We start from the raw sequence: 55308 nt of genomic DNA, 5'->3' as shown, positions 1-55308 counted from the left end.
CGCGGCACAGGGCGGGGCGGACCGGAAGGCCGTCGCCGAAGCGGCCGCGTCGGCGGGCGCGCCGCCGGACCTGACGTTCGACGATGGCGCGCAGGACGGCGAGAGCAGTGTCGAACTCACGCTGCGGAACGACGTCGGGCTGCACGCGCGGCCCGCCGCGGTACTGGTCCGGAGCATCGCGGGGCTGGACGCGCAGGTCACCGTGCGGCTCGGCGACGAGACCGCGGACGCGAACAGCGTGCTCGCGCTGATGGCGCTCGGTGCGCGTCAGGGCGACCGGATCGAGGTCCGCGCGAAGGGTGCGCAGGCCGAGGAAGCCCTCGCCAAGGTCAAGGACCTGGTCGACCAGAACTTCGGCGAGTGAGCCGAGGCTTTTAGCGCGTGAAGGCCCCCTTCCCTCGGCTGAGCCGAGGGAAGGGGGCCTTCACACGCTTGATGGAAAAGCGTCCGTCGGTCCTCGTCCGCGAGTGACACTTACTCGATTCTGAGGGTGACAGCCGCTGCTTTCCGCGCCCCGGCATGGCACGATCGGAGAAACTACCAGCGAGTAACCTCCGGAGGCCGGTTGTGGCGCGGGAAATCTCGAGTGTGGGAGTCATCGGTCTCGGCACCATGGGCGCCGGGATCGCCGAGGTGCTCGCGCGGAGCGGCGTGTCCGTGGTCGCGGTGGAGATCGACGACGACGGCGTCCACCGCGGCCGGGGTCATCTGGAGCATTCGACCGAACGGGCGGTGACCGGCGGCAAACTCGACGCCGGCGGCCGGAGCGCGCTGCTCGACCGGATCCGGTACACCACGTCGCTGGCCGAACTGTCCGATGTGGACCTGGTGATCGAGGCGATCCCGGAGAACCTCGAAGCGAAATCCGACGTGTTCGCCCAGCTGGACAAGATCACCGGCCCGGACACGATCTTCGTCTCGAACACCTCGTCGCTGTCGATCACCGAGATCGGCGTGCACACCGCGCGACCGGGCAAGGTCGTCGGGATGCACTTCTTCAACCCGGCGCCGATCCTCAAGCTGGTCGAGATCGTCCGCACCGTCGTCACCGAACCCGAGGTGGTCGCCGATGTCGTCGCGTTCGCCGAACGCCTCGGCAAGACCCCGGTGGTGATCGGCGACCGCGCCGGGTTCATCGCCAACGCCCTGCTCTTCGGGTACCTCAACCACGCCGTGCGGATGTACGAGCAGCGCTACGCCACGCGCGAGGACCTCGACGCGGCGATGCGGTTCGGCTGCGGATATCCCATGGGGCCCTTGGCTTTGCTCGACCTCATCGGGCTGGACACCGCGTACGAGATCCTCGACACGATGTACCACCAGTCGCGCAACCGGCTGCACGCGCCGGCCCCGCTGCTGAAGCAGATGATCACCGCCGGGTTGCTCGGCCGGAAGACGGGCCGGGGTTTCTACACCTACGACGAACCCGACTCGCCGACGGTGACCGACGCGGTCACGAAGTCCACTGTGGACACTGTCCCGCCGCGTGAGGTGCGCAAGGTCGGCGTCGTCGGGACCGGGACCATGGCGACGGGCATCGTCGAGGTGTTCGCGAAACGCGGTTACGAGGTCATCCTGCGGGCGCGGAGTGCGGAGAAGGCCGCGGCGTCGGTCGCGCGGGTGAAGAAGTCTCTGGACAAGGCCGTCGTCAAGGGCAAACTGTCCGAGGAGGACGCCGCCGCCGCGCTCGGCCGGATCTCGCCGGCGGTGGAGTTCGAGGAACTGGCCGACGTCGACCTCGTCGTCGAGGCCGTGGCCGAAGACCTGGCCGTCAAGCAGGCGGTCTTCGCCGCGCTCGACGACGTCGTGAAGCCGGGCGCGGTGCTGGCGACGACGACGTCGTCCCTGCCGGTCATCGAATGCGCTGCCGCCACCTCGCGGCCTTCGGACGTGGTCGGCGTGCACTTCTTCAATCCGGCGCCGGTGATGAAACTCGTCGAGGTCGTCTCGACCATCGCCACCGCGCCCGACGTGATCGCGACCGTCGACGCCGTCTGCGCGGCGGTGGGCAAGCACCCCGTGCACTGCGGCGATCGGGCGGGCTTCATCGTCAACGCGCTGCTGTTCCCGTACCTGAACGACGCGGTGAAGATGCTCGAAGCGCACTACGCGGAGGCCGACGACATCGACACCGCGATGAAGGTGGGCTGCGGGCTGCCGATGGGCCCGTTCGAACTGCTCGACGTCGTCGGGCTGGACGTCTCGCTGGCGATCCAGAGGACCCTGTACAACGAGTTCCGCGAAGAGGGCTTCGCGCCCGCGCCGCTGCTGGAACACCTCGTGACCGCCGGACGGCTCGGCCGGAAGACCGGAAAGGGCTTCAAGGACTACTCGGCCCGGTAACTTGGTGCCATGCCGGTTTCCTCGGGGGTCAGGAAGCGGATCAAAGAGCTTCTCGATCCGGACGACGAGATCCACTACGTGTTCCCTGCCGACATCCTCGGCAGTACCAATCCCAGCGTGTTCTTCGCGGTGACCCGTAAGACGATCACGATCCTCACGACCGGGTACCTGAGCCGGAAGACCCCGAAACGGGTCGTCTCGACGACACTGCGGAACCACCGGATCGGACCGGTCGACACCTCGACCGTTCCGTGGTTCAAGTTCGAGGGCATCGACTACGAGATCGACGACGAGTACATCGCGGTCGTGCACGCCGCCGATGCCGAGATCATGCGGGCAAGACCTGAAGATCCGCTGCCGGACCTCTAAGCTCCCGGGAGTGCGTCAGCTCACCTACGACGGGGTGCCCATCCCCGGCCTGAACGACCTGGTCCGGACGGCCATTCGGCTGCATCCCGCGCCGGGGGTGCCCGGTCCGGACGAAAGCCACTTCGGCGGTCCGCTGCTCTGGCCGTCGGACGAGCCGTGGCCGGAGTGCCCGGTGACCTGGCCGCCCGACCCGGACGCGTCCGACGACGGGTGGCGGGCCGGGCATCGGCTCGACGGCCCGGTGCCGTCGATGGCGGGCGCGGCGCAGTTCTTCCGCGACGACTTCCCGGAGCTGCCCTTCCCCGAGGGCACCGACGTCCTGCAGATCCTGTTCTGCCCGATGGAGCACGACAGCCCGCATCACCAGGGGCCCGCGGTCCGGCTGGTCTGGCGTGATTCGGGCGAGGTCCGGGACATCACGGACACGCCTCCTGTCCCTGAGAACGCCGTAGCCGCCTACCTGCCGGATCCCTGTGTTTTCGAACCGTGCTCGATCGACGAGCTGCCCCGGCTCTGCGACTTCCCGGCGGAGACCCGCGCCGCGCTCGGCATCCCCGAGGGCTCGGGTGAGGACCCGGAGGGCTGGCCGGAGCTGGACCAGTATTCGAAGATCGGCGGCTGGACCGCCTGGGACGCGACCGATCGGCACGAGCTGGGCTGCCGGGAGTGCGGCGCCGAGCTGCGCCAGACGATCGCGCTGGCCTCGGAGGAACACGAGGTCGGCTGCGGATGCGAGGTCGCCGAGGGCGAGGCGGCGGGCTGGTCCTTCCGGCGCCAGGGTGTGCTGAACGTCTTCACGTGTCCCACCGACGTCACCCATCCCTTCAAGGTCCGCATCGATTAGCCGGGCGGTAGCAAAGGTCCCCCGCTCCAGTGCTGGAAGACCAGGTTCGTGTGGACCCGGGCGACCTCGTCGCGGGCGGTCAGCTCGTCGAGGACCAGCCGCTGGAGCTCGGTCGCCGACGCGGTGGCGACATGCGCGAGGAAGTCGTCCGGGCCGGTCAGGTGGTAGACGGCGCGGACCTCGGGCAGGGCGAGCAGATGCTCGACGAACGAGTCGACCAGCGCCCGCCGGTGCGGGCGGACCTGGACGAACAGGAGCGCTTCGAGCGGGCGGCCGAGTTTGGCGGCGTCCACCTCGGCGCGCTGGCCGGTGATCACCCCGAGCTCGCGCAGCCGGTTGACGCGGTCGAGACAGGTCGAGGGCGCGACGCCGACCTCGGCCGCGAGATCCTTGTTCGAGATCCGGGCGTCGTTCTGCAACAGCCGCAGAATACGAAGATCAACCGTGCTCAGTTCGACGGAATCCGACATCGGCGAATGATATCCGAGGATATTGCGGACGTTCCGGAGAAAATCGCACCATCTGAGGTATGACCGCAACGCTGCGCACCCGAGCCGTCCACGCCGGCCGTGACGATCTCACGGACCTCGGCGTCCACGCCGCTCCGCTCGACCTGTCCACGACCTACCCGTCGCGGGACAGCCTCGAAGAGGCGGGCCGCATCGACGAATTCGCCGCCTCGGGCTCGCTGTCCGGGCTCCCGGTCTACGGGCGGCTGAGCAACCCGACCGTCGAACGCTTCGAGAAGGCACTGGCCGAACTCGAAGGATTCGAAGACGCCGTCGCGTTCGCCACCGGCATGGCGGCGGTGTCCGCCTCGCTGCTCGCGGCCGTCGCGCAGGGTAAACGGCATATCGTTGCCGTCCGACCGGTCTACGGCTGCACCGACCACATGCTCACCTCCGGCCTGCTCGGCACCGAGGTGACCTGGGCCGATCCGGAAGGCGTCGCGTCGGCGCTCCGGCCCGACACCGGGCTGGTGCTGCTCGAAACGCCCGCGAACCCGACCCTGCGGGAGGTCGACATCGCCGAGATCGTGCGCGCCGCCGGCGAGGTCCCGGTGCTGGTCGACAACACCTTCGCGACCCCCGTGCTCCAGCGGCCGGGGCGGCACGGCGCCCGGTTCGTCCTGCACAGCGCGACCAAGTTCCTCGGCGGCCACGGCGACGTCATGGGCGGCGTGGTCGCTTGCAGCGCCGAAGACGCGGGCATGCTGCGCCAGATCCGCTTCGCCACCGGAGGCGTGCTGCATCCGCTCGCCGGGTACATGCTGCTTCGCGGCCTTTCGACGCTTCCGCTACGCGTCAACGCCGCGTCCGCGACGGCCGCCGAACTCGTCGAGCGGCTTCGCGGTCACGCGAACGTGAGCGCCGTGCACTACCCGGCCGTCGGCGGCCCGCTGATCGCGTTCGAGGTCGAGGGTGATCCGCACGCGCTCATCGGCGCGGTCCGGCTGATCACGCCGGCCGTCAGCCTCGGCAGCGTGGATTCGCTGATCCAGCACCCCGCCTCGATCAGCCACCGGATCGTCGCCGAGGACGACCGGCGCGGCGCGGGCGTCACCGACCGGCTCATCCGCATGTCGGTGGGGCTGGAGGACGTCGAGGACCTGTGGCACGACCTGGATCAGGCACTCAAGGCTTGCTGAGTTCTGCGATGGTCGTCACCGGGATGTCGACAAATCGTCCGGCCTGGCTAACCTGGTCGGGTGAAAGATCTGGTCTCGTCCTGGGTGGAATCTTCGGCTCGTAGCACGCTTTCCCGGCTGCACCAGCAGATAGGTGTAGCCGGGCTGGCCGCCGCCGCGGCCGTGCCCGGGCTGTCGGCCGTCTTCGATCAGCACTCCGCCGCGGTGCGGGACATCCTCGCGGCGGGGGTCGAAGGTTCGGCGGCGGTCGCCGGGGTCGTCCTTCTCGCCGGCTACACGCGCGGGCTGCTCGACGAGGCGAAGACCAAGGGGTGGACGTTCCGCATCCCGGCCGATCTGTCCGCCTGGACCACCAGCGACTGGATGACCGCGCGGCTGGTCGGCGTGTGTTCGCTGGCCGCCTCGATGGACGACCGGCGGACCCAGCCGACCGGGAACGGGTAGGGCGGCCGGACGCCCCACCCGCTCCCGTGGAAGGTCAGCGGTACTCCGGCGGAGGGGGCATGTTTCCACCGGGCGGCCGCTGGCCGGGATCCTGATGCTGGGGCACCTGACCCTGGCTGGGCGGGAACTGCTGGGGCTGCGTCGGCGCGTTCGGGTTCGCGGCGTGGTGCCCGGCGGACACCGGCTGGTGGACGGTCGTCCGCTCGGCGGGCACCCCGCCCGAGCGTCCGGCGTCCTCACGACCGCGCTGGTAGGCCTCGGCCTGCGCCTTCGCGGCGGGGATCTCCGCCTCGGCCCGGCCGAGCCAGGTCTCCCAGCGCTGCTGCATCGGCTTGATGAGACCACCGCCGACACCGACGACGGCGATACCGCCGATCGTGGCGAGCACGGCGATCAGCACCGGCATCGTGACCGCGGTGGCGACCCCGATCTGGTTCAGCGCGGCGATCGCGCCGAGGCCCCAGATGAACACCGAGGCGATGGTGGCGAGCACCTTGCCGTAGGAGACACCGCCGAGGGCGTTGCCGATCAGGTCCTTGACCGCCTTGGCGATCGCGCCGGCGATCACCACGATGACGATCGCGACGATGGCGCGCGGCAGCCACGCGACGATGTCGTTGAGCAGCGCGCTCACCGGGTTCGGGCCGAACACGCCGAACGCGAACTGCAGGGCGATCAGCAGGATCGCGTAGTAGACGATCTTGCTGATGATGTTCGACGCGTCGAACTGGCTGCGCGCGAGCATCTGTTTGAAGCCCCCGCGTTCGAGGAGCCGGTTGAACCCGACCTTCTCGAGCACCATGCTCACGGCCTTCGAGAGCGCCTTGGCGATCAGCCAGCCGATGAACAGGATGACCAGGAACGCGAGCAGTTTCGGGACGAAGGTGGCGACCGAACTCCAGGCGCTCGACACGCCCTGACCGAAGTCGACGGCCGCCAGTGCTGATGTGGCCACTGGACTTTCTCCCTTCCCACCACTGGAGCTTCCAGACTGGTGGGAAGGGGGTACCCGCCATTCGGGCGATCACACGTTGCGCCACCCGAACGGGTGGGTCAACTGCAGCAGCCGCCTCCGCAGCAACCGCCTCCACCTGCGGGAACGGGGGCGGGGCCGGAGGCCGACCCGGTCAGCGCGACGGTCGTCAGCAGTTTGACGGTGTCCTGGTGGCCCTCGGGGCACGGGGCGGGCGCACCGGACTCGCTCATCGGCCGCAGCAGTTCGAAGGTTCCGGCGCATTCGCGGCAGCGGTAGGCGTAAGTCGGCATACCGGCATTATCCCATCTCCTTCCGGCCTCCGGGATGGCAAGCTGGCCGGGTGGAACTGCCTGTCGCGGCGCATGTGCCGCACCTCGGCCAAGTCGTCCCGTCCGTGCTTTCCGCGCTCGGCGCCGACGGGTTCGCGAACTCGTTGAGCCTGGCGGAGGCGTCCAGTGCCTGCGTCCTGCTCATCGACGGTCTCGGCTGGGAACTGCTGGCCGAGCACGCCACCGACGCTCCCGTGCTCACCCAGCTGGCGAAGTCGCCGCTGCGGGTCGGTTTCCCGGCGACTACGGCGGCCGGACTCGGCGCGATCGGCACCGGGCTGGCGTCGGGGGAGCACGGCCTGGTCGGCTACAGCTTCGAGGTGCCGGGCACCGGCGTCCTGAACGCGCTGCGCTGGAGTAGCCATGTGGACGGCGGCGACCTCCGCGGCGCGCTACCGCCGCGGGAGGTGCAGCCGCTGCCGACCACGTTCGAACGCGCGGCTGCCGCCGGGATCACGACGAGCGTGGTGTCCTCGGCGAAGTTCGCCGACACCGCGCTCACCCGCGCGACGCAGTCCGGTGCGCGTTACGTGGGGGTCCATGCGCTCGGCGATCTGGCCGCCTGTGTTCTGCACTGTCTCGACACGCGGCCCGCGTTCTGCTGGGGCTATCACAGCGAACTCGACATGCTGGGCCACATCTACGGGCCCGGTTCGGCGCCGTGGCGGATGCAGCTGCGGCAGGTCGACCGGCTGGTGGAGTCCATTGTGGACGGACTGGCGCCCGGCGCGCTCCTCGCGGTCGTGGCCGACCACGGGATGGTGACCGTCGAGGGCGCGCTCGACATCGACGAAACCCCCGCGCTGCTCGGCGGTGTCCGGGCGATCGGGGGCGAGGTGCGGGCGCGGCACGTCTACAGCGAACCGGGCGCGGAGGCCGACGTCCTGGCCGCGTGGCGCGAGGTCGTCGGTGAGCGGGCGTGGATCCTCCCGCGCGACGAGGCCATCGAGGCGGGCTGGTTCGGTCCGGTTTCCGACCGCGTGCGCCCGCGTATCGGCGACGTCGTCGTGGCGTCGAAGGGACGGTTCGGGCTCGTGCGGGAGCTGGCGGAGGCCGTCGAGTCCTCCTTGGTCGGCCAGCATGGCTCGCTGACCCCGGCCGAACAGCTCGTCCCGTTGGTCCTCGCGCGCGGCTAGTGCGTCAGGCGGGCTTCCTGGCCGAGAATTTCACGCTGCGTTTCGGGACGTGGTCGACCTTGATGTCGGTGAAGCCGGCGCCGGTCAGTCGCGGCCAGAGCGAAACGGGGTCGAGCGCGTTCATCGTGTCGCCGATGTGGAGCAGCCGGAACGGCAGGCTCTCCAGGCTGTCGATCGCACGGAGGACGCAGCCGGGGCGGAGCACGCGGAACGCCTCGGCGAAGATCGAGTCCTGCAACGCCGTCGTCGGCACGTGGTGCAGCATCGTGAAACAGACGACCGCCGAGAACTCGCCGTCCTCGAAGGGCAACGCCGCTCCGTCGCCCTGGACGATCCGCACCCGGCCGTCGAACTCCCGTTTGAGGAGGTCCGCCGACGCTTCGTCGATCTCGACGGCGGTGAGCCGGGGAACGAGACCTTCGAGGGCGCGCGTGGTCGCGCCGAAGCCCGGGCCGATCTCCAGCACGGAGTCGCCGAGGTCGAAGCCGGCGACGTTGCCCGGCATCTCGTGGGCGACGGCCTTCGCCCACAGCGCGGAACTGCAGAGTTTGCGGTGCACCAGGTTCATCGGCATGAATCCGAAGCTAACGGTGACCGGTAGGCGATAGGCTGCCAACTGATGTCGAATATCGGACTCCTGCCGCCGATGTCGACGGCGATGGTGCTCGGCGAGATGGATCTGCCCGCGGGCACCTGGCTCCCGTGGCACGAGCACGATGGGCACCAGCTCGCCTGGGCGGCCCGGGGGATCTTGAGCGTGAACGTCGGCGAGCGGTACTGGGTACTGCCGCCGACGCGGGCGCTCTGGATCCCGGCGGGCGTCGTCCACCGGACCGGCGCCACCGCGCAGACCGTGTTGCGGGGGATCTACGCCGCCCGAGACCGATGCCCGGTGCGCTGGCCCGAACCGACGCTCGTCGCCGTCCGCCCGCTGTTGCGCGAACTGCTGGAGCACCTCGGCGCCGCCGACCTCGGCGACGACGCACGCCGCCGGGCCGAGGCCGTCGCCTTCGACCTGCTCGAACCGGTGGACGTCGTGCCGATCACCGTGCCGATGCCGTCGGACAGACGCGCGCTGACCGTCGCGCGAGCGGTGATCGCCGATCCGGCGGACCGCCGCGTTCTCGCGGACTTCGCCCGCGAGGCGGGCGCGAGCGAACGCACCCTCGCGCGCCTGTTCCTGACGGAGTGCCGCACGACGTTCGGCGCGTGGCGAGTGCAGGCCCGCCTGCGCGCGTCCTTGCCGCTGCTGGCCGAGGGCATGCCGCTGACCGCGGTCTCCCGCCGGATCGGCTACTCCTCGCCGAGCGCGTTCGTCGCCGCCTTCCGCCGGGCGGTCGGAGTGACTCCCGGCGCCTACTTCGGCGGCTAGCCGCGAGTTACGCCTTCCATCACGCGAGTTGCGCCTGCGATCACGCGAGTTGCGCCTCCGATCACGCGAGTTGCGCATGCGATCACGCGAGTTACGCCGTCCGTCACGTGTGATCAGGCGGACGACACGCGTGATCGGATGGACGACACGCGTGATTCGGCGGACGACGCGTACCCACAGCCGGTCCCACTACATGCCGCCCTTCCAGGCGCGTGATGGCCGCTGAATCACGTGTGATGGCCAGCGGATCACGCATGACGGCCGCTGGATCACACGTATGGCCAACGGAGCACATGTGATCGCAGGCGGATCACACGTGTCCGGAGGCGCGACTCGCGTGTTTGGAGGCGCGACTCGCGTGACTGGGGGCGCGACTCGCGTGTTTGGGGGCGCGACTCGCGTGTTTGGAGGCGCAACTCGCGTGATGGGAGGCGTAACTCGCGTGTTCGACAGGCGGGACGAACACCGAGCGAGCGGGATCACACGGCATCCGGCCGTATACCGTTTCGGGCGTGCCACGACGTAACCGGCCCGAACGCGGTGGACGCCCCGACCTCGGCGCGTCGACCGGCTGGGCGCGTTCCGAATCCGCCGCCGACGGCGACTGGCTGGTGCGCACCGTGCCCGGCGCGCAGGCCACCAAGGACTACCGCTGCCCCGGTTGCGATCACGAGATCCGGCAGGGGACCCCGCATGTGGTCGCCTGGCCCGCCGACGACACCGGCGGGATCGCCGACCGCCGCCACTGGCACAAGGCGTGCTGGGGCGCGCGGTCCCGTCGCCGCCCTGGCCGCTGGTGACTCAGCGCCGCATGTGCAGTGAGGGCGCTCCCTCGAACTCCTCCTCCGTGTGGATCTTGAAACCGAGCCGCTCGGCGACCCGGGTCGACGGTTCGTTGGACACCATGATGTTGGCGATCACCGGGACGTCGGGGATCTCCCGTTCGGCCCATTCGACGACGGCGGCCGCCATCTCCGTCGCGTAGCCCTTGCCCCAGGCGAACGGCCAGAAGCGGTACGCGAGGTTCAGCACGCGCTCGCCGTTCCATTCGTGATACCGGACGCCGCCGAACCCGACGATCACCTCGGGATCGTCCAAAGCGGACACCGCGAGATAGCCGAATCCGTGCTCGGCCCATTGCTTCATCCAGGCGTCGTACAGCTCCCGCGCGCCCTCGACGGTATGCGGCACGCCGTTGAACTTGTTCGTCTCCGGATCGGCCTGCAGCGCGACGATGTTCTCGCGGTCCGCCTCGCGCAGCCTCCGCAGCAGCAGCCTCTCCGTCTTGATCTCTGTCAGCACGGATCTGACGATAGCCCCAGGGTGCGACAGAATCATCGCCATGAAGGATCTCCCGCTGGTACTGCTGCACGCCTTCCCCGTCGACGCCCGCATGTGGGACGCGGTCCGCGCGCCGCTCTCGGAACGCCTGCGGCTGATCACCCCCGACCAGCGCGGCCTCGGCCGCAGCCCGCTGCCGGAGACCGACCGGGAGCCGGATTTGGACGACGCCGCCCGCGACGTCGTGGCGCTGCTCGACCGGCTCGGCCTCGACAAGGTCGTCCTCGGTGGCTGCTCGATGGGCGGCTACCTGACGATGGCGGTGCTGCGCTTGGCACCGGAACGGGTGGGCGGCCTGGTGTTCATCGACACGAAGGCGACGGCCGACACTCCCGAGGCCGCGCAGGCCCGGCACGACGTCGCGGCCAGGGTGGAAGCCGAAGGCACCGCCTGGATGCCCGAAGCCGTCACGCCCGGATTGCTCGCCGAGAAGGCCCGTCCGGAAGTTGCCGAACGGCTTCGCGAACTGATTACGACGCAGCCGCCGTCCGGCGTGGCGTGGGCGGCACGCGCGATGGCGGCGCGGCCCGATTCGCTCGAAACGCTGCGTTCGGCGGACGTGCCGGCGTTGGTCGTGGTCGGCGAAGAGGACGGCCTGACTCCGCTGGCGGAGGCGAACACCCTAGTGGAAACGCTGCCGGACGCGACGTTGGTCGTGCTGCCGGAGGCGGGGCATCTGACGCCGCTGGAGGATCCAGCCGGGGTCGTCGAAGCGATCTTGGGCTGGTACCCGGCGTAAGAAACCCTCACAGCCGAGGGCGCGGCCGCGGGCCTTGGGTCGCATACCGGGCGGTGAAAGTGCGGACGGCCTCGTCGACCACCTGGGTGACGCGTTCGGCGCTCACCGCCCAGTCCGGCACCAGGAGCGCCGGCCAGAAGACGTAGTTGGAGATCATGCCCAGGAACTGGGTGGCCGCGAGCTCCACGTCCTCGACCAGCACCGTTCCCGCCTCGTGCTCGGCCAGGAGGTAGCTGCGCACGGACTCGAAGTAGGGCATCTTCCCGTGCGAGAACTGCGCATGGGCCAGCTCGGGGAACCGCGGCAGTTCGGCGATGACGATCCTGAACAGGTCCGTCATCTGGGCACGGCCCAGCAGCTCGGCGTAACGGCGACCGATGATGCCGAGCCCGTCGACGACGTCGCCTGTCGGCGGAGGGGCCTCCTCGTCGGCGGTCGCCCAGGACTCGGTCACGATCGCGTCGAACAGGGCGGCTTTGGTCGGAAACTGCTTGAACAGGGTGGCCCGCGAAACGCCGGAACTCTCCGCGATCCGGGCCAGTGACGTCCGGTCGTAGCCCAGCTCGAGAAACAGTGCGGTCGCCGCTTTCACGATCAGTGCTCGCTTTTCCTGGGCGACCCGCTGGTGGTACGTCGTCACGCTCCCGCTCATGGGTTCAGCATACGAGGTGAGTGGCTTGACTCTCCTCTGCTGCCAACCTAGTGTCGGAAGGGATGGTGAGTCGACCGGCTCACCACTGGCCGTCAGTCACCATCACTGGTGATCGCGGTCGTCCCCAATGGACCGAAGGAACATTCGATGCCCCGCTTCGACAATCAGACCGTGCTCGTGACCGGTGGGACCGGCGGCCAGGGTTCGAGCCACGTGCGCGCCTTTCACGCGGAAGGGGCGAACGTGGTGATCGGTGGTCTCGACGCCGAACGCGGCGCCGCTCTCGCCGGCGAGCTGGGGACCCGCGCTCGTTTCGCCCGTCTCGACGTCACCGACGAGAGCTCGTGGTCCGCCGCCGTGCTGGCCGCCGAGAGCGCCTTCGGCGCCCTGAACGTGCTCGTCAACAACGCGGGCGTGCAGAATCCGCCTGCGACGATCGAAAACACTGACCAGGCCACGTGGTCGCGCATCCTTGACGTCAACCTCACCGGGACCTTCCTCGGCATCAAGGCCGCGGCCCCCGCTCTGCGCCGCGCGGCAGGGGGAGCCATCGTCAACATCGCCTCGACCATGGGCCTGGGCGGCACGGCTCACTACGCGCCGTACGTCGCCGGCAAATGGGCTGTGCGAGGCCTCACTCAGACCGCGGCACTCGAGCTCGGCCGCGACCAGATCCGGGTGAACACCATCCACCCCGGCGTGATCGCGACCCCCTTCATCCAAGAGCCGGCGGCCGGCGCCACCGCGGCGATCGCCGATTTCTACTCGCCCGAGCCGTTCGCGATCCCCCGGCTGGGAGAGCCCGCCGATGTCACCCGGCTTCTCCTGTTCCTCACGTCCTCGGACGCGTCGTTCATCACGGGGTCGGAGTACGTCATCGACGGTGGGCTTCTCCTCGGCCCCGCCCTGCAGGCCGAGGCCGCATGAGTACTTCCGTCGACAGATGACGAGGCCGCAGAAGTAAGTGCCCATTTCCCTCGCCCCTTCCAAGGTATAGCGGACCCCGGGGCTTGCGGCAAGCCCCCATTCCCGGTCCACAATTCGTGCCTTCACGTTTTTGTCGAAGGGGGATTCCCATGCGTGTACTCCTGTCCACTATCGGGACGAGGGGTGAGGTGCAGCCGCTGGTGGCCTTGGCGGTGCGATTGCGGGAACTCGGCCAGGATGTCCGGCTTTGCGCACCGCCCGATTTCCGCGGCTGGGCCGAAGGTCTCGGGATTCCTTTCGCGCCGCTGGGGCCGGAACTCCGGCCGACCGCGAAGCCGGATTCCGCCATGACCAAGGCGATGGCCACACCCGAGGGGCGGCGGGCGATGGCCGAGGCCATGGTCGTCGGGCAATTCGAGACGATGCCGGAGGTGGCCGAAGACTGCGACGCCGTCGTCGCGGGAATGGCCTTGAACATCGCCGCCCATTCGGTGGCCGAGCGGAAAGGGATTCCCTATTTCTTCACCGCCTATTGCCCGATAACGCTGCCTTCACTGCACCATCGTCCGCCCGTTTTCCCGGGCTGGGAGCCGAAGAATCCCGATGCCGTCATCCCGGCCTTGTGGGCCGACGACGCGGAACGATGGAACGGGCAATGGGGCGGCGTGCTGAACGCGCAGCGGGAAAAGCTCGGCCTCCCGCCGGTCGACGACGTCCGCGGGCATATCTTCACCGAGTCCCCGTGGCTGGCCGCCGATCCGGTGCTGGCGCCGTGGCGGGGACCGTCGGCGCTCGACGTTCACCAGACCGGCGCCTGGATCCTGCCGGACCACAGTCCGTTGTCCCCGGAGCTGGAGGCGTTCCTCGACGACGGTGAGCCCCCGGTCTATTTCGGATTCGGGAGCATCCGCGCCCCCGAGGAGATCGCGAAGGCGATGATCGAGTCGGCGCGGGCGCACGGACGGCGGGCGATCGTGTTCCGCGGCTGGACGGACCTGGCGCCGATCGACGACGAACCCGACTGTTTCGCCATCGGGGACGTCAACCAGCAGGCGCTCTTCCCACGGGTCGCCGCGGTCCTGCACCACGGCGGCGCCGGCACGACGACGGCCGCGACGCGGGCCGGGGTGCCGCAGGTTCTCGTCCCGCAGATGTTCGATCAGCCGTACTTCGCGCAGCGGGTCGGGGAACTCGGGGTGGGGACGTCGATCACCGGTGAGCCCTCCGTCGAAGCGCTGACGCTCGCTCTGGACGAGGTGCTGCGCCCCGGCATCGCCGAGCGGGCGCGTCAGGTCGGCGGTGAAGTGCGGACGGACGGCGCCGACGTGGCGGCGAAGCTCCTGATCTCCCGCGTTTAGTCCTCTCGATGCGGTACTTGCGCGTGCAAGGACCGCATTCAGAGGACTAAATGCGGGAGAAGTAGTGCGTTAGGGCGGCTTCGGCCTCAGGGAGCCGCTCCGGGAACCGCTGCGCGATCACGAACCGCCAGGGGATCTCGAACAACCGCCGCAACGCGATGAACGGCTCCAGCGACGCGGGCGTCACATCGGCCGGGTACGCGGCCAAAGTCTCGTGCCCGGCCTCCGCGAACAGCACGCCGAGGTCCCACCCGAGCGGCCCGCGCCAGGTGTCCTCGAAGTCGAGCCAGCACGGTCCGGCCGCCGTCGCGACGACGTTCCCCCGATGGGCGTCACCGTGCAGCGGCCGCGGCTCGGTGTCCGGCAGCGCGGCCGCCACCCGCTCGAGTTCGTCGTACAACCGGGGTGCCATGCCGCCCAGGAGGGCACCGTTTCTGTCGAGCAGCGTCCGGAGTTCGCGGACCGGCCCGAGTTCGGGCAGTTCACCGGGGTAGTCCGCGAGCGCGTCGTGTACCCGGGCGAGCGAAAGAGCCACCTCGCGCGGCGACAGCCTGTGCCCCGGCTCGTGCGGCGTGTAGTGCCAGAGAGTGACCGGAAGACCGTCGGCGAAATGCGGTCCTGCCGGGGGATCCGTGGTCGGTGAGACGACGAGCACACCACGTTCCGTGAGGTACCGCGACAGCTCGACGTCGCGCCTGAGCCAGTCTTCGGGCGAAGGCCGCGCGAAGCGTGTCGTGCCGGGCACCCGCGCCACCACCGGACCCAGTCTCACCAGCACGTTTGACTTGAAATGCAGGACATCGGGGGCGCCGGTCGGGAGCCCGTACCGGGCACCGACGGCGACGGCCGCGGCCACTCCCGCGCGGGTGTGTTCGTCGGTCACGGCGCGATCTTGCCAGCCGGTGCGCGCGACTGTCGGTAGTGAGGGCTACGATCCCCACTAGCCGCCGGAGTGGGTCCCGAATCCGCCCGGCGACCGCAAATTGACCACCACAAGGTTTGAGTGTTGGAGGCAGGAGTGACGGCCGTAGCCCCCAAGCCGATCGCCACGCGCCCGTATCCCGCGCGCGAGTCGGTTAAGGGTTCGTACCTGCTGCGGTTGTTCCGCACGACGGACCACAAGCAAATCGGCATCATGTACCTGGTCACGTCGTTCGCCTTCTTCATGGTGGGCGGCGCGATGGCGATGCTGATCCGCTCCGAGCTGGCGCGTCCCGGGCAGCAGTTCCTTTCGCAGGAGCAGTACAACCAGCTGTTCACCATGCACGGCACGATCATGCTGCTGCTGTACGCGACGCCGATCCTCTTCGGTTTCGCGAACTTCATCCTGCCGCTGCAGATCGGTTCGCCCGACGTCGCCTTCCCGCGGCTGAACGCGTTCTCGTACTGGCTGTACCTCTTCGGCGGCCTGATCGTGATGTCCGGCTTCCTGACCCCGGGTGGCGCCGCCGACTTCGGCTGGTTCGCCTACACCCCGCTGTCGGACGCCATCCACTCGCCCGGCGTCGGCGCCGACCTGTGGATCTCCGGTCTGGTCGTGTCCGGTCTCGGCACCATCCTCGGTGGCGTCAACATGATCACCACGGTGGTCTGCCTGCGCGCCCCCGGTATGACGATGTACCGGATGCCGATCTTCACCTGGAACATCCTGGTCACCAGCATCCTGATCCTGCTGGCGTTCCCGATCCTGACCGCGGCGCTGATGGGCCTGCTGGCGGACCGGCATCTCGGGGCGCACGTGTTCGACCCCGCGAACGGCGGCGTGATCCTCTGGCAGCACCTGTTCTGGTTCTTCGGCCATCCAGAGGTCTATATCGTCGCCCTACCGTTCTTCGGGATCGTGTCGGAGATCTTCCCGGTCTTCAGCCGCAAGCCGATCTTCGGTTACAAGGGCCTGGTCTGGGCGACGCTGGCGATCGCCGCGCTGTCGGTGGCCGTGTGGGCGCACCACATGTACGCGACCGGCGCCGTGCTGCTGCCGTTCTTCTCCTTCATGACCTTCCTGATCGCGGTCCCGACCGGCGTGAAGTTCTTCAACTGGATCGGCACGATGTGGAAGGGCCAGCTGTCCTTCGAGACGCCGATGATCTTCTCGATGGGCTTCATCGTCACGTTCCTCTTCGGCGGTCTGACCGGCATCATGCTGGCCGCGCCGGCGATCGACTTCCACGTGTCCGACAGTTACTTCGTCGTCGCGCACTTCCACTACGTGCTCTACGGCACGATCGTGTTCGCCACGTTCGCCGGGATCTACTTCTGGTTCCCGAAGATCACCGGCCGCATGATGGACGAGAAGCTCGGCAAGTGGCACTTCTGGACCACGTTCATCGGCTTCCACGCCACGTTCCTGGTGCAGCACTGGCTCGGCGCCGAAGGCATGCCGCGCCGGTACGCGGACTACCTGCAGTCCGACGGGTTCACGACGCTGAACACGATCTCCACGATCGGCGCGTACATCCTCGGTGCCTCGACGCTGCCGTTCATCTGGAACGTCTTCAAGAGCTACCGGTACGGCGAGATCGTCACGGTGGACGACCCGTGGGGCTACGGCAACTCGCTCGAGTGGGCGACGTCCTGCCCGCCGCCGCGGCACAACTTCACCGAGCTGCCGCGGATCCGGTCCGAGCGCCCGGCGTTCGAGCTGCACTACCCGCATATGGTCGAGCGCATCCACAAGGAGGGTGAGATCGGCTTCTTCGGGAAGCAGAAGGTCAACACCCACCGGGCGCCGTCCCAGGTGCTCACCGAGGCGGCCATGCCGGGTGACCACTCCAAGGACAACTCCAGCGAGAAGTGACCCGATAAGCGGAATCGGCGCGTGCCTTGCCTCACACAGGGGCAAGGCACGCGCCTTTTTCATCGCCGGTTGAGGGAGACTGACCCCCGTGACGCAGACACCAGTTCTCATCACCACCACCGGTCCCGACAAGCCGGGTGTGTCCTCGGTGCTGTTCGCCGTGCTGTCGCGCCACGACGTCGACGTCCTCGACGTCGAGCAGGTCGTCATCCGCGGCCAGCTGGTGCTCGGCGTGCTCGCCGGCGTGTACCGCGACCCCGAGGGCCTGCAGGAATACGTCGAGCAGGCGATGGCGTCGGTCGGGATGGAGGTCGAGGTGAAGATCGGCTCGGCCATCGGCGCCGACCCGTTCGCCATCGGCCAGAAGGACTCGACGCATGTGCTGCTGATGCTCGGCCGCCCGGTGACCGCGCGGGCGTTCTCCGACGTCGCGCGCCGCCTCGCCGCGCTGGACGTCAACATCGACTCGATCCGCAGCGTCGCCGACTACCCGGTGACCGGGCTGGAGCTGTACGCCTCGCTCGCCCAGGACACCCCGGAGGCCGACGCCGCGTTGCGCACCGCGCTGGCGGACGCCGCCGTCGAGGCCGGGATCGACATCTCGGTCGAGCGGGCCGGGCTGGCCCGTCGCGCCAAGCGCCTGGTCGTCTTCGACGTCGACTCCACGCTCATCCAGGGTGAGGTCATCGAGATGCTCGGCGCGCACGCCGGCGTCGAACCGCAGGTCCGCGAGATCACCGAGGCCGCGATGCGTGGCGAGCTGAACTTCGGCGAGTCGCTGGAGCGCCGGGTCGCGCTGCTGGAGGGGCTTCCGGAGACGGTGCTCGACGAGGTCGCCGCGTCCATCGAGCTCACGCCGGGCGCGCGCACGACCATCCGCACGCTGAAGCGCATGGGCTTCCGTTGCGGCGTCGTTTCGGGTGGGTTCACCAAGATCATCCAGTCCCTCGTGGACGACCTCGGTCTCGACTTCGCCGCCGCGAACGAACTCGAAGTGGTCGACGGCAAGCTCACCGGCCGGGTGGTCGGGGACATCGTCGACCGCGCGGGCAAGGCGGTGGCGCTGCGCCGGTTCGCCGAGGAGTACGAGATCTCGCTGGAGCAGTGCGTCGCCGTCGGTGACGGGGCGAACGACATCGACATGCTGTCGGTCGCCGGGATGGGTGTCGCCTTCAACGCGAAGCCCGCGCTGCGCGAGGTCGCCGACACCGCGCTCTCCCACCCGTACCTCGACGCCGTGCTGTTCCTGCTCGGCGTCACCAGGGGCGAGATCGAGGCGGCCGACGCGGCCGACGGTCTCGAGCTTTCCCGGCCATGAGCGTCCTGGATCCGCTGGCCGCGCGCTACGCGTACTGGCTGGGACTGCCTGCCGAAGACACGGAAGACACCTCGGACGAGGATCCCGCCGAGGTCCGGGCCATGCCGGTGATCCTGCGGATGGAACGGGCCGAACCGCCGTCCCGCACCGCGTTGCTGGAGGCCGCCGCGGCCGCCGCGATCGCCGTCTGCCTCGACGAACGCGCCTTGCCCGAAGGCGAATGGCACGAGCCGCTCAAGGCGTGGGTCGACGGCCGGATCCGCAAGGTCGCCCGGCGGGCGCGCGGCGCGCACTGGCGGGCGGTCCAGGAACTGCCGGGGATCACGATCGAGGTCGACGGCGCCGAGGCGCGGGCCTTGCTTCCCTGCCGCGTCGTCGAGACGCCGAAGGAGGTCTCGCGGCTGCAGATCTCCGGGAGCGAACTCCCGGCCGACGAGCCGGGTCCCACACCGGACGGTGTCCCGCGGCTGCTGCTGAACCCGGAGGTCTCGATGACCGTCGGCAAGGGGGCGACCCAGGTCGGGCACGCGACGATGATCCTCGCCGCACTGCTGGACGAGGCCGAACGGGCGGCCTGGGCCGAGACCGGCTTCCGGTGCTCGGTGCGGACGCCGCCGGTCGCGATCTGGAAGGCGCTTTGCCCGGTCGAGGATCCCGAAGGCTCGTGGCGCCGTGACGGTGTCGTCGCGGTCCGGGACGCCGGTTTCACCGAAGTCGATCCCGGAACAGTCACGGTCATAGCCCAAAGGGCTTAGCCTCCTATACTCCCCGCATGGGTGACCGGCTGATCGCCGGGCGCTATCGCTTGGAGGAGCGGATCGGCGCCGGGGGCATGGGTGTGGTCTGGCGTGCCACCGATCTGGACCTGGGCCGGGTCGTCGCTCTCAAACGCTCGCAGGCCGGGGACAGCGGCCAGATCCGGCGCGAGGCGCGGATCGGCGCGGGCCTGCATCACCCGAACGTGGTCACCGTCTTCGACGCCGTGAACGACGGCGACGACCGCTGGCTCGTCATGGAGTACCTGCCCTCGCGCAGCCTCGCCGACGTCATCGACTCCGACGGGCCGCTGCCGCCCGGCAAGGTGGCCAAGATCGGTGTCCAGCTCGCAGCCGCGCTCGCGGCGATGCACGAAAAGGGCATGGTCCACCGCGACCTCAAACCGGGCAATGTCCTGGTGGCCGACGACGGTACGGCCAAACTCACCGACCTCGGGATCGCGCAGTGGGCGGAGGTGACCCGAACCGGCGGCGGCCTCGACGTCGGGACTCCCGGCTACGTCGCGCCGGAGATGGCCGAAGGACGGCAGGCGGGTGCTGCGGCGGACGTGTTCTCGCTCGGCGCGACCCTGTTCGCCGCCGTCGAGGGCACGTCGGTGTGGGGAGACGCGAGCGTCGGGCCGTTCGTCCAGCTCCGGCGGGCGACGTCGTACACGCTGGAGCCGATCCGCCGGGCGGGACCGCTGGCGCCCGCGCTGATGGAGCTGCTGCGGCGCAAACCCGCCGGGCGGCCGGACGCCGTCCGCGCCGCCGAGCTGCTGTCCGAGGTCGCGGACGTCGTCGTTCCCGCGCGGGTACGGCGTTTCCGGGTGACCAGGCGCGCCATCGCGATGGCCGTCGTCACGGCGGTACTGGTGCTGACCGCGGGCTTGGTCTACGCCACCAGGGAACCGGCGTCGATCGCGGCGGGCCCGCCGTCCGAGCTGATCGGTGACCGGCGGTCGGCGGATCCTTGCGCGCTGGTGGAGCCGTCCGTGCTGAACCACCTCGGATCCCCCGAACTGGACAGCGCCCGCGGCAATTTCAACTCCTGTGGTGTCCGGCTGCGCTTGAGCCCCGACGAGGACGACATCGTCGACGTCCGCCTCGAACTGACGACGCCGACGTCGCCGCTGCTGGAGAAGCCGGTGCCGGGGAAGCTGATCGTGCGCGAGATCCCGAGCGACTCCGAGGACAAATGCGCGCGCGGCATCCCGCTGCCGGACGGCAACCAGGTGTGGGTGCACGCCCGGCACATCCGGAACTGGCACGCGCATCTGTGCGATTACGTCGATCCGGTGGCCACGCACGCGGTGAGCGTGCTGAACCGGGAGCCGGTCGAGCGGCGTCCCGCTCCCTTCCCCGCCGGTTCGCTCGGGAGTCTGGACGCCTGCGCGCTGGGCGCGGACCTGCCGGAGGCGATCGTCGGCGGCCCGGCCACCCCGGATCCGGTCTTCGGCAACTGGGAGTGCTACTGGAACCATCGCGAGACGGAGGTGACGATCCGGTTCGAACGGGAACGGGCACCGTTCGGGGACGGCGGCAGACGGGTCGCTCTCGGATCGCGGGAAGCCTTCGTGGAGGTCGCGCCGGAGTGGAAGGCTTGCCAGGCCGAGATCCCGCACCGGACCTTCACCGGCGACGGTCGTGCCATGATCGAGACGGTGGAGATCTACGTGGCGGACAAGGTCAAGCAGCCGCCCGAGATGTGCCCGGCCGCGGAACGGCTCGCCGGCGAGATCGCCCCCAGGCTGCCGCCACTCTGAAAGGGAGAACCGTGTCTTTGGAAGTCCAGCGCGACGGTGAGCACCGCTTCATCGGCCGCAACGAACGCGGTGCCGAGGTCGTGATCGGCCGCAAGGGCGCCGAGGGCGCCTTCTCACCCGCGGAACTGCTGCAGATCGCGGCGGCGGGCTGTTCGGCCGTCACCGCCGAGAACCTCATCACGCGCCGGATCGGGGAGGACTCGAAGTTCCGGGTCGGCGTGACCGCGGACCGGCGCGAAGGCGCTTCGGAGCTCGACGCCGTCCACGTGGCATTCGACGTCGACGTGTCCTCGCTGCCCGCCGCGGATCGAGAGGCGCTCGCGGGGGCGGTGGACCGTGCCATCGAGCGGTTGTGCACGGTGAGCCGGACGCTGAAGAAGGGCATCCCGGTCACGGAGAGCTTCCCGACCTCGTGAGTGGTAAGGACGGTTAGAACCGTCCTTACCACTCACGAGGTGCCGGGGTCAGTGTTTGGCGGGGTGGCCTTCGGCGCTCCAGACCACGTACGCCTCGTCGGCGTCGGTGGTCATGGCCTCGATGAACTTCTCGTTGTCGAAGCCGGGCAGCGTCTGCAACCGCTCGATCAGCGCGTCGGCGGCCGGGTCGCCGCTGGGGATCGCGGTGCCCTTACCGTCGGCGCCGGCGAGCATGAAGAAGACGTCTTCCTTCCACGGGCCTTCAGGGATCACTCTGACCACCACCGCGGACAGCTCGGACCACGTGACGGCTTCCTCGCTGCCGTCCGCGAGCTGGCGCCGCACTCCGGTGTCATCGACGCTGACGGTCCGGGATTGTGCGTTGGGCGACTCGTGGGACAACCGGTTCTCCCTGTCTTCGGCGTTCCGTTAACGGTACTCGGCCGTGTTCCAGGCCACTCAGGCCGGGGCGGCGGCGTCGAGGCGGCGTAGCGCGTCGCGGGCGACCTTCGGGTCCATGGTCGGCCAGAACGGCGGCAGCGAGGCGCGCAGGAATCCGCCGTAGCGGGCGGTGGCCAGCCGCGAATCCAGGATCGCCACGACGCCGCGATCGCTGACCGAACGGTGCAGCCGTCCCGTTCCCTGCGCGAGCAGCAGCGCCGCATGCGTGGCAGCGACGGTCAGGAAACCGTTGCCGCCCCTGGCTTCCACCGCCCGTTGCCGGGCCGAGGAGACCGGGTCGTCCGGGCGGGGGAACGGGATCCTGTCGACCACCACGAGCTGGAGCGACGGACCGGGCACGTCGACGCCCTGCCACAGCGAAAGCGTGCCGAACAGGCAGGTGCGCGCGTCCTCGGTGAACTTCTGCACCAGCAGGCCGGTGGCGTCGTCACCCTGGCAGAGGATCGGCAGGTCGAGCCGCTCCCGCATCTCCTCGGTGGCCTGTTTCGCCGCGCGCATCGACGAGAACAGGCCGAGCGTGCGCCCGCCCGCGGCCTCGATCAGCTCGGCCAGCTCGTCCATGGTCGAGGGCTGCAACCCGTCCCGGCCCGGCGGCGGCAGATGTTTGGCCAGGTAGAGGATGCCGTTGCGTTTGTGGTCGAACGGGGAGCCGACGTCGAGGCCGGTCCACTTCGGGCCGTCGGCGTCGTCACTGTCGGCGGGGGCTGCCTTGTCCGTCGCCGCGCCAGGTGCCTTCTCGACGCGCATACCGCCGGGCGGGAGACCCCACTGGCGGGCCATGGTGTCGAACGTGCCGCCCAGGGTCAGCGTCGCCGAGGTGAGGACGGTCGTGTGCTGGTTGAAGACACGCTCGCGCAGCAGACCGGCGACACCCAGCGGCGCGACCTTCAGCGCGGGCGGGCGCGGGTTCGTGGAGAAGCGGTCCCCGGTCAGCCAGACGACGTCGCGCTGATGCGCCTTGTCGTCGTCGAAGGCCTCCAGGAGCCGGACCGCGGTGTCGTGGACCTCTTCGAGCAGCGACCGCGCCAGCTTGCGGGCGGTGGCCTCGTCGACGTCCTCCTTGCGATCCTTGCCGAGCGCGGTGAGGCAGCGGTGCGCGGCGTCGCGGACCGCGGGGATCGCGCCGGTGAGGGCCTGCGGCAGCGAATCCATCCGGCCGGACGGCAGGTCGTCGAGGATCAGGGCCAGCCCGTCGCTCGCTTCCAGCAATTGGTCGGCCACCTCGTCGTCGACCAGTTTCCCGCAGCGCCGGGCGGCGGCGGAGACCATGCCGCTGGTCAGCTCGCCGGTCGCCACGGAGGTCACGCGATCCACCAGGTCGTGCGCCTCGTCGATGATCACCAGGTCGTGCTCGGGGAGCACCTGGTAGCCCTGCAGCGCGTCGATCGCCAGCAGCGCGTGGTTGGTGACCACGACGTCGGCCTTGCCCGCCTCGGCGCGGGACCGCTCGGCGAAACAGTCCGTGCCGATGGGGCAGCGCGAGGCGCCAAGGCATTCCTTGGCCGTGACCGACACCTGGCGCCACGCCTGGTCCGAAACGCCGGGGACGAGCTCGTCGCGATCGCCGGTCTCGGTGTCGGACGACCATTCCCGCAGCCGGGTGACCTCCTTGCCCAGCCTGGAGACGGCGAACGGGTCGAACAGCTGCTGATCCTCCGGCTCGTCCGGGGCGCCGGAATCGAGCCGGTGGAGGCAGAGGTAGTTACGGCGGCCCTTGAGGATCGCGAAGGTGGGCTCGCGGCCGAGGGGCTTCTTCAGCGCCTTCGCCAGCCGGGGGAGATCCCTGTCGACGAGCTGGCGCTGCAGCGCGATGGTGGCCGTGGAGACCACGACCGTGGCCTCCTTCTCGACCGCGTGGCGGATCGCGGGTACGAGATAGGCCAACGACTTCCCGGTGCCCGTGCCCGCCTGGACGGCCAGGTGCTCGCCGGTGCGGATGGCCCGGCCGACGGCGTCCGCCATCTTGACCTGGCCCTCGCGCTCGGCACCGCCCACGGACTCGACCGCGTGGGTCAGGAGTTCGAGGACACCGGGGAAATCAGCACGGGAGGGCACGGGACAAGACGATAGCCGGGGGCACCGTCAAGATCGTCCGCCCCGTGCGATGAAAGGTCCCTTCCTCGCGGATTTCGCAAGGAAGGGACCTTTCATGGCAGCTCGTGAGGCGGTGAAAGGGCCGGTCACGACTCCTTGCGGAAGCGAGAAACCAGCGCCCAGGTGCCCGGAAGCAGCGCCGCCGCGACGGCGATCTTCAGCGCGTCGCCGATGAGGAACGGCACGACGCCCTTCTCCAGGGCGGTCGTCAGGCCGAAGCCGGTCGACGCCATCAGCCACGGCACGCCGACCGAGTAGATGGCGAGGTTGCCCAGCACCATCGTCCCCGCCGTGCGCAACGGCGTGCGGTCACCGCCGCGGCCGGCGAGCGCGCCGACCAGCGCGCCCGCGAGCACGAAGCCGACGATGTACCCGGCGCTGGCGCCGAACAGGCCGGAAGAACCGTTCTGGAACCAGCCGAACCCGGCCGCGCCGACGGCGAGGTACAGCGCCATCGACAGCGCGCCGCGCTTCCAGCCGAGCGCGGCGCCGACCAGCAGGGCGGCGAACGTCTGGCCGGTCATCGGCACCGGGGAGCCGGGCACCGGGATCAGGATCTGCGCGGCCGCGCCGGTCAGGGCGGCCCCACCGGCGACCAGGACCGCGTCACGGACCAGCGCGCCGGGAACGAGGTCGGCGAGAACCGGACGGGTGCCGGTCACAGACAGCGAAGACACTCAGACCTCCTATGAGTACACGAATGTGAACCGAGGTTAACGCCAGACGACGGGACGCGGACCGAATGTCGGGCACCTCACGGTCATCGAGCGTCCACTCGTCCGGGTGGCATGACCCTGCACGGGACAGGCGGTTGGTGGAGGCTGCCGGACATGAGGAAACCCGTTTCGAGGCTGTTGTCGGTGACGATGCTGACCGGGGCGCTGGTGGCGGGAGGTCCGGCGGTCGCGTCGGCCGGCCCCGCGCCCGCGACGGCGGCCGCGTCGGTCGGTTCGGTCGACGTGGAGATCGGTGACGAACACGTGGTCACGGGCGAGCTCGCGCCGTGCGACGTCGACGGACCCTTGAGCGCGAAGACTCCGGGCGGGTCCGTCGGCGACTTCGCCCGGTTCAGCGGGGGTGAGTCGCGCTGCGGCCGGAACGGCGCGGTGGCCATCGGCGAGGCGGCCGGACGGCGGTTCGAGACCACCCTGCTCAAACGCTTCGGCGGCCCGGTGATCAAGGTCCGCTCGTTCATGGCGAAGTGCAGCACCACCGAGGACGGCAGCCTCGGCTACATCGAGTTCGGCGACGTCACCGGCTTCACGCTGCCGGAGAACATCCCGCAGAACTACCGGCTGACCATCCCTGGCGGCAAGGCCGGGACGCCGCTGGCGTCGCTCACGGTCAACGAGACCGTCACGCCGACCCCGCCCGACGGGAGCCTCGTGACGCACATGCTGCACATCAAGCTGTTCCCTCAGGGCGGCGGACCGGCGAAGGGCGACATCTACCTCGGGACCGCGAGCTGTGACCCGTACGGCAAGAAGAAGCCCTGACTCCCGCAATTAGTCCTCTGAATGCGGTCCTTGCACACGCAAGTACCGCATCCAGAGGACGAAATGCCGGGTTGGGTCTAGGTGCGCGAGACGTACTTCGCGGCCGCGGCGACGAACTCACTCGCCCGGGTCGCCAGGTCGGTCAGCGACCCTTTCGAGGTGAGCGCGTCACCGAGAAGCGGTGTGGCGGCCGCGACGGCGATCGAGCCCGACTCGAGGTAATTCGCGACGTCGGCCAGGTGCACGCCGCCCGTCGGGACGAGCGGGATGTCCGGCATCGGCGCCCGGATCGCCCGCAGGTAGGCGATCCCGCCGACGGCCGCGATCGGGAAGACCTTCACCGCCGCCGCGCCGAGACGCCACGCCTGGTCGATCTCGGTCGGCGTCAGCGCGCCGCAGATCACCGGCAGCCCGCGTTCGTGCGCGCGCTCCATGACCAGCGGATTCACCGTCGGCGTGACCAGGAAGGTCGCGCCCGCGTCCGCCGATTTGTCCACATCGGACACCTCGCGCACGCTCCCGGCGCCGATATGCGCGTCGTCGCCGAGCTTCTTCCGGATGGTCGCGATGGCATCCGTGGCGCCCGGCGTGGTCAACGCCGCTTCGAGCACCCGCACGCCCGCCGCGTGCAGCACCGTGGCGGCGTCGGCGAACCGGCTCGCGTCCGCGGCCCGCAGGATCGCGACGAGCCGGTTTTCGATCAGGGTGTCCTGGAGGTCGTGCTGGATCATGCGGCCGGGACCGGCGCCTTCCCGGTGTAGGTCACGCCCGCCTCGTCGAAGTCCTTGAGCGCGGCGTCGACGGTCGGCTGCGATCCCCCGACCGTGAGGTCCAGCAGCACCCGGACCTTGAAACCCGCCTTCGCCGCGTCGAGCGCCGTGGCGCGGACGCAGAAGTCGGTCGCGATGCCGACGACGTCGACCTCGGTGACGTCGTGCTCCTTCAGCCACGCGTCGAGCGTCTTGCCGTCGCGCGCGTTGCCTTCGAAGCCGGAGTACGCGGCGGTGTACTCGCCCTTGGAGAAGACCTCGCGGATCGGGACCACGTCGAGCGCGGGGTGGAACGACGCGCCGGAAGTGCCCGCGACGCAGTGACGCGGCCAGCTGTCCTTGAAGTCCGGCGTCTCGCTGAAGTGATCGCCCGGGTCGATGTGGTAGTCGCGGGTGGCGACGACGTGCGCGTAGCCGCCTTCCGCGGCCTGCTTGGAGATCGCTTCGGCGGCGGCGGCGCCACCGGGCAGGCCGAGCGACCCGCCTTCGCAGAAGTCGTTCTGCACATCGACCACGATCAGGGCGGTCCCCATGTGTTGCTCCTGAGTTCTCTTTAGACGAATACGGTCGGGATGGCGGGCTCCCCGTGCGAGAGCTTGAGGCCTTCCCACGGAAGGCTCACCAGTGCCCGCCGAAGCCGCTGGCGCGCATCGTCCAGCGTGGGCAAATCATCCACCGTCCGGCCGTCCCGGACCAGCGGAATCTGCAATTCGTGGTCGTTCGGTCCCCGTTCCGGGACCGGCGAGGCGGCCGTCCAGATCACCTCTTCGACGGCGGTACCGGTCTCGCGGTGCCGCCGCAGCGCGGATTTCCGGCCGCCGCGGGATTCCTTGTGCGCGCTGCGCTTGGCGACCGGCCTGCCGTCGACCTCGACGAGCTTGTAGACCATGCCCGCGGTCGGCGCGCCGGAACCGGTGACGACCGAGGTCCCGACGCCGTACGCGTCGACCGGTTCCGCCCGCAGCGCCGCGATGGCGTGTTCGTCGAGGTCGCCCGACACCACGATGCGGGTGTCCTTGGCGCCGAGGGCGTCCAGCTGCTCGCGGGCCTTGCGCGCCAGCGGGCCCACGTCGCCGGAGTCGATGCGGATCGCGCCGAGTTCGGTGCCCGCCACCCGGACGGCCGTCTCGATGCCCTTGGTGATGTCGTAGGTGTCCACCAGGAGGGTGGTGTCGGTGCCCATCTTGTCCACCTGCGCGCGGAACGCCTGTTCCTCGCTGTCGTGCAGCAGCATGAACGCGTGCGCGACGGTGCCCCGCGTCGGGATGCCGTAGCGGCGGCCGGCTTCGAGGTTCGAGGTCGTGGCGAACCCGGCGAGGTACGCGGCCCGCGCGGCGGCGACGGCGGCGTACTCGTGCGTGCGGCGGCCGCCCATCTCGATGATCGGCCTGCCGTGCGCGGCGCCCGACATCCGCGCCGCGGCGGACGCGATCGCGCTGTCGTGGTTGAGGATCGAGAGGATCAGCGTCTCCAGCACCACGGCCTCGCCGAAGGAACCGGTGACGGTCAGGATCGGGGAGCCGGGGAAGTACAGCTCGCCCTCGGGGTAACCGTCGATGTTCCCCGAGAAGGAGTAGTCCGCGAGCCACGAAAGGGTGGCGTCGTCGACGACGGCCGTCGCTTCCAGCTGGCTCAGCTCGGCGTCGGTGAACCGGAAGTCGGCGATCGCGTCGAGGACCCGCCCGGTGCCCGCGACGACGCCGTAGCGGCGGCCGTCGGGCAGACGACGTGCGAAGACCTCGAAGACGCACGGCCGGTCCGCCGTCCCGTCGGACAGGGCGCTGGCCAGCATGGTCAGCTCGTAGTGGTCGGTGAGCAGCGCGGTGCTGGCGCCAGTGGCCGCCTCGGGGAAACCCATGGCACCAGCCTATTCACCCACATGGCCGGACCTGCCAGCCCATACCGGAACCGGCCCGTGACACCATGGAGTGCATGTCCACGCCTGTCGCATCCGAGCAGACGCAGGTTGATCCACAGGGAGTAGAGGTCGTCTCTGAGGACAAACCCTGGCGGACGGTCGTCTGGAACGATCCGGTGAACCTCATGTCCTACGTGACCTACGTGTTCCAGAAGCTGTTCGGTTACAGCCGGGACCACGCGACGAAACTGATGCTCGACGTGCACCAGAAGGGCAAGGCGATCGTGTCGTCCGGTTCCAAGGAGAAGGTGGAGACCGACGTCGCGAAACTCCACGCGGCCGGCCTCTGGGCCACCATGGAGCAGCCTTCATGAACGGATGGCGCCGTAAGGGCGACACCATCGTCGCGGGGTTCGAGCAGCAGGAGGCCGCGGTGCTGCGCGGCCTGGTCAGCCAGCTGGAGGACATGCTCACCGCGCGCGCCGAGGAGGCGCCCCAGGACGAGCTGGCGGAGCTGACCGGGATCCGGATGGGCCCGACCGAATCGCCGGACGACCCGGTGCTTTCCCGGCTGCTGCCGGACTTCCACAAGCTGGACCCGGACAACCCGACCCGCGAGGACATCGACTCGGCCGCCGCGATGCGGTCGATCCACGAGCCCGAGCTGCTGGACAAGAAGGTCGGCGTCGCCAAGGTCGTGCTGGACACCCTGCCGCGTGACGGCGGCAACGTGCGGCTGACCTTCGAGCAGGCCGACGCGTGGCTGGGCGCGCTCAACGACGTCCGGCTGGCGCTGGGCACCGCGCTCGACGTCACCGAGGACATGCCCGACGAACTGCCCGAGGACGATCCCCGCGCGCCGCATCTCGGCGTCTACCACTGGCTGACCTGGGTGCAGGAGACCCTCATCCAGTCGCTGACGTCATGATCACCGACGTTCCCGGCGTGCTGGTCGGGCACCACGAGCGAGTCGGCGACGGCTGGGCCACCGGGACGACGGTCGTGCTGGTCCCCGGCGGCGCGGTCGGGGCCGTCGACCAGCGCGGCGGCGCGCCCGGAACGCGCGAGACCAACCTGCTGGAGCCGGAGAACCTGGTCCAGCACGTCAACGCGATCTGCCTGTCCGGCGGGAGCGCGTACGGTTTGGCCGCCGCGGACGGCGTCATGCGCTGGCTGGCCGAGCGGAACCTGGGCATCCCCGTGGGCACTCAGCCGCACGAGGTGGTGCCGATCGTGCCCGCCGCGGTGTTGTTCGACCTGCCGCGTAGCGAGTGGGGAAACCGTCCGGACGCCTCCTTTGGTTACGCGGCCTGCGAAGCGGCTGTCGGAGGTCCGGTCGCGCTTGGGACCGTCGGCGCGGGCGCCGGGGCGAAGGCGGGATCGCTCAAAGGCGGGATCGGGACGGCCTCGGAGAAGGTCGGGGAGTTCACCGTCGGCGTCGTCGCCGCCGTGAACGCCGCCGGTGAGGCCGTGGATCTCTCGACGGGCCGCGCGTACGCGGCGGATCACGAAGTCGACGGCGAGTTCGGTGTCCGCTGGCCCGACCGGCCGGGCGACGTCGAGGCGAAGGCCGCCGGCCTCAACACGACCATCGGCGTGGTCGCGGTCGACGCGGCGCTGTCCAAGGCGGAGGCGCGGCGGCTCGCGGTGGCCGCGCAAGACGGTCTCGCCAGGGCCGTGCGGCCGGCGCACACGATGTTCGACGGCGACACGGTGTTCGCGCTGGCGACCGGCGACCGGGAACTGCCCGGCGGCGCGGGCCCCGTCGCGGCGGCGCGGCGCGCGATGGTGCTGGACACGCTGTGCTCGGCGGCCGCGAGGGTCTTCGGGCGCGCGATGGTGCACGGTGTGCTTTCGGCCACTTCGGCCGGGGACATGCGCGCGTACCGCGACGTCTGGCCCGAAGCCTTCTCCTGACCCCGCGTTTCGTCCTCTGGATGCGGGTGGGAGTGGCGGCGATCTCAGAGTGTGGACCCACCCTTTCCAGCACCTAAGATGGGCGACGTGCTCCGGATCCGCCGTGAACTCGTCGACGAGATCGTCGCCCATGCCCGTCGTGACCATCCCGACGAGGCGTGCGGGGTGATCGCCGGTCCCGAGGGGTCGGACAGCCCCGAGCGGTACATCCCCATGCTGAACGCGGCCCGCTCGCCGACGTTCTACGAATTCGACTCGGGCGATCTGCTCAAGCTCTACCGCGAGATGGACGCCAACGACGAGGTGCCGGTGGTCATCTACCACTCGCACACCGCGACCGACGCCTACCCGTCCCGCACCGATGTCTCGTACGCCTCGGAACCCGACGCGCACTACGTGCTCGTTTCCACCAAGGACCCCGATTCGCACCAGTTCCGGTCGTACCGGATCGTGGACGGGGAGATCACCGAGGAGCCCGTCGAGATCATCGGCTGAACCCCGTCCGGGAATATCCCGGACCGGCCCGAACGTCTGCGTAGCAGAGAACCCACCGGAGGTAGAAAACCATGGCCGTGACCGTGTCCATCCCGACCATCCTGCGTACGCACACCGGCGGCGAGAAGTCCGTCGAGGCGACCGGCAAGACCGTGCTCGAGGTGATCGACGACATCGAGTCCCGCCACGGCGGCCTCAAGGCCCGCCTGGTCAAGGAAGAGAAGCTGCACCGCTTCGTCAACGTCTACGTCAACGACGAGGACGTCCGTTTCTCCGGCGGTCTCGAGGCCGAGGTCAAGGACGGCGACACCCTGACCATCCTGCCCGCCGTGGCCGGTGGCTGATCGATGGCTCGCTTCGAGTCGCTGCTCGACGCGCTCGGCGGCACGCCGCTGGTCGGCCTTCCCCGGCTTTCGCCCACCCATGACGTGCGGTTGTGGGCGAAGCTGGAGGACCGCAACCCGACCGGTTCGATCAAGGATCGCCCCGCGCTGGCGATGATCGAGGCCGCCGAGCGCGAAGGCACGCTCCGGCGCGGCTCCACGATCCTGGAGCCGACGTCGGGCAACACCGGGATCGCGCTCGCCATGGCCGCGAAGCTCAAGGGCTACGGCCTCGTGTGCGTGATGCCGGAGAACACCTCGACCGAGCGCAAGCAGCTGCTGCAGGCGTACGGCGCGCGGATCGTCTTCTCCCCGGCCGCCGGCGGATCCAACGAAGCCGTGCGCCGGGCGAAGGAACTGGCCGAGGCCAACCCGGACTGGGTGATGCTCTACCAGTACGGCAACCCGGCGAACGCCGACGCGCACTACCGCGGCACCGGGCCCGAACTGCTCAAGGACCTGCCGACCCTGACGCATTTCGTCGGCGGCCTCGGCACCACCGGCACCCTGGTCGGTGTCGGGCGCTACCTGCACGAGGCCAAGCCGGACGTGCAGATCATCGCGGCCGAACCACGCTACGGCGAGTTGGTGTACGGCCTGCGGAACCTCGACGAGGGCTTCGTCCCGGAGCTCTACGACGCGAGCGTGCTCAACGGCCGGTACTCCGTCGGCGCATACGACGCGCTTCGCCGGACACGCGAGCTGCTGGAGCACGAAGGCATCTTCGCGGGGATCTCGACGGGGGCCGTGCTGCACGCGGCGCTGGCCGTCGCCGAGAAGGCCGCCGCTTCGGGGAAGCCCGCCGATGTGGCCTTCGTGGTCGCTGACGCGGGGTGGAAGTACCTCTCGACGGGCGCGTACTCCGGCTCGCTCGACGAAGCGGCCGAAAGGCTCGACGGGCAGCTCTGGGCCTGATCCCTCGTGAGTGGTAAGGACGGTTCTAACCGTCCTTGCCACTCACGAGCCCCATCGCGAACCGCTCGTACTGGCACGATGGCAGCATGAAGACCATCGGCCTGCTGGGCGGGATGAGCTGGGAATCGTCGGCCGAGTACTACCGCCTGGTCAACGAACGCGTCCGCGAGCTGCGCGGCGGGTATCACTCCGCGCGCACCGTGCTCTACTCCGTGGACTTCGCCGAAATCGAAGCGATGCAGGCCGAAGAGCGCTGGGACGACGCCGGACGGGAACTGAACCGCGCCGCCCTCGCTCTCGAAGCCGCCGGAGCGGATTTCGTCGTCCTCTGCACCAACACGATGCACAAGGTCGCCGACCAGCTCACCGACGGCCTGGGCGTGCCGCTCCTGCACCTCGCCGACACCACGGCGGCCGCGATCAAAGCCCGCGAGATCACCAGAGTCGGGCTCCTGGGCACTGGTTTCACCATGGCCCAGCCGTTCTACCGCGAACGCCTCGCCGCGCACGGCCTCGACGTGCTCGTGCCCGGCGAAGAAGACCGCGAAACGGTGCACCGGGTCATCTACGACGAGCTCGTCCACGGCGTCGTCACCGAGGACTCCCGTGAGCGATACCGCGAGGTCATCGCGAGGCTCGTCGAGGCGGGCGCGGAGGGCGTCATCTACGGGTGCACGGAGATCGAACTGCTCGTCGGCCCCGAAGACAGCCGAGTGCCCACCTTCCCCACCACCAGGCTGCACGCCGAAGCGGCCGTGGACTACGCGCTGGGCAAGGCCTCACTCCCTCCCACGGTGTGACGTTCGTGCTGGGCGACGGCCTGCCGCCACAGCCTGTCCTGTTCTTCACCGGTGAAACCATCGCGAGCCACGCCGAAGACGTCCTCGAGCGCCGTCCACCACTCGGCCGGTGATTCCAGGACGGTCTTGCCGCCCGGCAGACCGCTCAAGGTCAGCGCGCGCAGCGAATCCACTCCCTCCGCGTCGCGCCGCTGCACCACCAGCGTGCGGACGAAGCCGGAATCCTCGGACGTGGACAGCTCGACGTGCTTTTCGGCGAAATCGGCCATCACGGCCGCCTCCGGCGCGAAATCCATCCCGACGAAACTGCCCTGCGGATCGTGGTCGAACCGCCAGCCGCCCGGCGTGACCTCCGAATTCCGCATGCGGAACACCAGCGGCCCCTGTTTGTACTCGCCCTCACGCAGCGGGAGCGGCTCGTGGAGGCCGTCCCCGAGGCCGACGTCGACCAGCCAGCCGGCGTCGGGCTCGTCAGGCAGCCCGGTCACCGTCAGGGCCAGGTGGTTGAGGTGGATCCCGGACGGCGCGCCCGGCATCTGTGCCCCGCTGGGATGGCGGGTGACCTGGTAGCCGAGCGCCCGCAGCAGCGCCGAGAACGCGCCGTTGAGGTGATAGCAGTAGCCGCCGCGGCCGGCGGCGATCCGGCCGAACGACACCGCCGGGTCCAGCGAGGTCACCCGGCCCAGCTGGACTTCGAAATCCTCGTACGGCACCCGCTCCACATGGGCCTTGTGCAGCCGGGAGAGCGCGTCGAGGCTCGGCGGCTCGTGCTCGAGGCCGAGTCGCGCGAGGTAGGCGGGCACGTCGACGTGCTCGGAGTGCTCGGAAGAAGGGAACCCCATGCGATCGACCGTAGCGGCACCCACCGACAATTCAGGGTTCTCACGGAGGCGATCTCGCCGTTCGCCGCCGTAGCCTGTGGAGGTGACCACTTTGCCTTCCCAGCCGGTCCCGGCGAGCGAGCCCGGTGGCGATCCGGCCAAACGCGTCCTGCCGCCGAACCCGAGGGCCGCCGCGATCGTCGCGCTGGCCTTCACCGCGCTGCTCTACCTGGTCGAGCTGGTCGACGTCGTCCTGCCCGCCGACCTCGATCAGAGCGGTGGCATCGTCGCCCGCGAGCTCTCCGACCTCGACGGCGTGCTCTGGGCGCCGCTGCTGCACGCGGGCTGGGGGCATCTGTTCTCCAACACCGTCCCGGTGCTGGTGTTCGCCTTCCTCGCGATGTCCGCGGGTATCGGCCGGTGGGTGCTGGTCACCGCGATCATCTGGGTGCTTTCCGGCGTCGGTGTCTGGCTGATCGCGCCGGGCGGCACGGTCACCGTCGGCGCGTCCGGCGTCGCCTTCGGCTGGCTCGCGTTCCTGCTGGTCCGAGGCATTTTCAATCGCGCCGTCGGGCAGATCCTGGTGGCCGTGGTGCTGCTGGGCATCTGGAGCGGGATGCTCTGGGGACTGCTTCCGGGTGACCCGGGCGTCTCCTGGCAGGGGCACCTGTTCGGCGCCCTGTCCGGCGTCTTCGCCGCCTGGTTGATGGCGCGGGTGGACAGGTCCCAGGCCAGGAAAGCGACCGGTCCCGGTAGCCTCGCCGTGTGACCAAGCCGAGCGCCGACGCCCCCATCGGCGTCTTCGATTCCGGAGTGGGCGGGCTCACCGTCGCCAGGGCGATCCTGGAACAGCTGCCCGGTGAGCAGTTGCGCTACGTCGGCGACACCGCCCGCAACCCGTACGGTCCGCTTCCCATCGCCACCGCGCGCCGGTACGCGCTGGAAGCGCTGGACGACATCGTCGAAGGCGGGGTGAAGGCGCTGGTCATCGCCTGCAACACCGCCTCCGCCGCCTGCCTTCGCGACGCGAGGGAGCGCTACGACGTCCCCGTGATCGAGGTCGTCCTCCCGGCCGCGCGCCGGGCCGTTTCCGCGACACGCTCCGGCCGTATCGGCGTCATCGGCACCGAGGGCACCGTGCGGTCGCGCGCCTACGACGACGCCTTCAACGCCGCGCAGGACGTGCAGATCACCAGCGTCGCGTGCCCGCGGTTCGTCGACTTCGTCGAACGCGGGATCACCACCGGGCGCCAGGTGCTCGGGCTCGCGCAGGGCTATCTCGAACCACTGCTGGACGCGCAGGTCGACACGCTGGTCATGGGCTGCACGCACTACCCGTTGCTGTCCGGGGTGCTGCAGATCGTCATGGGCCAGGACGTCACGCTGGTGTCCAGCGCCGAGGAGACCGCGCGTGACCTCGTGCGCGTCCTCACCGAGGCCGATCTCCTCGCCGAGCGCGACACCCCGCCGCGGCACGAGTTCGTCGCCACCGGATCCGCCGAGCCGTTCACGAGGCTCGCTCAGCGGTTCATGGGCTTCGCTCCGGGTGTGCTGGCTCCCACCAGCGCCTAAAATCGCCGATTCCGTGCTTAAGGTGTCACAGTGCGTCTCACGATCCTCGGCTGCTCCGGCAGCATCCCCGGGCCCAACGCCGCCGCGTCCGGCTACCTGATCGAGGCGGACGGGTTCGTCCTGGGGCTCGAACTCGGCAACGGGACGCTCGCCAGGCTGCAGGCGCTGCGCGACCCGTTCGACCTGGACGCGCTGATCCTTTCGCATCTGCACCCCGACCACTGCGCCGACGTCAGCGCGCTCACCGTGCTGCGGCGCTACCACCCCGCGCTGCCGTACCCGGCGCGGCCGCGGCGGCTCCCGGTGTACGGGCCGTCGGACGTGCGCGAGCGGCTCACCTACGCGTACGCGGCGAACGAGGACGAGCGGGCGACCACTGATCTCACGGACGTCTTCGCCTTCGAAACGCTGCGGTGCGAGCCCATGAAGATCGGGCCGTTCGAGGTCACCGCGGTCCCGGTCGACCATCCGACCCCGGCGTTCGGCCTGCGGTTCGCGCACGGCGGCAAGACCCTCGCCTACACCGGGGACACCGGCGTCTGCGACAACCTGACCGACCTCGCGGGCGGTGCCGACGTCCTGCTGTCCGAAGCGTCGTGGACCGACTCACCCGACCGGCCCGCCGGCGTCCACTTGTCCGGCAAGGAGGCGGGGGAGCTGGGACGCAAGGCCGGGGTCGGGCGGCTGCTGCTCACCCACGTCGCGCCCTGGACCGATCGCGACGCGGTCCTCGCCGAGGCGGCCGTCGCGTTCCCCGCGGCCGAGCTGGTCGAGCAGGGCGCCGTCTACGACCTCTGACGCGGGGTTCTAGAGTGGCGGCCGTGGCGAGAAAAGACGGCAGGAACGACGACCAGCTTCGCGACATCAAGATCACCCGCGGTTTCCAGCGGTGGCCCGCGGGCTCGGTGTTGATCGAATTCGGCGACACCCGGGTGCTGTGCGCGGCGAGCGTCACCGAAGGCGTGCCTCGCTGGCGGGCCGGTTCCGGCCTCGGCTGGGTCACCGCCGAGTACGCGATGCTGCCGTCGGCGACCAACACCCGCAGCGATCGCGAATCCATCAAGGGCCGCGTCGGCGGCCGCACCCACGAGATCTCCCGGCTGATCGGCCGGTCCCTGCGCGCCTGCATCGACCTGGCGGCGCTGGGAGAGAACACGATCGTCATCGACTGCGACGTCATCCAGGCCGACGGCGGCACCCGCACGGCAGCGGTGACCGGTGGTTACGTCGCGCTCGCCGACGCCGTCACCTGGCTCGGCGCTGCGAGCCGCCTCGCCGACCCGCAGCCGCTTTCGTCCTCGGTGGCCGCGGTGAGCGTCGGCGTCGTCGACGGCCGGGTGCGCCTCGATCTGCCCTACGAAGAGGACTCGCGCGCGGAGGTCGACATGAACGTCGTCGCCACCGACGCGGGCACCCTGATCGAGGTGCAGGGCACCGGCGAGGGCGCCACCTTCGCCCGCTCCACTTTGGACACCATGCTGGACATGGCGCTCGCGGGCTGCGAGGAACTGACCCGTTTGCAGACCGAGGCGCTCGCGTTGCCGTATCCCGGCGAACTGCCCGAGCCGCGTCCGGACAAGAAGAAGGGCGCGAAGTGACCAAGCTGCTCCTCGCCACCCGCAACGCGAAGAAGCTCGGAGAGCTCCGGCGCATCCTGGTCGCCGAAGGGATCGAGGGCGTCGAGGTCATCGGACTCGCCGACGTCCCCGAGTTCCCCGAAGCGCCCGAAACCGCTCCGGACTTCGAAGGCAACGCGCTCGCGAAGGCCCAGGACGCGGCCGCCGCGACCGGTCTCCCGGCCGTCGCCGACGATTCCGGCATCGCCGTCGACGCGCTCAACGGCATGCCGGGCGTGCTCTCGGCGCGCTGGTCCGGGAAGCACGGCGACGACGAGGCGAACCTGGATCTCGTGCTGGCGCAGCTGTCCGACACGCCCGATGAGCGCATGGGCGCGGCTTTCGTCTGCGCGGCCGCGTTGGTCGTCCCTGGTGGCGACGAAACCGTGGTGCGCGGGGAATGGCGCGGTTCGCTGATCCGGGAACGCCGTGGTACCAACGGATTCGGGTACGACCCGATCTTCGTTCCCGAAGGCGAGACGCGGACTTCGGCGGAGCTGGAACCGTCCGAAAAGGACGAAGCTTCGCATCGGGGGAAGGCGTTGCGGGCGTTGGTGGGCGAGCTGCGGAAGCTGGCCGTTAGCTGACCAATTTCACGCCGGGCCCGAGTTCGTCGAGCCCGGTTATACGCCATTCCGGTCGTGCGACGAGGCTGATGTCGAGATCCGCCAACGGCCTTACGTCGACCGCGTCCCCCTTGTCGTCGGCGTAGATGAAGAGCGTCTTAAGCGTGGGATGCGAGGCGAGTGGGCCGAGGTCGTTCAGCACGCATGACGAGAGAATGAGCGACGTCAGCGGAAGTTCGGCCAGCGGGGTCAAATCCGTCAGGTCGGCGTTGGTCGCCGCGAGGTACGTCAGGGCGGGGAACGTCTCGGCGATCAACCGCGCGGTGATTCCGGTCTTCAAATCGCTGTGCAGGCTCAACGTGTCGACTCCGGGAATCGGAGGTGCGGCGGCCAGCGCGCGACGAGAACACTCCCACAGACTGAGCTTGGTCAGTGAGGTCATCGCGGCGAGGGCTTCGAGACTTGCGACTGAGCGCAGATGATCGAGCGTCAGTTTACGCACCTGCGTCAGGCGGCCGAACACTTCCAGGCCGCGCCACGGCGAGGACCGGAAGATGGTCAGCTCTTCGAGCGCTGCCAAGGAACTCAGGGCTTGCAGACCGGTGTACTTCTTGGCGAAGTACAGGCTGACGTCCGTCAACGCCGGATGGTCGGTCAGGGCGGTCACGTCCACCACGGCGTCTTCGTCGAAGTCCAGGTCGAGTACCCGAAGGGCTGGTACGCCCGACAGCAGGCTGAGGTCGGACTGTTCCTCGGCGCCGGGCAGCCTGACGGACAAGGCGTCGAGATGCCGAAGCCGTCCCGTGTACGGCACCAGCCTGCCGGCGTTGACTTCGAATTTGCCGTTCAGCAAAGGTGAATCGGCCAGCACTTCGTCGGCGAAGCGTTCCGGATCGAAGTATTGCCAAGCCTCGCTGAGCTGCTTCTGAACCTTCTCCCGGGGATCCTGGGCGTAATTGCGCAGAAGCGGCAGAGCGTCGTCGCCCGCGGTGAGCGTGGCCGCCCGGACGGTCGCGGCGGCGGCCGCCTCGCTGAGGCCGTCGGTGGTTTCCGGGAGATAGCGCAGGAGCCGGGGGCCGACCGACGCCAGGGACTGGGTTTCGCGGAGGTCTCGCGGTGGGACGAGATGCGCCCGGATGACCTTTTCGACCCGCTCGATCACGGCGGGATCGACGTTGCTGACCGTCTCCAGGCAGGCCGCCGCGAGCAAACGTAAGCGACGGGTGTGCTGCTGTTCGGCGTCGGCGCGATCGAGGATTTCGGTGAGCAGCTTGTCGGCCTGGTGGTGCTTCGCGTGACCGCAGGCCATGATCACGGTTTCCCGCCAGGTGTCCCGATGCGCGTTCGCGATCAGGGTGTCCAGATAGCGTGCCTCGGTGGCCTCGTTCGCGGCGAGGAATTCCTGGAAGGTCCGGTGCACGAAGTCCACCCGGCCGCTCACCGGCTCCCGCAGCACGCCGCTGCGTTCGAGGAGATGGTTCAGTACCTCTTCGGCGTCGTGGTCGACGTGAGGTATCCAGCGCAGCCGGTACGCGATGTGCTCCAGCACCTCGTCCTTCGGCAGTTCGACCTTGCCGCTGGAGGTGAGCCGCCAGGCGAGATGCCCGAGCAGGATCAGTTTCTGCTGTTCGGTGAGCAGGACGGTGATACTGCGCGCGGTGTCGCGCAGGTGCAGCAGCATCGCCAACGCCTTGCGGTACAGGTCCATCCGGTCACGCGGCAGTTCCGAACGGTGCGCCCAGTTCAGCGCGCACAGCATCGAGCAGAGCAACGGGCTCGACGCCAGCGTGCGCAGATGCGGACGATTGTTCAGCTGGTTCAGCAGCCGCCGCCGGGCGTCGTCGAGATCCTCTTCCGGGCGTGCCGAAACCGCGGCTTCGTGCCATTTGCCGACGAGCGCGTGGATGTCGGTCGCGGTCATCGGTTCCAGCAGAACGGAACCGAACCCTTCCTGATACAGCCACCGCTGGTCCGCGGCCGCGCTCCGGGAGGTGACGACGAAACGGGCTTCCGGATAGGTCAGCCCGAGTTCGTGGAGCCAGTCCTTGACCTTGCGGCGACGTGGCGCTTCGATCTCGTCGACGCCGTCGACCAGGATCATCGCCTTTCCGCTTCGCAGCACGCGGTCCGCCCAATTCGCGGGTGCCCGCCCGGCGAACGTGGGGGCGGCGTGAGCGACGAAGTGCTCGGCGCCGGGGAGCTCGCCGGAGGCGAAACTCCGCAGCCGGATCGGGAACGGGACGAATCCGTTCCAGGACGACAGCTTCCCGGTGAACCGGTCGCCCGCGGCGCTGATCGCAAGCCAGTTCAGCAGGGTGGTCTTTCCCGAACCCGCCTCGCCGCGGACCAGGGTCCGGCGCTCTTCACCGATCGCGTTCTCCGCCCGCATGGTCGTCCCGTCGCGGCGGCTGGACTGTTTCTCGAACCAGTCCTTCGGCCGGTCATCCCGGCGCGAGCTCTCCGACGACACGGAAAGGCTGAGGTAGGCGACCGTCAGCGGTAGCGTCGGCTGGTCGTCCTTGGTCAGCCCGAGCAGATCGAGCCGGTCCAGCTTCCGTGCGAGCAGGCTCAGGTACTCCGTCCTGAACTCCGCGTCGTGGTCGGTTCCGGCGGGAGCGGTGAGGCTCGTCTTCGGGACCCGCGCGAGGAGTTGGTCCAGCTGGTCCGATTGCCGGGTCAGCCGTCCCAAGATCTCGGCGAGCGTCGTCGGCTGGAACGACGGCAGATGCCGCACCACCATCACCAGGTGACGGCACGCCTGATCCAACGCCAGTTCGTACAGCTGCGCCGCCCGCTCGGCGAGCAGGGCCGAGCGGGCGGGGAACTGTTCGCGGACACGTCGGGCCAGAAGTTCCGGATCGGCGTCGTCCGCGAGGAGGGCTTCATCGGAGAGGTCGACCTTGCCGAGCGTGTCCTCGACAGCGAGGAACGCCGCGGTGATCTCGTTTTCGGGCAGCGACGCAAAGCGCGCGGTGAGGACCGGCTTCAGCTCTTCGGCCACCTGCAGGCCGATCGTTTCGACCAGGTGCTCGAGTTTGCGTTTCTCCAGCGGACCTTTGAGCTCGTCCGTCGCCAGCTCGGCGAGGCTCGACTCGCGTTCGGTCTTCTTGCGCCGCCGTTGCAGCCAGGACTTCGCCGCGTGCGTGGCGATACTGCCGCCCAGTTTGAGTGCGGGCCCCTCCAGTCCCGTCATCGTCAGGACGCCAGGTCGAGGTCCCGCAGCAGCTTCGCGACGTGGCCGGTGGCGCGCACGTTGTACTGCGCCACGGCGATCTTGCCCTCGGGGTCGACGACAAACGTCGAGCGGATGACGCCTTCGTAGACCTTGCCGTAGTTCTTCTTCTCACCGAAGGCGCTGTACGCCTTGAGGACGGTCTTCTCGGTGTCGGACAGCAGCGGGAAGGTCAGCCCCTCCGCCTCGACGAACTTCGCGAGCTTCGCGGGCTTGTCGGGCGAGATGCCGAGCACCTGGTAGCCGGCGTCGTTGAGCTGCGCGAGGCTGTCCCGGAAGTCGCAGGCCTGCTTCGTGCATCCCGGCGTGCCGGCGTTCGGGTAGAAGTACACGACGACCGACTTGCCGCGGAAGTCGCTGAGCTTGACGTCGTTGCCCTCACTGTCGGGGAGGGTGAAGTCGGGCGCTTTGTCGCCGGGGGAAAGTCGCTGCTCGGTCATGACGCACACGGTAGCGAATCGGCGGCGTCAGACCTTTCCGCAGTACTTCGCGGCGACCGGCTCCGCAGGGCTCGGCCGCACCTGAAGGCGCAGGTTCACCGGCCGGTCCGGAACGGCGAAGGCGAGGTTCAGCTGGACCGACCGGCCGGGCGCCACGTCCTTGTCCGCGTCCGCGATGCCGTTGTAGCCCTGCACCGGGTCGACGACCTGCTTGACCGCGGAATCCTCTCCGTCGACCTCGCCCGTCACGGACAGGCCGGAGAGCCGGTAGGTGCCGTCGCCCGCGTTCGTCACCTCGATGGCGAAGGCCACCGCGCGCGGGCTCTGCGGGTACGCCGACGCGCTGGGCCGGAACGATTTCGGCGCCGAAACGGAGATCGTGACCCCGGTCTTGAACCGGTGCGGGGCACCGAAGGCGAGGTCGCCTTCCGCGTGCGTCGCGGCGAGGCCCTGCGCCGGAGCGTCCGCGCCGAGCACGGCGGCCCCTTTTTCCGGTGCCGGAACCCCGCACGCGGTCGCCAGCAGCAACGAGCAGGCGGCGATCAAGAGCTTCGGGGTGCGCGGGGGCGCCATGTGGGGTTACTCCAGTCGGCGGTGCGGGTGGGCCGTTCGAGGTAGGTATTAGTGCCGAAGAGTCCAGACTGACGGTCTTCCGCAGCCGAGAGGAGCGGCGAGGCCGGGTTGAGGCGGACCTGGTGTACAGCCGTGGCCGATCCGTGATCGGAAGGACACGACTAGTGACAGTCGTCACCTCGGTGGCACATCGCCGGGGGTCAGACGGCGAAGGCGAAGAACAGGATGAAGATCGCCAAACCGGACACCCAGGCCACGATCAGCCAGCCGAAATCGCGCATCGGATCGACCGCCCGGCTTTCCTCGCCGGGGACGTAGACGCCGCGCTCTTCGAACCAGTCGGCCCAGCGGGTCAGCCAGCGAAAGGGGCTTCGAGACGCCATGTCGTCACAGTACGGGTAGGGACGAGCCGCGTCAGCCGTGCAGGGTCGCCCCGAAAGGGCGAATCGGACCTCCGGGTCGTGGCACGATGATCAGATGACGAACTTCCGAAAGGGCCATGCCGCGTAGATCGCCCGCGCGAGTCCGCCAAGGGCTGTCGCCGCGCCACCCGGCCGAATTCGGTGAGGGTTTCTCGCCCGCGCTCGCCGCCGAACTCGCCAAGCTCGAACGCTCCCGGAACTATCTCGGGCCCGGTGCGATCCGGACCGCGCTGCGTCTCTGGCGTGAGTTCATCGCGAACCCATACCGGCGGCTTCGGGTCGACAGCGAAGGCTGCGGTGTCTGGGAATGTTGCGGTGATCCCCGGCAGGCGAGGGAAATGCTCGAAGGCGTTGTGCTCGCTCTCCCGGCGAGACTCGCCAAGGAGATGCGAAGGCATATCGCTCCCGAACCCTGATCAAGGAAAGGTGACCACCTGCCGCACCGCGGCGCCCCGCCGCAGCCGGTCGAATCCCGTGTTGATCTCCTCCAGCCCGATCCGGTGCGTCAGCAGCGCCTCCACGGGCAGCAGCCCGGCCTGGTACAGGGCGATGAACCGGGGGATGTCGCGCCGGGGGACGCACGAGCCGAGGTAGCTGCCGCGCAGCGTCTTTTCCTCGGCCACCAGGCTTTGCGCGGGCAGTGCGAGCTCGGCGGAGGGATGGGGAAGGCCGACGGTGACCGTGGTGCCGCCCGGCCGGGTCGCCCGGTACGCCTGATGCAGGGCGGCGACCACGCCGGTGGTGTCGACGGCGTGATCGGCGCCGCCGTCGGTGAGTTCCTTGATCGCCTCGACGTCGCCTTCGAGTGCGTGGGTGGCGCCGAGGGACAGCGCCAGCTCGCGCTTATCGGCGACGAGGTCCACGGCCACCAGGGTCGCCGCGCCGGCGGCCTTCGCGGCGAGGAGCGCGGCGAGGCCGACGCCACCGAGACCGAACACGGCGACGCTGTCTCCCGGCCGTACGTCGGTCGCGTTGAAGACGGCGCCGGCGCCGGTGAGCACCGCGCAGCCGAAGAGGGCCGCGACGTCGAACGGCAGTGTGTCGTCGACAGCGACCACCGAACGCGCCGAGACGACGATGTGCTCGGCGAACGCGGAGACGCCGAGGTGGTGCCCCGGCCGGTCGTCGGGGGAAGACCAGCGGGTACCGCCGCCGAGCAGGGTGCCGTTGCGGTTCGACTCGGCCGCCGGACCGCACAGGGCGGGCCGTCCGGTGAGACAGGGGCGGCAGTCGCCGCAGGAGGGCACGAACGACAACACGACATGCTGACCCGCCGTGAAACCGGTGCCCTGCCCCGCCTCGACCACCTCGCCCGCGGCCTCGTGTCCCAGGACCATCGGCAGCGGCCGGGGCCGTGAGCCGTCGATCACCGACAGATCCGAGTGGCACAGACCGGCGGCCCGCACCCGGACGAGCAGCTCACCCGGGCCGGGCGGCTCCAGCGTCATCGTCTCGATCTCCAGCGGGCGGCCGACTTCGCGGAGGACCGCGCCCCGGACCCGCATCACCGGGCACTCCCGGCGGGGACACAGGTGGTGACCTGCCGTTCGGCCAGCAGCGGCACGACCTCGCCGAGCACGATCCGCCGGAAGTGCTCCGACTCGCAGTGCGCGGTGAAGTCCCGTTCGGACTCGTACTCCTCGACGATCACCACCACTCCGTCCTCGGTTCCGGAGTGGACGGTATAGCTGACACATCCGGGCTCACGCCGTGAGGCGGCGGCCATCGGCTCCAGTAGTTCGAGGACGCGGTCCCGGTGCGCGGTCACGTACCGGGCCACCACGACGAAGCTCATTTTTCTCCTGCGCTCAGCTGGGACCGGGTCAGCGACCACAGCCCCGAATCGGACGACGCGGCGCCCAGTGCGCCCATCGCGAGGGAATGCGCCACCCCGGACCGGTCGGTGACGAAACCGGCCGCCACGAACGGCGACATGACTTCACGGGCCTGCGCCGACATCCAGGGGATGATCGGCGCGGGCATGAGTTCCACCAGGTCGGGACGGCTGCGTTTCACCGCTTCCAGGCTGCGGTTCAGATTCGACCGGTCGGTGACGAACACCTTGTGCATCGTGAGCATCGACAACGTGCGCGCCCGTTCGATCGGGGCGACCCGGGTGCTGACCACCCCGGTCGCCCCGATCTCCTGGAGGAAGTCCACGCCGCCGCGGTCGGTGGCGAGGCCGGGACAGGAATCGATGTTGACGAAGAGGACCTTCTCCAGTCCTGTCAGCACGGGCACGATCTTGGCCAGCTGCCCGACCGGGACCGCCGCGAGGATGCCGACGCGGGACGCCGAGTTCGCGAAGTCGCCCACCTTGGCGGTGCCGACCACCGACGCGCAGACCGGGACGTCCGCGAACGCCGCCGTGATCCTCTCGTTCATACGGTCCACAGTGGTCGATCAGCTCGTGGAGTCAAGGGGGTTCGGCCCGAAGTCACTGGGCAGCCCGAGTTTCCCCGGGTTGAGCAGGCCCTGCGGATCGAGGGTCCGCTTCACGGCGACGAAGGTGTCGAAGCCCGTGCCGAGCGTGTCCGCGAGATACGGCCCGCGAAGCAGACCGGAACCGTGGTGGTGGCTCAGCGCGGCACCGTGGCGCACGAGTACGGCGTTGGCCGCGTCCCACGCCGAGCGGTACCAGTGCCGCCGCTTCTCCGGCTCCACGTCACCGCGCAGCGAGAAGTACAGGCAGGCGCCGTCGGTGTAGGCGTGGGACTGGTGCGCGGACGCGGCCAAGGTGCCGGGAACGGCCTTGATCGCGGCGACGACCTCGTCGTAGATCGCGGGCAGCGCCGACCACGGCCCGGCCATTTCGAGGGTGTCGGCGACGAAACCGGGGCCGGGGGTGAATCCGTCGGCGGACTTGCCGACCAGCATCCGCTCGTCCAGCCAGCGCTCGAACAGCGCCGGACCGTCCAGTTCGGACCCGGTGGCCGCGCAGACCTCGGAGCTGACCCGGAGCATCGCGTCGACCAGCACCGGGTCGCCCTCGTCGGCGATCAGCAGCAGATTGGTGTCCGGCAGGCCGAAATGCGTTCCGCTTTCCAGCTTGTCGTAGAGCCGCATCGCGGCCGGGGTCGCGCCGCGCTGCATGATCAGACGGCACGCCTCCAGTCCCTCGGCGAAGGTTTCGAAACCGTAGGCGACGGCCTTGGCGTACTCGGGCAGCGGATGCGTGCGCAGCCGCACGGAGGTGATCACGCCGAGCGTGCCCTCCGAACCGACGAACAGCTGGCGCAGATCGGGGCCGGTGGCGGCGCGCGGGTAGTCGCCGAACCGCGCGAGCGTGCCGTCGGCCAGCACGACGTCGAGGCCGACGACCATGTCCTCGATCTTCCCGTAGCGGGTGGAGAGCTGACCGGCGCCGCGGCAGGCCACCCAACCGCCCACAGTGGACAGTGCGAACGCGGACGGCCAGTGCCCCGTGGTGGCACCGTGCGTCTTCTGCAGTTCTGTTTCGAACAGGTCGCCGAACATCCCGGCCTGCACGTCGACGATCTGGGAGTCCGCGTCGAAGGACAGGATCCGGTTCAGCCCGCAGACGTCCAGCACCACCCCGCCGAAGACCGGGAGCGCCGCGCCGGTGACGTTGCTGCGCCCGGCGGACACGGTCAGCGGCACCCCGTGCTCACCGCACAGCCGCACCACGGCCTGGACCTGCTCGACCGTGCTCACCTCGGCGATCACCGCGTCCGGGGTCGCCGGATTCCCCGCGGTCTCGCCGATCATCGAACCGGCCCACCAGTCACGGGTGCGCAGCACGACCTCGTCGTGGTCGGTGTGCACCGCGTCCGCGACGCCCCGCAGCGACTCGGTCAGCGCGCCGGGCACGGCGACGGTGGTCGTCTGCAACGAGGCCGCGCCTCGTCCGGGCGGCGTGCGGTCGCCCCAGCGCGGCGGTGTCGGCGCGCCGACCACGTACTTGCCCCGGTTGAACGGGTGGGCGATGGCCTGGCTGCTGATCATGCGTCGTCTCCCAACAGAATCGACTTCTCCCGGGCGACGTCCGCCCGATAGTCCTCCACTTGCGCGGTCACGGTCTCCTGCGACAGCCCGAGTTCGGCGCCGAGCAGTTCGCCGACGAGCGGCGCGGCCTCGGCGGAGGCGTCCCTGGCGAACAACCGCAGCCGGGTGCGCCGGGACAGCACGTCGTCCACCGAACGCGCCATTTCCGACCTGGCCGCGAACACGACCTCGGCCTTGAGATGCGGCTGGCCGGGGATGAGCGGCTCTCCGAGTGCGGGGTCCTCGTCGACGAGCTCGCTCACGAAACGGGCTTCGGTGCCGTAGCGGCCGCCGAGATGCGCGGCGATCCCGCCGGTCGCCGCGGTGGCCTCGGCGTCGTATCCGGCGCCGCCGAGCAGAGGCAGGTTCTTGGTGCGGCAGCGGGCTTTCCGACCCAGCAGGCCGAGGGCCTTGTCCACGACGAGTTCGCCCATATGCCTGCTGGTGGTGAGTTTGCCGCCGGTCACGGTGACCATGCCCGAGGCGACGGTGATGTGGTGATCGCGCCGCATGTCGAGCGTGGTGCCTTCGGAACCGCCGACGAGCGGCCGCAGACCCGCGTAGCTGCCCAGCACGTCTTCGGGACCGAGCTTCGTGTCGAAGGCGATCGTGGCGCCTTCGAGCAGGAACTCCATTTCGTCGCGGGTGCAGTGCACGTCGTCGGTCGGGCCGTCGTAGTCGGTGTCGGTGGTGCCGACGACGACCACGTCACCCCACCGGGTGCAGGTCGCCCGCCTCGCCCGGCCCGGGATCGGGACCGTCACCGTGCAGTCGTTGCGGATCTTGGACCAGGGCAGCACGATGTGGACGCCCTTCGCTGGGCGCACCTGGGGCCGGTGCCCCGCGGAGGCCATGCCGTCGACGCTGTCCGCCCACACCCCGGTCGCGTTGACGACCACGCGGGCCCGGACGTCGATCCGCTCGCCGTCGGCTTCGACCGTCGCACCGGTCACCCGTCCGCCGGCGGTGCGGAGGCCGGTCACTTCGGCGCCGTTGACGACGACCGCGCCGAGCCGGGCCGCGCTGCGCACGATCGCGAGGGTCAGCCGGGCGTCGTCGGCGCGGCTGTCGTAGTACATCAGCCCGCCGCGCAGATGGTCCGCGCGCAGCGTGGGGGCGTGCGCCAGCACCTCGTCGACCGTGAGCCGCTGGTGCAGTTTGCCGATCCGCCAGCCGCCCGCGAGGTCGTATGTCCACAAGAGACTCTCGAAGGCGCGGGCGATCCTGGCGTCGAAAACGCCGTCCTTCGCGAGGATGGGGAACAGGAAGGGCAGGCGCTGCACCAGATGCGGGGCGTTGCGGCGGAACCGCTGACGCTCCAGCAGGGAATGCCGGACCAGATCCAGGTTGCCCTGCTCGATGTAGCGCAGCCCGCCGTGCACCATCTTGGACGATTTGGACGACGTCCCCGAGGCGAAGTCGTCCCGTTCGACCAGCGCGACCGACAGGCCGCGGGAGACGGCGTCCAGCGCGGTGTAGGCGCCGGTGATCCCGCCGCCGATCACGAGCAGGTCGAACTCTCCGGTGTCGAGTCCGGTCAGCGCGGTGCGACGGTCCAGCCGCAGTGGCGCCGAGGGGGTCGCTCCCGCGACGACGGCGTTGGGCCGCCGGGACGGCAGTGTGAACATCGAGAAGCCTTTCCGGTCAGAACAAGGGGTTTTCACGACAGCGAGACGGCGAGCACGTCTTGCCAGCGCGCCCGCAGTTTCAGCCGGTCGGTTTCGGCGAGGCCGGGTTCGAAGATCCGGTCCGGTGGCCGGTGGGCCACCGCGTCGGCCAGCGACGGCCACAGCCCGAGTCGAGTGCCGGCGAGGTAGGCGGCGCCGCGCAGGCTGGCGGTCGCCGAATCTGCCACCCGCTCGATGGTGAGACCGGTGAAGTCGGCCTGGCTCTGGAGCAACGCGTCGCTCGCGGCCAGCCCGCCGCCCACCCGCAGATGTGTCATCGGCCGGTCCATGGTCGTCCGCAAGGCGTCGACGGTGTCGCTCACCGCGTGGGCGATCCCGTCGATCACCGCGCGGGCCAGGACTTCCCGGGTGGTCGCCAGGCTCAGCCCGGCCAGCACACCCCGCGCTTCGGGCCGGAGCACCGGCGTGCGCAACCCGGCGAGCGTCGGCACGAACCAGGTCGCCTCACCACTCGGCTGGGTCGCGGCCAGCGCGCTGACCTCGGCAGCCGAGGTGAACAGGCCGAGATCCTCGGTGAGCCAGCGCAAGGCCGAGCCGGTGGTCGAGGTGTAGGCCTCGAGGCTGAACCGGCTGTGGCCGCGGCTACGCCAGGCGACCAGGCACAGCACGCCGTCGAGGCCACCCACCGCCTCGGGCGGTTCGTCACCGGCCAGCGCGCCGACGAACGTGCCGGTGCCGTGGACGCAGGTGCCCTGGCCCGGCGACAGCGCGCCGAGCGCGATCAGCGAGGCGTGCTGATCGCCCATGACCGCCGCGATCGGGACGCGGATGCCGAGCAGTTCCGGGTCCGTGTACCCGTAATCGCCGTCGTCGTCCTGCGGCGGCGGCGCCAGCTCGGCGGGAAAACCCAGTGCCGCCAGCCATTCCTGGTCCCACGCGTGCTCACGTAGCCGGTACCCGCCGAACGCGACGGCGTTGGTCGCCGAGATCGTGAACCGCTCGCGGCCGCTGAGATGCCACACCAGCCAGGTGTCGACGGAACCGAACAGCACCCGCTCCGCCGGGACGTCCAGCCGTTCGAGTTGCCGTGCCGCCCACAGGAACGGGGCGCGTGTCCCCACCGGGCGTCCGGTCGCCTGCCACAGGTGCCGATCCCACTCCGGAGCGAGCTGCGCCAGCTCCGCGGCGTAACGGCTGTCCTGCCACACCACGGCGGGGGCCAGCGGGCGTCCGGTCTCCCGGTCCCACAGGACGGCCGTCGCCCGCTGGGTGCAGATCGACATGCCCGCGATCTCCACGCCGTTCTCGGCCGCCCACGCCACCGCTTGACGGGCGACGTCGAGTGTCCGGTCCAGCAGCTGCATGGCGTCCTGTTCGACCTGCGCCGGTTCGGGGTGGCTCACGTCGATGGAGGTGTAGAAGGAGGGGCCGCTCCGGCCGTCCTCGCCGACGACGGCCGCCCTCGTGCCGGTGGAACCCTCGTCGACCGCCAGGATCCCGCGCCGCATCAGGCGCCCCTGAGCTTGAGGTCGATCGTCTCGTCGTCGGGGTCGATCCCGCTGCGGGTGGGATCCCAGCGCACGATCAGGCACGAGACCAGGCCGAGGAACGGCACCACCGCGAGCAGGGCGATCGTCGGCCCCAGGCCCATCGCCTCCTTGATCTGCGGGAACACGTACAGCCCGATGACACTGCCGAAGCTGCCGAGCATCCCGGTCACGCCGGTGCCGAGCGTGCGGATGTCGCTGCGGTAGGACAGCGCCGCGATCGACTTGCCGTTCGCGCCCGGGCCTGCCGAGTGGAAGAAGATGAACAGGAACGGGAGCAGGAAGCCGACGGCGATGGGCAGTTTCCCGAAGCCCAGCCCCATCACCAGCAGGATGGCGAACGCGAAGGCGTAACCGATGGCGGAACTCGTCCGGAGCCCGATCTTCCTGCCGACGTACGCCGAGAGCGCGCCGCCGATGATCCCGGCGATGTTGAAGATCATCGAACCGAGGGTCGCGGTCTGGAACGCCTGGCCGAAGATCGCCAGGCTGATCACCGGCAGGTACCACCCGACGGCGAAGTACTGCATCGACTGCGTCAGCGAGATCGCCGTGGACAGGAAGGTCCGCGGCAGATACGGCTTGCGGAACAGCACCCCCGCGTGCCGGAACCCGATCTTCTGTTCCGTGGCGGGATCCGGCCCGCTGCTGGTCCCCGGGGTCACCTGGAAACCGTAGATCCGGCGGAGGCTGACCGCGGCTTCGGCGAGCCTGCCCTTGGCCGCGAGCCACGACGGGCTCTCGACGAGGAACATCATCTGCAGGACCAGCAGCACGATCGCGAAGACACCGGCCGAGCCGACGGAGCATCGCCAGATCCCCGCCCCGGCGTCGAGGTGGAAGAACACCAGCGTCAGCCCCAGGTTCACGGTGGTGGCGACGTACCAGACGGACTGCCAGAGGTTGAGCCGTCCGCGCAGTTTCGCGGGGGTGTACTCGGCCAGCATGGCCATCGCGACCGCGAAGTCGATGCCGTAGGCGACACCGACCAGGCCGCGACCGAACCACACCTCGCCGAAGCCGCCCGCCGTCGCCGTCAGCACGGCGCCGATCGCCGCGATCGCCTTGGCGGCGATGAGCGGCTTGACGCGTCCGATCCGGGCGGCCAGCCAGCCGCCGATCGGGTTGAACAGGATGGCGACCGCGGGCGCGGTCGCGGTCAGCACGCCGACCTGGGTGGAGCTGAGGCCGAGTTCCTTGATCATCGGCGACAGGCCGGCGCCGAGCGCGGCGTTGGAGTAGGCGTCCAGGAAGAGGCCGCCCAGCACGAGATACCACAGCAGATTCGCCTTGCGCGGCAACCTCGAGAGGCTGTTGATCAGCGCCGCCACCTGGGAAACGTTCGAGATCGAGCCTGTCGGGCTGAGCGTCGATGAACTCATGGACCGCCAACTTTCTGCGCTGGCTGTCAGCGATCCGACACAAAAAAACAGACACGACGAAGACCGCTGACAGTGGCTCTTCGTCTGTGCCTGTCTGAAGGGAGAAGAGTAGATCCCGATCCGTGGCCCGTCAAGACAGTGCTTTGTCCGGCCACAAAGGACAGTTGTCGGCCGCGCTCATCGCCTCCCGGTCCGACACCGGGAGCCACTGCCGCTCCGCATCGAACGGCCGGTACGCGGAGCGGACGTGCTCGATCAGCAGCCGCAGGGTCGGGTGCCGGTTCTCCAGCCGCCACAGCAGGGAGAACGGATACACCGGCGTCGGGTCGACGAGCGGGATCTGGACGACGTCCGGATGCCACGGCACGTGCATCTTCGCGCCGACGAAACCCAGCCGGTCCGTCGACTCGCTCAGCACCTCGATGTGGTGTTCGAGCCCGAAGTTCGGGCCGTCGGTGTCGACCAGGATGCCGAACTCCGGGCACAGTTCCTGCCAGAACTCCGCCCATTCGCTGGCCCGCGCGTTGTAGGGCATCCACGCCGTCAGGCCGGCCAGCTCCGCCATCGCGACCCGGCGCCGCCGTGCGAACGGATGCCGTCGCCCGACCAGCAGGTTCGCCGGTTCCAGATAGGCGGGCGTGCGGCCGATCCCCGGGGACGGCACGGTGCTGACGCGGGCGAAGGCGGCATCGACGGACTCGGGCAGCAGGGACCGGCGGTCCGCGCCCAGCCCGGGCGTGACGAGCTCCAGTTCGTCGTCGTGTTCGGAGTGGAACGCCCGGATGACCTCCATGGTCGCCAGCCGCGTGCCGAGGACGTCGACGCGCAGCGCCCGCCGCCTGCCGTGGAGGCGTTCGACGGCCTGGTCCGCGAGGCTGATCAGCGCGCGGGCGTGGGTGAGGAACTCCTCGCCGTCTTCGGTCGGCTCGGCCCCGCCGCGTGTCCGTGACAGCAGTCGCACGCCGAGATCCGACTCCAGCTTCGCGACGCGTTTGGAGATCGCCTGCTGGCTGATCTCCAGCCGGATCGCCGCCTCGCTGAAGTACCGGTCGTCGGCCACCGCGACGAACGCGCGCACCGCGCCGAGATCCAGCTCCACTGTGCCTCCCTACAACTTCTGGTTGTCGACGGACGCGTGTCGCTTGTTGGACAACACCGGCACACCAACGGTCCAATCGCCGCGTCGGACCGGAATCGTACAACCGTGGGGAGTGGCCGGTGGACTCCTTCGTGCACCTGCACGTTCATACCGAGTACTCGATGCTCGACGGCGCGGCCAAGATCGCGCCCCTGTTCGCCGAGGCCCAGCGGCTGGGCATGCCCGCGGTGGGCATGACCGACCACGGGAACATGTACGGCGCGGACGAGTTCTACCGGCAGTCCGTCCAGGCGGGACTCAAACCGGTGATCGGCATCGAGGCCTACCTCGCGCCGGAGTCCCGTTTCCACAAGAAACCGGTGACCTGGGGACGGCGCGGCGACGGCGGCGACGTCTCCGGTGGCGGCGCCTACACGCATATGACCTTGCTGGCGGAGAACGCGACCGGGTTGCGGAACCTGTTCAAGCTGTCTTCGCTGGCCAGCCTGGAGGGTTACTACCGCAAACCCCGGATGGACCGTGAACTTCTCGCCCGGCACCACGAAGGCATCATCGCCACCACCGGATGCCCGTCGGGCGAGGTGCAGACCAGGCTCCGGCTCGGGCAGCCCGGCGAGGCGATCCAGGCGGCGTCGGACTACCGCGACATCTTCGGCGCGGACGACTTCTTCCTCGAACTGATGGACCACGGGCTCCCGATCGAACGGTCCGTGCGGGACGGGTTGCTGGACATCGGCCGCAGGCTCGGGCTGAAACCCTTGGCCACCAACGATTCGCATTACGTCACACGGGACAAGGCCGCCGCGCATTCGGCGCTGCTGTGCGTCCAGTCCGGCAAGACCCTCGACGACCCCGGCCGATTCAAGTTCGACGGCGACGGCTACTACCTCAAGTCCGCGGAGGAGATGCGGGAGTACTGGGACACGGAGGTCCCTGGCGCGGCGGACTCCACGCTGCTCATCGCCGAACGGATCGAGCCCTACGACGACGTCTACCGGCACGTCGATCGCATGCCGGTCTTCGAGGTTCCCGACGGGCACGACGAGGAGTCCTGGCTGCGCGAAGAGGTCGCGGCCGGGCTGCGCCGCCGTCTGCCGGACGGTGTTCCCGAGGCGTACTTCGCCCGCGCCGACTTCGAGATCGGCGTGATCGCCGAAAAGGGCTTCCCGGCGTACTTCCTGATCACCGCCGACCTGATGAACCACGCGCGCCGCGTCGGCATCCGCGTCGGGCCGGGCCGCGGCTCGGCGGCGGGCTCGCTCGTGGCGTACGCGCTCGGCATCACCAATCTCGACCCGATCGACCTCGGGCTGCTCTTCGAACGGTTCCTCAACCCGGAGCGGGTCTCCATGCCGGACATCGACATGGACTTCGACGACCGGCGCCGCGGCGAGATGATCCGGTACGCCACCGACAAGTACGGCGCCGAGCACGTCGCCCAGGTGATCACCTTCGGCACCATCAAGACGAAGGCGGCCATCAAGGACGCCGCACGCGTCCACTATGGACAGAGCGGGTACGCGATCGCGGACCGGATCTCGAAAGCACTCCCGCCACCCGTCGCGGCGAAGGACATCCCGCTCGCCGGGATCGTCGAGCCGGACCACGAGCGGTACGCCGAAGCCGCGGAAGTCCGCGCCCTGCTGGAAGGCGACGGCGAGGCGGCCAAGATCTTCGAGACCGCGCGCGGGCTCGAAGGCCTGATCCGCAACGCCGGCGTCCACGCCTGCGCCGTCATCATGTCGAGTGAACCGCTGCTCGATGCGATCCCCTTGTGGCGGCGGGACGACGGCGCGGTCATCACCGGCTGGGACTATCCGTCGTGCGAGGCCATCGGCCTGCTGAAGATGGACTTCCTCGGCCTGCGGAACCTCACCGTCATCGGTGACGCGCTCGACAACATCAAGGCCAACCGCGGCGAGGAGATCGATCTCGACACGCTCGGCGTCGAGGATCCGGCGACCTACGAACTGCTCGCCCGCGGCGACAGCCTCGGTGTCTTCCAGCTCGACGGCGGCGCGATGCGGGATCTGCTGCGCAGGCTGAAACCGACCGGATTCGGCGACATCATCGCGGTGAACGCGTTGTACCGGCCGGGGCCGATCGCGATGAACACGCACAACAACTACGCGGACCGCAAGAACGGCAGGCAGCCGATCGAGTCGATCCATCCCGAGCTCGCCGTGCCGCTGCGCGAGATCCTGGCCGAGACGCACGGCCTGATCGTGTACCAGGAACAGATCATGCGGATCGCGCGGGACGTCGCGGGCTACTCGATGGGGCGCGCCGACGTGCTGCGCAAGGCGATGGGCAAGAAGAAGAAAGAGGTACTGGAGAAGGAGTTCGAGGGCTTCCGCGACGGCATGGTCGCCAACGGCTTCTCGCGCGAGGCCGTGCAGGCGCTCTGGGACGCGATCCTGCCGTTCGCCGGCTACGCGTTCAACAAGTCCCACGCCGCCGGCTACGGCCTGGTCGGCTATTGGACCGCGTATCTGAAGGCGAATTACCCGGCCGAATACATGGCGGGCCTGCTGACTTCGGTGGGGGACAACAAGGACAAGTCGGCGGTCTACCTGTCGGAATGCCGTCGGCTGGGGATCAAGGTGCTGCCGCCGGACATCAACGAATCGGGGCTCCGGTTCTCCGCGGTGGGGGACGCGATCCGGTTCGGGCTGGGCGCGGTGCGCAACGTCGGCGCGAACGTCGTCGACTCGATCATCAAGACGAGGCGGGAGAAGGGGAAGTACGCGTCGTTCACCGACTTCCTCGACAAGTCGGAACTGGTGGCCTGCAACAAACGCGTCATCGAATCCCTGGCCAAGGCCGGCGCGTTCGATTCGCTCGGGCATACGCGGCTTTCGATCCAGCGGGTGCACGAGGACGCGGTGGACGCCGTGGTGCCACTGAAGCGCAAGCAGGCGATGGGGCAGTTCGACCTCTTCGGTCCGGGTGAGGAGAGCGACGACGGCACCTCGCCGCTCGCGCACCTCAAGCTCGGCGTCGAGGAGTGGCCGCGCAAGGAATTGCTCGCGCACGAACGGGAGATGCTCGGGCTGTACGTGTCCGCGCATCCGCTCGACGGCGCCGAGCACGTCCTGCGGGCGCACGCGCCCCGGCCGATCGCGGCGATCCTCGACAACCCGCCGCGCGAGGGTGAACTGGTCGTCGCCGGGATCGTCACGTCACTGGAGCGGCGGGTGAACAAGAAGGGTGAGCCGTGGGCGATCTGCACGATCGAGGATCTGGACGCCGCGCTCGAAGTGCTGTTCTTTCCCAAGGCGTACGCGCTGTTCGCGGCGGATCTCGCCGAGGACGGCGCCGTCCGCGTCAGCGGCCGGGTGAACTGGCGGGAGGACAAGATGTCGGTGTTCGGCGGCGGTCTCGTGCCGCTCGATCTCTCCGCGGCGGGCGACGGGGAGCCGCCGCTGACGCTGCACGCGACCGCCGAGCGGCTGACCGAGGACGCGATCCTCGAACTGAAGCGGACTTTGCTGGCGCACAAGGGAAAAACCCCGGTCCGCGTCGAACTCGCCGGGACGGTGTACGCGCTCGACGACTATCCGGTCGACGTCAGTTCGATGCTCCTGGGAGAGCTGAAGTCCGTTCCCGGCATCACGCCGCGCGCCGCTGCAACCTGAGTTGCCCGATCTCCGAGACGTTCTTCATCAGTTCGGAGTTCACCCAG

59 protein-coding genes (2 of these 59 running past the window's edge) are annotated in these 55308 nt (G+C 69.5%); 32 read left to right on the top strand and 27 right to left on the bottom strand.

Going from position 1 to position 55308, the window contains the following annotated elements:
* From dhaM to H4W30_RS13790, 4 genes are all read left to right on the top strand, one after another.
* A protein-coding gene (dhaM, locus tag H4W30_RS13805) for a dihydroxyacetone kinase phosphoryl donor subunit DhaM (protein ID WP_192743202.1) crosses the window boundary here: on the top strand, window positions 1-364 show its 3' portion. Its footprint begins 311 nt before the window's first position; 364 of the gene's 675 nt are visible here — the last part of the coding sequence; its start codon lies off the left edge, out of view; its stop codon occupies window positions 362-364.
* A 203-nt stretch (window positions 365-567) separates the two neighbouring features.
* On the top strand, window positions 568-2343 hold the full coding sequence (locus H4W30_RS13800; protein ID WP_192743201.1) for a 3-hydroxyacyl-CoA dehydrogenase family protein: 1776 nt from the start codon (window positions 568-570) through the stop codon (window positions 2341-2343).
* A 9-nt stretch (window positions 2344-2352) separates the two neighbouring features.
* The gene (locus H4W30_RS13795) at window positions 2353-2712 is read left to right on the top strand and encodes a hypothetical protein (protein WP_192743200.1); all 360 of its coding nucleotides are present in this window, start codon (window positions 2353-2355) and stop codon (window positions 2710-2712) included.
* 10 nt (window positions 2713-2722) lie between these two features.
* Window positions 2723-3556 carry a YwqG family protein gene (locus H4W30_RS13790; RefSeq protein ID WP_192743199.1) on the top strand — a complete coding sequence of 278 codons (834 nt, stop codon included), beginning with the start codon at window positions 2723-2725 and terminating at the stop codon, window positions 3554-3556.
* On the opposite strand, the gene H4W30_RS13785 is transcribed toward H4W30_RS13790, so the two are convergent.
* Complete coding sequence (locus tag H4W30_RS13785; protein WP_126732683.1) at window positions 3553-4026, bottom strand: Lrp/AsnC family transcriptional regulator; 474 nt, start codon at window positions 4024-4026, stop codon at window positions 3553-3555. The two genes, H4W30_RS13790 and H4W30_RS13785, sit on opposite strands and share 4 nt — an antisense overlap.
* A gap of 59 nt (window positions 4027-4085) precedes the next feature.
* Here H4W30_RS13785 and H4W30_RS13780 point away from each other — a divergent pair, with 59 nt between their 5' ends.
* The gene (locus H4W30_RS13780; RefSeq protein ID WP_192743198.1) at window positions 4086-5204 is read left to right on the top strand and encodes a trans-sulfuration enzyme family protein; all 1119 of its coding nucleotides are present in this window, start codon (window positions 4086-4088) and stop codon (window positions 5202-5204) included.
* Between the two features lie 60 nt (window positions 5205-5264).
* Window positions 5265-5648, top strand: a complete 384-nt coding sequence (locus tag H4W30_RS13775) for a DUF6401 family natural product biosynthesis protein (protein ID WP_126732685.1) — start codon at window positions 5265-5267, stop codon at window positions 5646-5648.
* A 34-nt stretch (window positions 5649-5682) separates the two neighbouring features.
* Here the strand turns inward: H4W30_RS13775 and H4W30_RS13770 are convergent, their stop codons facing one another.
* Together H4W30_RS13770 and H4W30_RS13765 are read right to left on the bottom strand one after the other, a co-directional pair.
* Complete coding sequence (locus tag H4W30_RS13770) at window positions 5683-6603, bottom strand: mechanosensitive ion channel family protein (protein WP_192743197.1); 921 nt, start codon at window positions 6601-6603, stop codon at window positions 5683-5685.
* 98 nt (window positions 6604-6701) lie between these two features.
* On the bottom strand, window positions 6702-6914 hold the full coding sequence (locus H4W30_RS13765; RefSeq protein WP_038508997.1) for an FmdB family zinc ribbon protein: 213 nt from the start codon (window positions 6912-6914) through the stop codon (window positions 6702-6704).
* A 50-nt stretch (window positions 6915-6964) separates the two neighbouring features.
* Here H4W30_RS13765 and H4W30_RS13760 point away from each other — a divergent pair, with 50 nt between their 5' ends.
* A complete protein-coding gene (locus H4W30_RS13760) occupies window positions 6965-8089 on the top strand; it encodes an alkaline phosphatase family protein (protein WP_192743196.1) in 1125 nt (374 codons plus the stop codon).
* Window positions 8090-8093: 4 nt separating this feature from the next.
* On the opposite strand, the gene H4W30_RS13755 is transcribed toward H4W30_RS13760, so the two are convergent.
* Window positions 8094-8657, bottom strand: coding sequence for a class I SAM-dependent methyltransferase (locus H4W30_RS13755; protein WP_192744093.1), 564 nt, complete (start codon window positions 8655-8657; stop codon window positions 8094-8096).
* Between the two features lie 51 nt (window positions 8658-8708).
* Between H4W30_RS13755 and H4W30_RS13750 the strand changes: the two genes are divergently transcribed.
* Together H4W30_RS13750 and H4W30_RS13745 are read left to right on the top strand one after the other, a co-directional pair.
* A complete protein-coding gene (locus H4W30_RS13750; RefSeq protein WP_225949319.1) occupies window positions 8709-9461 on the top strand; it encodes an AraC family transcriptional regulator in 753 nt (250 codons plus the stop codon).
* A gap of 512 nt (window positions 9462-9973) precedes the next feature.
* Entirely contained in the window at window positions 9974-10261 is a 288-nt protein-coding gene (locus H4W30_RS13745) for a hypothetical protein (RefSeq protein WP_192743195.1), read from the top strand.
* Between the two features lies 1 nt (window position 10262).
* Here H4W30_RS13745 and H4W30_RS13740 read toward each other — a convergent pair whose 3' ends face one another.
* The gene (locus tag H4W30_RS13740; RefSeq protein WP_378232836.1) at window positions 10263-10763 is read right to left on the bottom strand and encodes a GNAT family N-acetyltransferase; all 501 of its coding nucleotides are present in this window, start codon (window positions 10761-10763) and stop codon (window positions 10263-10265) included.
* 40 nt (window positions 10764-10803) lie between these two features.
* Here H4W30_RS13740 and H4W30_RS13735 point away from each other — a divergent pair, with 40 nt between their 5' ends.
* Complete coding sequence (locus tag H4W30_RS13735; protein WP_192743193.1) at window positions 10804-11541, top strand: alpha/beta fold hydrolase; 738 nt, start codon at window positions 10804-10806, stop codon at window positions 11539-11541.
* A 7-nt stretch (window positions 11542-11548) separates the two neighbouring features.
* On the opposite strand, the gene H4W30_RS13730 is transcribed toward H4W30_RS13735, so the two are convergent.
* Complete coding sequence (locus tag H4W30_RS13730) at window positions 11549-12193, bottom strand: TetR/AcrR family transcriptional regulator (protein ID WP_192743192.1); 645 nt, start codon at window positions 12191-12193, stop codon at window positions 11549-11551.
* Between the two features lie 147 nt (window positions 12194-12340).
* Between H4W30_RS13730 and H4W30_RS13725 the strand changes: the two genes are divergently transcribed.
* Both H4W30_RS13725 and H4W30_RS13720 read left to right on the top strand, forming a co-directional pair.
* Window positions 12341-13120 carry an SDR family oxidoreductase gene (locus tag H4W30_RS13725; RefSeq protein ID WP_192743191.1) on the top strand — a complete coding sequence of 260 codons (780 nt, stop codon included), beginning with the start codon at window positions 12341-12343 and terminating at the stop codon, window positions 13118-13120.
* 149 nt (window positions 13121-13269) lie between these two features.
* A complete protein-coding gene (locus H4W30_RS13720) occupies window positions 13270-14478 on the top strand; it encodes a glycosyltransferase (protein ID WP_192743190.1) in 1209 nt (402 codons plus the stop codon).
* Window positions 14479-14524: 46 nt separating this feature from the next.
* Here the strand turns inward: H4W30_RS13720 and H4W30_RS13715 are convergent, their stop codons facing one another.
* Window positions 14525-15361: a phosphotransferase gene (locus H4W30_RS13715; RefSeq protein WP_192743189.1), complete on the bottom strand. Its 837-nt coding sequence runs from the start codon at window positions 15359-15361 to the stop codon at window positions 14525-14527.
* Window positions 15362-15496: 135 nt separating this feature from the next.
* On the opposite strand from H4W30_RS13715, the gene ctaD reads away from it, so the two are divergent.
* The 5 genes from ctaD to H4W30_RS13690 all read left to right on the top strand — a co-directional run bounded on the left by ctaD (window position 15497) and on the right by H4W30_RS13690 (window position 21530).
* The gene (ctaD, locus tag H4W30_RS13710; protein ID WP_034308844.1) at window positions 15497-17275 is read left to right on the top strand and encodes an aa3-type cytochrome oxidase subunit I; all 1779 of its coding nucleotides are present in this window, start codon (window positions 15497-15499) and stop codon (window positions 17273-17275) included.
* An 88-nt stretch (window positions 17276-17363) separates the two neighbouring features.
* On the top strand, window positions 17364-18593 hold the full coding sequence (serB, locus tag H4W30_RS13705) for a phosphoserine phosphatase SerB (protein WP_192743188.1): 1230 nt from the start codon (window positions 17364-17366) through the stop codon (window positions 18591-18593).
* Window positions 18590-19348, top strand: coding sequence for a peptidyl-tRNA hydrolase (locus H4W30_RS13700; RefSeq protein WP_192743187.1), 759 nt, complete (start codon window positions 18590-18592; stop codon window positions 19346-19348). The genes serB and H4W30_RS13700 overlap by 4 nt, the downstream gene beginning before the upstream one ends.
* 17 nt (window positions 19349-19365) lie before the next feature.
* Window positions 19366-21114: a serine/threonine-protein kinase gene (locus tag H4W30_RS13695; protein ID WP_192743186.1), complete on the top strand. Its 1749-nt coding sequence runs from the start codon at window positions 19366-19368 to the stop codon at window positions 21112-21114.
* Between the two features lie 11 nt (window positions 21115-21125).
* On the top strand, window positions 21126-21530 hold the full coding sequence (locus H4W30_RS13690) for an OsmC family protein (protein WP_192743185.1): 405 nt from the start codon (window positions 21126-21128) through the stop codon (window positions 21528-21530).
* A 48-nt stretch (window positions 21531-21578) separates the two neighbouring features.
* Here the strand turns inward: H4W30_RS13690 and H4W30_RS13685 are convergent, their stop codons facing one another.
* From H4W30_RS13685 to H4W30_RS13675, 3 genes are all read right to left on the bottom strand, one after another.
* Window positions 21579-21932, bottom strand: a complete 354-nt coding sequence (locus tag H4W30_RS13685; protein ID WP_126732697.1) for a hypothetical protein — start codon at window positions 21930-21932, stop codon at window positions 21579-21581.
* A 57-nt stretch (window positions 21933-21989) separates the two neighbouring features.
* On the bottom strand, window positions 21990-24047 hold the full coding sequence (locus H4W30_RS13680; RefSeq protein WP_192743184.1) for an ATP-dependent DNA helicase: 2058 nt from the start codon (window positions 24045-24047) through the stop codon (window positions 21990-21992).
* Between the two features lie 125 nt (window positions 24048-24172).
* Window positions 24173-24763, bottom strand: a complete 591-nt coding sequence (locus H4W30_RS13675; protein WP_192743183.1) for a biotin transporter BioY — start codon at window positions 24761-24763, stop codon at window positions 24173-24175.
* Window positions 24764-24916: 153 nt separating this feature from the next.
* Here H4W30_RS13675 and H4W30_RS13670 point away from each other — a divergent pair, with 153 nt between their 5' ends.
* Complete coding sequence (locus H4W30_RS13670; protein WP_192743182.1) at window positions 24917-25582, top strand: choice-of-anchor P family protein; 666 nt, start codon at window positions 24917-24919, stop codon at window positions 25580-25582.
* A gap of 77 nt (window positions 25583-25659) precedes the next feature.
* Here the strand turns inward: H4W30_RS13670 and H4W30_RS13665 are convergent, their stop codons facing one another.
* Genes H4W30_RS13665 through H4W30_RS13655 form a run of 3 tightly spaced genes read right to left on the bottom strand, consistent with a single transcriptional unit; the run spans window position 25660 to window position 28210 of the window.
* Window positions 25660-26313, bottom strand: a complete 654-nt coding sequence (locus tag H4W30_RS13665) for a bifunctional 4-hydroxy-2-oxoglutarate aldolase/2-dehydro-3-deoxy-phosphogluconate aldolase (protein WP_192743181.1) — start codon at window positions 26311-26313, stop codon at window positions 25660-25662.
* Window positions 26310-26885 (bottom strand): nicotinamidase, encoded by a 576-nt coding sequence (locus H4W30_RS13660; RefSeq protein ID WP_125673754.1) that lies wholly within the window; start codon window positions 26883-26885, stop codon window positions 26310-26312. Before H4W30_RS13660 ends, H4W30_RS13665 begins: the two co-directional genes overlap by 4 nt.
* Before the next feature lie 20 nt (window positions 26886-26905).
* On the bottom strand, window positions 26906-28210 hold the full coding sequence (locus H4W30_RS13655) for a nicotinate phosphoribosyltransferase (RefSeq protein WP_192743180.1): 1305 nt from the start codon (window positions 28208-28210) through the stop codon (window positions 26906-26908).
* A 74-nt stretch (window positions 28211-28284) separates the two neighbouring features.
* On the opposite strand from H4W30_RS13655, the gene clpS reads away from it, so the two are divergent.
* The 7 genes from clpS (at window position 28285) to H4W30_RS13620 (ending at window position 32720) form a co-directional block, all read left to right on the top strand.
* A complete protein-coding gene (gene clpS / locus H4W30_RS13650; RefSeq protein WP_005165655.1) occupies window positions 28285-28584 on the top strand; it encodes an ATP-dependent Clp protease adapter ClpS in 300 nt (99 codons plus the stop codon).
* Complete coding sequence (locus H4W30_RS13645) at window positions 28581-29138, top strand: DUF2017 domain-containing protein (protein ID WP_192743179.1); 558 nt, start codon at window positions 28581-28583, stop codon at window positions 29136-29138. Before clpS ends, H4W30_RS13645 begins: the two co-directional genes overlap by 4 nt.
* Window positions 29135-30127, top strand: coding sequence for a P1 family peptidase (locus tag H4W30_RS13640; RefSeq protein ID WP_192743178.1), 993 nt, complete (start codon window positions 29135-29137; stop codon window positions 30125-30127). Before H4W30_RS13645 ends, H4W30_RS13640 begins: the two co-directional genes overlap by 4 nt.
* A gap of 78 nt (window positions 30128-30205) precedes the next feature.
* The gene (locus tag H4W30_RS13635) at window positions 30206-30622 is read left to right on the top strand and encodes a Mov34/MPN/PAD-1 family protein (RefSeq protein ID WP_016336788.1); all 417 of its coding nucleotides are present in this window, start codon (window positions 30206-30208) and stop codon (window positions 30620-30622) included.
* A gap of 71 nt (window positions 30623-30693) precedes the next feature.
* Window positions 30694-30966 (top strand): MoaD/ThiS family protein, encoded by a 273-nt coding sequence (locus H4W30_RS13630; protein WP_005165659.1) that lies wholly within the window; start codon window positions 30694-30696, stop codon window positions 30964-30966.
* Between the two features lie 3 nt (window positions 30967-30969).
* Window positions 30970-31920, top strand: a complete 951-nt coding sequence (locus H4W30_RS13625) for a PLP-dependent cysteine synthase family protein (RefSeq protein WP_192743177.1) — start codon at window positions 30970-30972, stop codon at window positions 31918-31920.
* 86 nt (window positions 31921-32006) lie between these two features.
* A complete protein-coding gene (locus H4W30_RS13620; protein ID WP_192743176.1) occupies window positions 32007-32720 on the top strand; it encodes an aspartate/glutamate racemase family protein in 714 nt (237 codons plus the stop codon).
* On the opposite strand, the gene H4W30_RS13615 is transcribed toward H4W30_RS13620, so the two are convergent.
* The gene (locus H4W30_RS13615) at window positions 32681-33562 is read right to left on the bottom strand and encodes an arylamine N-acetyltransferase family protein (protein ID WP_192743175.1); all 882 of its coding nucleotides are present in this window, start codon (window positions 33560-33562) and stop codon (window positions 32681-32683) included. The two genes, H4W30_RS13620 and H4W30_RS13615, sit on opposite strands and share 40 nt — an antisense overlap.
* A gap of 91 nt (window positions 33563-33653) precedes the next feature.
* Here H4W30_RS13615 and H4W30_RS13610 point away from each other — a divergent pair, with 91 nt between their 5' ends.
* Genes H4W30_RS13610 through rdgB form a run of 5 tightly spaced genes read left to right on the top strand, consistent with a single transcriptional unit; the run spans window position 33654 to window position 37316 of the window.
* The gene (locus tag H4W30_RS13610; protein WP_126732874.1) at window positions 33654-34310 is read left to right on the top strand and encodes a rhomboid family intramembrane serine protease; all 657 of its coding nucleotides are present in this window, start codon (window positions 33654-33656) and stop codon (window positions 34308-34310) included.
* Window positions 34307-35113, top strand: a complete 807-nt coding sequence (murI, locus tag H4W30_RS13605) for a glutamate racemase (RefSeq protein WP_192743174.1) — start codon at window positions 34307-34309, stop codon at window positions 35111-35113. The genes H4W30_RS13610 and murI overlap by 4 nt, the downstream gene beginning before the upstream one ends.
* Window positions 35114-35143: 30 nt before the next feature.
* A complete protein-coding gene (locus tag H4W30_RS13600; RefSeq protein WP_126732708.1) occupies window positions 35144-35911 on the top strand; it encodes an MBL fold metallo-hydrolase in 768 nt (255 codons plus the stop codon).
* Window positions 35912-35934: 23 nt separating this feature from the next.
* The gene (gene rph, locus H4W30_RS13595) at window positions 35935-36711 is read left to right on the top strand and encodes a ribonuclease PH (RefSeq protein ID WP_192743173.1); all 777 of its coding nucleotides are present in this window, start codon (window positions 35935-35937) and stop codon (window positions 36709-36711) included.
* Window positions 36708-37316, top strand: a complete 609-nt coding sequence (gene rdgB, locus H4W30_RS13590) for an RdgB/HAM1 family non-canonical purine NTP pyrophosphatase (RefSeq protein ID WP_192743172.1) — start codon at window positions 36708-36710, stop codon at window positions 37314-37316. Before rph ends, rdgB begins: the two co-directional genes overlap by 4 nt.
* On the opposite strand, the gene H4W30_RS13585 is transcribed toward rdgB, so the two are convergent.
* The 4 genes from H4W30_RS13585 to H4W30_RS13570 form a co-directional block, all read right to left on the bottom strand.
* Entirely contained in the window at window positions 37309-40488 is a 3180-nt protein-coding gene (locus tag H4W30_RS13585; protein ID WP_192743171.1) for an NACHT domain-containing protein, read from the bottom strand. The genes rdgB and H4W30_RS13585 overlap by 8 nt on opposite strands.
* 2 nt (window positions 40489-40490) lie before the next feature.
* Window positions 40491-40967: a thioredoxin-dependent thiol peroxidase gene (gene bcp / locus H4W30_RS13580; protein WP_034308781.1), complete on the bottom strand. Its 477-nt coding sequence runs from the start codon at window positions 40965-40967 to the stop codon at window positions 40491-40493.
* 27 nt (window positions 40968-40994) lie between these two features.
* Entirely contained in the window at window positions 40995-41540 is a 546-nt protein-coding gene (locus H4W30_RS13575; RefSeq protein ID WP_192743170.1) for a hypothetical protein, read from the bottom strand.
* Between the two features lie 200 nt (window positions 41541-41740).
* Complete coding sequence (locus H4W30_RS13570; protein WP_007028251.1) at window positions 41741-41923, bottom strand: hypothetical protein; 183 nt, start codon at window positions 41921-41923, stop codon at window positions 41741-41743.
* A gap of 116 nt (window positions 41924-42039) precedes the next feature.
* On the opposite strand from H4W30_RS13570, the gene H4W30_RS13565 reads away from it, so the two are divergent.
* Window positions 42040-42378, top strand: a complete 339-nt coding sequence (locus H4W30_RS13565) for a hypothetical protein (RefSeq protein ID WP_192743169.1) — start codon at window positions 42040-42042, stop codon at window positions 42376-42378.
* Here H4W30_RS13565 and H4W30_RS13560 read toward each other — a convergent pair whose 3' ends face one another.
* The 8 genes from H4W30_RS13560 to H4W30_RS13525 form a co-directional block, all read right to left on the bottom strand.
* Window positions 42379-43467, bottom strand: coding sequence for a zinc-binding dehydrogenase (locus H4W30_RS13560; protein ID WP_192744091.1), 1089 nt, complete (start codon window positions 43465-43467; stop codon window positions 42379-42381).
* On the bottom strand, window positions 43467-43757 hold the full coding sequence (locus H4W30_RS13555; RefSeq protein WP_192743168.1) for a putative quinol monooxygenase: 291 nt from the start codon (window positions 43755-43757) through the stop codon (window positions 43467-43469). Before H4W30_RS13555 ends, H4W30_RS13560 begins: the two co-directional genes overlap by 1 nt.
* Window positions 43754-44347 carry a glycerol-3-phosphate responsive antiterminator gene (locus H4W30_RS13550; RefSeq protein ID WP_125785062.1) on the bottom strand — a complete coding sequence of 198 codons (594 nt, stop codon included), beginning with the start codon at window positions 44345-44347 and terminating at the stop codon, window positions 43754-43756. Before H4W30_RS13550 ends, H4W30_RS13555 begins: the two co-directional genes overlap by 4 nt.
* An 18-nt stretch (window positions 44348-44365) precedes the next feature.
* Window positions 44366-45928: an FAD-binding oxidoreductase gene (locus tag H4W30_RS13545; protein WP_192743167.1), complete on the bottom strand. Its 1563-nt coding sequence runs from the start codon at window positions 45926-45928 to the stop codon at window positions 44366-44368.
* The gene (locus H4W30_RS13540) at window positions 45925-47595 is read right to left on the bottom strand and encodes a glycerol-3-phosphate dehydrogenase/oxidase (protein ID WP_192743166.1); all 1671 of its coding nucleotides are present in this window, start codon (window positions 47593-47595) and stop codon (window positions 45925-45927) included. Before H4W30_RS13540 ends, H4W30_RS13545 begins: the two co-directional genes overlap by 4 nt.
* 32 nt (window positions 47596-47627) lie before the next feature.
* Window positions 47628-49103, bottom strand: coding sequence for an FGGY family carbohydrate kinase (locus H4W30_RS13535; RefSeq protein WP_192743165.1), 1476 nt, complete (start codon window positions 49101-49103; stop codon window positions 47628-47630).
* The gene (locus H4W30_RS13530; protein ID WP_192743164.1) at window positions 49103-50524 is read right to left on the bottom strand and encodes an MFS transporter; all 1422 of its coding nucleotides are present in this window, start codon (window positions 50522-50524) and stop codon (window positions 49103-49105) included. The genes H4W30_RS13535 and H4W30_RS13530 overlap by 1 nt, the downstream gene beginning before the upstream one ends.
* A 130-nt stretch (window positions 50525-50654) precedes the next feature.
* Window positions 50655-51623, bottom strand: coding sequence for a LysR family transcriptional regulator (locus tag H4W30_RS13525; RefSeq protein ID WP_192743163.1), 969 nt, complete (start codon window positions 51621-51623; stop codon window positions 50655-50657).
* 119 nt (window positions 51624-51742) lie between these two features.
* Here H4W30_RS13525 and dnaE point away from each other — a divergent pair, with 119 nt between their 5' ends.
* Complete coding sequence (dnaE, locus tag H4W30_RS13520; protein ID WP_192743162.1) at window positions 51743-55261, top strand: DNA polymerase III subunit alpha; 3519 nt, start codon at window positions 51743-51745, stop codon at window positions 55259-55261.
* On the opposite strand, the gene H4W30_RS13515 is transcribed toward dnaE, so the two are convergent.
* Window positions 55236-55308: the final stretch of a DinB family protein gene (locus tag H4W30_RS13515; protein ID WP_192743161.1), read on the bottom strand. 434 nt of this gene lie beyond the right edge of the window; the window shows 73 of its 507 coding nt (coding positions 435-507); its start codon lies off the right edge, out of view — the gene reads right to left on this strand; the stop codon is at window positions 55236-55238. The two genes, dnaE and H4W30_RS13515, sit on opposite strands and share 26 nt — an antisense overlap.

This window comes from Amycolatopsis roodepoortensis, from assembly GCF_014873915.1.
Taxonomy (GTDB): domain Bacteria; phylum Actinomycetota; class Actinomycetes; order Mycobacteriales; family Pseudonocardiaceae; genus Amycolatopsis; species Amycolatopsis roodepoortensis.
Note: the sequence above shows the minus strand (reverse complement) of the source record. Positions and strands in the feature narration are given on the sequence as shown.

What these genes read in the sequence shown, in the direction of transcription:
- H4W30_RS13585 (WP_192743171.1), bottom strand. Translation starts at nt 40,488, where the DNA reads ATGACGGGACTGGAGGGGCCCGCACTCAAACTGGGCGGCAGTATCGCC.
- H4W30_RS13545 (WP_192743167.1), bottom strand. Translation starts at nt 45,928, where the DNA reads ATGATCAGCAGCCAGGCCATCGCCCACCCGTTCAACCGGGGCAAGTAC.
- H4W30_RS13550 (WP_125785062.1), bottom strand. Translation starts at nt 44,347, where the DNA reads ATGAACGAGAGGATCACGGCGGCGTTCGCGGACGTCCCGGTCTGCGCG.
- H4W30_RS13655 (WP_192743180.1), bottom strand. Translation starts at nt 28,210, where the DNA reads ATGGGTTTCCCCGAGGCGGCCACTGGCGCCAGCACCGCGCTGCTCACC.
- bcp (WP_034308781.1), bottom strand. Translation starts at nt 40,967, where the DNA reads ATGACCGAGCAGCGACTTTCCCCCGGCGACAAAGCGCCCGACTTCACC.
- H4W30_RS13670 (WP_192743182.1), top strand. Translation starts at nt 24,917, where the DNA reads ATGAGGAAACCCGTTTCGAGGCTGTTGTCGGTGACGATGCTGACCGGG.
- H4W30_RS13560 (WP_192744091.1), bottom strand. Translation starts at nt 43,467, where the DNA reads ATGCGGGTCCGGGGCGCGGTCCTCCGCGAAGTCGGCCGCCCGCTGGAG.
- H4W30_RS13785 (WP_126732683.1), bottom strand. Translation starts at nt 4,026, where the DNA reads ATGTCGGATTCCGTCGAACTGAGCACGGTTGATCTTCGTATTCTGCGG.
- H4W30_RS13570 (WP_007028251.1), bottom strand. Translation starts at nt 41,923, where the DNA reads ATGGCGTCTCGAAGCCCCTTTCGCTGGCTGACCCGCTGGGCCGACTGG.
- H4W30_RS13640 (WP_192743178.1), top strand. Translation starts at nt 29,135, where the DNA reads ATGATCACCGACGTTCCCGGCGTGCTGGTCGGGCACCACGAGCGAGTC.
- H4W30_RS13540 (WP_192743166.1), bottom strand. Translation starts at nt 47,595, where the DNA reads ATGTTCACACTGCCGTCCCGGCGGCCCAACGCCGTCGTCGCGGGAGCG.
- clpS (WP_005165655.1), top strand. Translation starts at nt 28,285, where the DNA reads ATGTCCACGCCTGTCGCATCCGAGCAGACGCAGGTTGATCCACAGGGA.
- H4W30_RS13725 (WP_192743191.1), top strand. Translation starts at nt 12,341, where the DNA reads ATGCCCCGCTTCGACAATCAGACCGTGCTCGTGACCGGTGGGACCGGC.
- H4W30_RS13795 (WP_192743200.1), top strand. Translation starts at nt 2,353, where the DNA reads ATGCCGGTTTCCTCGGGGGTCAGGAAGCGGATCAAAGAGCTTCTCGAT.
- H4W30_RS13750 (WP_225949319.1), top strand. Translation starts at nt 8,709, where the DNA reads ATGTCGAATATCGGACTCCTGCCGCCGATGTCGACGGCGATGGTGCTC.
- H4W30_RS13630 (WP_005165659.1), top strand. Translation starts at nt 30,694, where the DNA reads ATGGCCGTGACCGTGTCCATCCCGACCATCCTGCGTACGCACACCGGC.
- H4W30_RS13620 (WP_192743176.1), top strand. Translation starts at nt 32,007, where the DNA reads ATGAAGACCATCGGCCTGCTGGGCGGGATGAGCTGGGAATCGTCGGCC.
- H4W30_RS13735 (WP_192743193.1), top strand. Translation starts at nt 10,804, where the DNA reads ATGAAGGATCTCCCGCTGGTACTGCTGCACGCCTTCCCCGTCGACGCC.
- H4W30_RS13660 (WP_125673754.1), bottom strand. Translation starts at nt 26,885, where the DNA reads ATGGGGACCGCCCTGATCGTGGTCGATGTGCAGAACGACTTCTGCGAA.
- H4W30_RS13755 (WP_192744093.1), bottom strand. Translation starts at nt 8,657, where the DNA reads ATGAACCTGGTGCACCGCAAACTCTGCAGTTCCGCGCTGTGGGCGAAG.
- H4W30_RS13565 (WP_192743169.1), top strand. Translation starts at nt 42,040, where the DNA reads ATGCCGCGTAGATCGCCCGCGCGAGTCCGCCAAGGGCTGTCGCCGCGC.
- H4W30_RS13720 (WP_192743190.1), top strand. Translation starts at nt 13,270, where the DNA reads ATGCGTGTACTCCTGTCCACTATCGGGACGAGGGGTGAGGTGCAGCCG.
- H4W30_RS13535 (WP_192743165.1), bottom strand. Translation starts at nt 49,103, where the DNA reads ATGCGGCGCGGGATCCTGGCGGTCGACGAGGGTTCCACCGGCACGAGG.
- H4W30_RS13695 (WP_192743186.1), top strand. Translation starts at nt 19,366, where the DNA reads ATGGGTGACCGGCTGATCGCCGGGCGCTATCGCTTGGAGGAGCGGATC.
- H4W30_RS13635 (WP_016336788.1), top strand. Translation starts at nt 30,206, where the DNA reads ATGGGCGACGTGCTCCGGATCCGCCGTGAACTCGTCGACGAGATCGTC.
- H4W30_RS13665 (WP_192743181.1), bottom strand. Translation starts at nt 26,313, where the DNA reads ATGATCCAGCACGACCTCCAGGACACCCTGATCGAAAACCGGCTCGTC.
- H4W30_RS13615 (WP_192743175.1), bottom strand. Translation starts at nt 33,562, where the DNA reads ATGGGGTTCCCTTCTTCCGAGCACTCCGAGCACGTCGACGTGCCCGCC.
- H4W30_RS13555 (WP_192743168.1), bottom strand. Translation starts at nt 43,757, where the DNA reads ATGAGCTTCGTCGTGGTGGCCCGGTACGTGACCGCGCACCGGGACCGC.
- H4W30_RS13780 (WP_192743198.1), top strand. Translation starts at nt 4,086, where the DNA reads ATGACCGCAACGCTGCGCACCCGAGCCGTCCACGCCGGCCGTGACGAT.
- H4W30_RS13765 (WP_038508997.1), bottom strand. Translation starts at nt 6,914, where the DNA reads ATGCCGACTTACGCCTACCGCTGCCGCGAATGCGCCGGAACCTTCGAA.
- H4W30_RS13700 (WP_192743187.1), top strand. Translation starts at nt 18,590, where the DNA reads ATGAGCGTCCTGGATCCGCTGGCCGCGCGCTACGCGTACTGGCTGGGA.
- H4W30_RS13530 (WP_192743164.1), bottom strand. Translation starts at nt 50,524, where the DNA reads ATGAGTTCATCGACGCTCAGCCCGACAGGCTCGATCTCGAACGTTTCC.
- H4W30_RS13575 (WP_192743170.1), bottom strand. Translation starts at nt 41,540, where the DNA reads ATGGCGCCCCCGCGCACCCCGAAGCTCTTGATCGCCGCCTGCTCGTTG.
- H4W30_RS13625 (WP_192743177.1), top strand. Translation starts at nt 30,970, where the DNA reads ATGGCTCGCTTCGAGTCGCTGCTCGACGCGCTCGGCGGCACGCCGCTG.
- H4W30_RS13730 (WP_192743192.1), bottom strand. Translation starts at nt 12,193, where the DNA reads ATGAGCGGGAGCGTGACGACGTACCACCAGCGGGTCGCCCAGGAAAAG.
- H4W30_RS13645 (WP_192743179.1), top strand. Translation starts at nt 28,581, where the DNA reads ATGAACGGATGGCGCCGTAAGGGCGACACCATCGTCGCGGGGTTCGAG.